Annotated in this window: 54 protein-coding genes and 1 tRNA gene (1 of these 55 cut by a window edge); 22 read left to right on the top strand and 33 right to left on the bottom strand. The window is 75.0% G+C overall.

Features of this window, described 5'->3' with window-relative positions; translation table 11 throughout:
* Positions 1 to 209 precede the first annotated feature (209 nt).
* Entirely contained in the window at positions 210 to 578 is a 369-nt protein-coding gene (locus TEK04_RS12070) for an excisionase family DNA-binding protein (protein ID WP_336404586.1), read from the bottom strand.
* A 69-nt stretch (positions 579 to 647) separates the two neighbouring features.
* On the opposite strand from TEK04_RS12070, the gene TEK04_RS12075 reads away from it, so the two are divergent.
* From TEK04_RS12075 to mnhG, 6 genes are read left to right on the top strand one after another with little or no spacing between them, the layout of a single operon-like run.
* Positions 648 to 3563 (top strand): Na+/H+ antiporter subunit A, encoded by a 2916-nt coding sequence (locus tag TEK04_RS12075; protein WP_336404587.1) that lies wholly within the window; start codon positions 648 to 650, stop codon positions 3561 to 3563.
* A complete protein-coding gene (locus tag TEK04_RS12080; protein ID WP_336404588.1) occupies positions 3560 to 4132 on the top strand; it encodes a Na(+)/H(+) antiporter subunit C in 573 nt (190 codons plus the stop codon). Before TEK04_RS12075 ends, TEK04_RS12080 begins: the two co-directional genes overlap by 4 nt.
* The gene (locus TEK04_RS12085; RefSeq protein ID WP_336404589.1) at positions 4132 to 5712 is read left to right on the top strand and encodes a Na+/H+ antiporter subunit D; all 1581 of its coding nucleotides are present in this window, start codon (positions 4132 to 4134) and stop codon (positions 5710 to 5712) included. Before TEK04_RS12080 ends, TEK04_RS12085 begins: the two co-directional genes overlap by 1 nt.
* A complete protein-coding gene (locus tag TEK04_RS12090; RefSeq protein ID WP_336404590.1) occupies positions 5709 to 6305 on the top strand; it encodes a Na+/H+ antiporter subunit E in 597 nt (198 codons plus the stop codon). The genes TEK04_RS12085 and TEK04_RS12090 overlap by 4 nt, the downstream gene beginning before the upstream one ends.
* The gene (locus TEK04_RS12095) at positions 6302 to 6643 is read left to right on the top strand and encodes an MrpF/PhaF family protein (RefSeq protein ID WP_336404591.1); all 342 of its coding nucleotides are present in this window, start codon (positions 6302 to 6304) and stop codon (positions 6641 to 6643) included. Before TEK04_RS12090 ends, TEK04_RS12095 begins: the two co-directional genes overlap by 4 nt.
* The gene (mnhG, locus tag TEK04_RS12100) at positions 6640 to 7062 is read left to right on the top strand and encodes a monovalent cation/H(+) antiporter subunit G (RefSeq protein WP_336404592.1); all 423 of its coding nucleotides are present in this window, start codon (positions 6640 to 6642) and stop codon (positions 7060 to 7062) included. Before TEK04_RS12095 ends, mnhG begins: the two co-directional genes overlap by 4 nt.
* 3 nt (positions 7063 to 7065) lie before the next feature.
* Here the strand turns inward: mnhG and TEK04_RS12105 are convergent, their stop codons facing one another.
* The 4 genes from TEK04_RS12105 to leuA all read right to left on the bottom strand — a co-directional run bounded on the left by TEK04_RS12105 (position 7066) and on the right by leuA (position 15203).
* The gene (locus TEK04_RS12105; RefSeq protein ID WP_336404593.1) at positions 7066 to 10500 is read right to left on the bottom strand and encodes an error-prone DNA polymerase; all 3435 of its coding nucleotides are present in this window, start codon (positions 10498 to 10500) and stop codon (positions 7066 to 7068) included.
* Positions 10501 to 10514: 14 nt separating this feature from the next.
* Positions 10515 to 12086 (bottom strand): DNA polymerase Y family protein, encoded by a 1572-nt coding sequence (locus TEK04_RS12110; protein WP_336404594.1) that lies wholly within the window; start codon positions 12084 to 12086, stop codon positions 10515 to 10517.
* Complete coding sequence (locus tag TEK04_RS12115; RefSeq protein WP_336404595.1) at positions 12083 to 12856, bottom strand: hypothetical protein; 774 nt, start codon at positions 12854 to 12856, stop codon at positions 12083 to 12085. Before TEK04_RS12115 ends, TEK04_RS12110 begins: the two co-directional genes overlap by 4 nt.
* A gap of 616 nt (positions 12857 to 13472) precedes the next feature.
* Positions 13473 to 15203, bottom strand: a complete 1731-nt coding sequence (gene leuA / locus TEK04_RS12120) for a 2-isopropylmalate synthase (protein ID WP_336404596.1) — start codon at positions 15201 to 15203, stop codon at positions 13473 to 13475.
* A 185-nt stretch (positions 15204 to 15388) separates the two neighbouring features.
* Here leuA and TEK04_RS12125 point away from each other — a divergent pair, with 185 nt between their 5' ends.
* Positions 15389 to 16492 carry a calcium/sodium antiporter gene (locus tag TEK04_RS12125; RefSeq protein WP_336404597.1) on the top strand — a complete coding sequence of 368 codons (1104 nt, stop codon included), beginning with the start codon at positions 15389 to 15391 and terminating at the stop codon, positions 16490 to 16492.
* On the opposite strand, the gene TEK04_RS12130 is transcribed toward TEK04_RS12125, so the two are convergent.
* The 8 genes from TEK04_RS12130 to TEK04_RS12165 all read right to left on the bottom strand — a co-directional run bounded on the left by TEK04_RS12130 (position 16400) and on the right by TEK04_RS12165 (position 24568).
* Positions 16400 to 16765, bottom strand: coding sequence for a monovalent cation/H(+) antiporter subunit G (locus TEK04_RS12130; RefSeq protein WP_336404598.1), 366 nt, complete (start codon positions 16763 to 16765; stop codon positions 16400 to 16402). The two genes, TEK04_RS12125 and TEK04_RS12130, sit on opposite strands and share 93 nt — an antisense overlap.
* Entirely contained in the window at positions 16762 to 17031 is a 270-nt protein-coding gene (locus TEK04_RS12135; protein WP_336404599.1) for an MrpF/PhaF family protein, read from the bottom strand. Before TEK04_RS12135 ends, TEK04_RS12130 begins: the two co-directional genes overlap by 4 nt.
* On the bottom strand, positions 17028 to 17363 hold the full coding sequence (locus tag TEK04_RS12140) for a Na+/H+ antiporter subunit E (protein WP_336404600.1): 336 nt from the start codon (positions 17361 to 17363) through the stop codon (positions 17028 to 17030). Before TEK04_RS12140 ends, TEK04_RS12135 begins: the two co-directional genes overlap by 4 nt.
* A complete protein-coding gene (locus TEK04_RS12145; protein WP_336404601.1) occupies positions 17360 to 18823 on the bottom strand; it encodes a proton-conducting transporter transmembrane domain-containing protein in 1464 nt (487 codons plus the stop codon). The genes TEK04_RS12140 and TEK04_RS12145 overlap by 4 nt, the downstream gene beginning before the upstream one ends.
* A complete protein-coding gene (locus tag TEK04_RS12150; protein ID WP_336404602.1) occupies positions 18820 to 19140 on the bottom strand; it encodes a sodium:proton antiporter in 321 nt (106 codons plus the stop codon). Before TEK04_RS12150 ends, TEK04_RS12145 begins: the two co-directional genes overlap by 4 nt.
* Positions 19137 to 21824, bottom strand: coding sequence for a hydrogen gas-evolving membrane-bound hydrogenase subunit E (gene mbhE / locus TEK04_RS12155; RefSeq protein ID WP_336404603.1), 2688 nt, complete (start codon positions 21822 to 21824; stop codon positions 19137 to 19139). The genes TEK04_RS12150 and mbhE overlap by 4 nt, the downstream gene beginning before the upstream one ends.
* A gap of 111 nt (positions 21825 to 21935) precedes the next feature.
* Positions 21936 to 22619: a helix-turn-helix domain-containing protein gene (locus tag TEK04_RS12160; RefSeq protein WP_336404604.1), complete on the bottom strand. Its 684-nt coding sequence runs from the start codon at positions 22617 to 22619 to the stop codon at positions 21936 to 21938.
* Between the two features lie 332 nt (positions 22620 to 22951).
* Positions 22952 to 24568 carry a phospholipase D family protein gene (locus tag TEK04_RS12165; RefSeq protein ID WP_336404605.1) on the bottom strand — a complete coding sequence of 539 codons (1617 nt, stop codon included), beginning with the start codon at positions 24566 to 24568 and terminating at the stop codon, positions 22952 to 22954.
* A gap of 60 nt (positions 24569 to 24628) precedes the next feature.
* On the opposite strand from TEK04_RS12165, the gene TEK04_RS12170 reads away from it, so the two are divergent.
* Both TEK04_RS12170 and TEK04_RS12175 read left to right on the top strand, forming a co-directional pair.
* A complete protein-coding gene (locus TEK04_RS12170) occupies positions 24629 to 25894 on the top strand; it encodes an aspartate kinase (protein ID WP_336404606.1) in 1266 nt (421 codons plus the stop codon).
* A complete protein-coding gene (locus tag TEK04_RS12175) occupies positions 25891 to 26949 on the top strand; it encodes an aspartate-semialdehyde dehydrogenase (RefSeq protein ID WP_336404607.1) in 1059 nt (352 codons plus the stop codon). Before TEK04_RS12170 ends, TEK04_RS12175 begins: the two co-directional genes overlap by 4 nt.
* 23 nt (positions 26950 to 26972) lie before the next feature.
* Here the strand turns inward: TEK04_RS12175 and TEK04_RS12180 are convergent, their stop codons facing one another.
* From TEK04_RS12180 to TEK04_RS12205, 6 genes are all read right to left on the bottom strand, one after another.
* Positions 26973 to 28787 (bottom strand): S9 family peptidase, encoded by a 1815-nt coding sequence (locus TEK04_RS12180; RefSeq protein ID WP_336404608.1) that lies wholly within the window; start codon positions 28785 to 28787, stop codon positions 26973 to 26975.
* Positions 28788 to 28790: 3 nt separating this feature from the next.
* Complete coding sequence (locus TEK04_RS12185; protein WP_336404609.1) at positions 28791 to 29870, bottom strand: hemolysin family protein; 1080 nt, start codon at positions 29868 to 29870, stop codon at positions 28791 to 28793.
* The gene (locus tag TEK04_RS12190) at positions 29867 to 31225 is read right to left on the bottom strand and encodes a hemolysin family protein (RefSeq protein ID WP_336404610.1); all 1359 of its coding nucleotides are present in this window, start codon (positions 31223 to 31225) and stop codon (positions 29867 to 29869) included. The genes TEK04_RS12185 and TEK04_RS12190 overlap by 4 nt, the downstream gene beginning before the upstream one ends.
* A 55-nt stretch (positions 31226 to 31280) precedes the next feature.
* Positions 31281 to 32630, bottom strand: coding sequence for an amidase family protein (locus TEK04_RS12195; protein WP_336404611.1), 1350 nt, complete (start codon positions 32628 to 32630; stop codon positions 31281 to 31283).
* Positions 32631 to 32712: 82 nt separating this feature from the next.
* Positions 32713 to 32789, bottom strand: a tRNA-Pro gene (locus TEK04_RS12200).
* Between the two features lie 16 nt (positions 32790 to 32805).
* Positions 32806 to 33744, bottom strand: coding sequence for a metallophosphoesterase (locus tag TEK04_RS12205; protein WP_336404612.1), 939 nt, complete (start codon positions 33742 to 33744; stop codon positions 32806 to 32808).
* A gap of 61 nt (positions 33745 to 33805) precedes the next feature.
* Here TEK04_RS12205 and TEK04_RS12210 point away from each other — a divergent pair, with 61 nt between their 5' ends.
* Genes TEK04_RS12210 through TEK04_RS12220 form a run of 3 tightly spaced genes read left to right on the top strand, consistent with a single transcriptional unit; the run spans position 33806 to position 34936 of the window.
* Positions 33806 to 34069 (top strand): hypothetical protein, encoded by a 264-nt coding sequence (locus TEK04_RS12210; protein ID WP_336404613.1) that lies wholly within the window; start codon positions 33806 to 33808, stop codon positions 34067 to 34069.
* Positions 34066 to 34470, top strand: coding sequence for a type II toxin-antitoxin system VapC family toxin (locus tag TEK04_RS12215; protein WP_336404614.1), 405 nt, complete (start codon positions 34066 to 34068; stop codon positions 34468 to 34470). The genes TEK04_RS12210 and TEK04_RS12215 overlap by 4 nt, the downstream gene beginning before the upstream one ends.
* Positions 34463 to 34936, top strand: coding sequence for a GatB/YqeY domain-containing protein (locus tag TEK04_RS12220; RefSeq protein ID WP_336404615.1), 474 nt, complete (start codon positions 34463 to 34465; stop codon positions 34934 to 34936). The genes TEK04_RS12215 and TEK04_RS12220 overlap by 8 nt, the downstream gene beginning before the upstream one ends.
* Positions 34937 to 35026: 90 nt before the next feature.
* Here the strand turns inward: TEK04_RS12220 and TEK04_RS12225 are convergent, their stop codons facing one another.
* From TEK04_RS12225 to bagA, 3 genes are all read right to left on the bottom strand, one after another.
* Positions 35027 to 37330 carry a penicillin-binding protein gene (locus TEK04_RS12225; RefSeq protein WP_336404616.1) on the bottom strand — a complete coding sequence of 768 codons (2304 nt, stop codon included), beginning with the start codon at positions 37328 to 37330 and terminating at the stop codon, positions 35027 to 35029.
* Positions 37331 to 37588: 258 nt separating this feature from the next.
* Positions 37589 to 38767 (bottom strand): ATPase BagB, encoded by a 1179-nt coding sequence (gene bagB / locus TEK04_RS12230; protein ID WP_336404617.1) that lies wholly within the window; start codon positions 38765 to 38767, stop codon positions 37589 to 37591.
* Positions 38764 to 39738 carry an ATPase BagA gene (gene bagA, locus TEK04_RS12235; RefSeq protein WP_336404618.1) on the bottom strand — a complete coding sequence of 325 codons (975 nt, stop codon included), beginning with the start codon at positions 39736 to 39738 and terminating at the stop codon, positions 38764 to 38766. Before bagA ends, bagB begins: the two co-directional genes overlap by 4 nt.
* Positions 39739 to 39856: 118 nt before the next feature.
* On the opposite strand from bagA, the gene sp36 reads away from it, so the two are divergent.
* The 3 genes from sp36 to TEK04_RS12250 are packed head-to-tail and all read left to right on the top strand — an operon-like array spanning position 39857 to position 41305.
* The gene (gene sp36 / locus TEK04_RS12240; protein ID WP_091058056.1) at positions 39857 to 40024 is read left to right on the top strand and encodes a Sp36 family protein; all 168 of its coding nucleotides are present in this window, start codon (positions 39857 to 39859) and stop codon (positions 40022 to 40024) included.
* The gene (locus tag TEK04_RS12245) at positions 40021 to 40494 is read left to right on the top strand and encodes a RidA family protein (RefSeq protein WP_336404619.1); all 474 of its coding nucleotides are present in this window, start codon (positions 40021 to 40023) and stop codon (positions 40492 to 40494) included. The genes sp36 and TEK04_RS12245 overlap by 4 nt, the downstream gene beginning before the upstream one ends.
* A gap of 7 nt (positions 40495 to 40501) precedes the next feature.
* On the top strand, positions 40502 to 41305 hold the full coding sequence (locus TEK04_RS12250) for an NUDIX hydrolase (protein WP_336404620.1): 804 nt from the start codon (positions 40502 to 40504) through the stop codon (positions 41303 to 41305).
* A gap of 73 nt (positions 41306 to 41378) precedes the next feature.
* Here TEK04_RS12250 and TEK04_RS12255 read toward each other — a convergent pair whose 3' ends face one another.
* A complete protein-coding gene (locus TEK04_RS12255; RefSeq protein WP_336404621.1) occupies positions 41379 to 42053 on the bottom strand; it encodes a Crp/Fnr family transcriptional regulator in 675 nt (224 codons plus the stop codon).
* 126 nt (positions 42054 to 42179) lie between these two features.
* Positions 42180 to 42437, bottom strand: coding sequence for a hypothetical protein (locus TEK04_RS12260; RefSeq protein WP_336404622.1), 258 nt, complete (start codon positions 42435 to 42437; stop codon positions 42180 to 42182).
* A gap of 156 nt (positions 42438 to 42593) precedes the next feature.
* Here TEK04_RS12260 and nth point away from each other — a divergent pair, with 156 nt between their 5' ends.
* The 5 genes from nth to TEK04_RS12285 are packed head-to-tail and all read left to right on the top strand — an operon-like array spanning position 42594 to position 46361.
* Positions 42594 to 43376 carry an endonuclease III gene (nth, locus tag TEK04_RS12265; RefSeq protein WP_336404623.1) on the top strand — a complete coding sequence of 261 codons (783 nt, stop codon included), beginning with the start codon at positions 42594 to 42596 and terminating at the stop codon, positions 43374 to 43376.
* Complete coding sequence (locus tag TEK04_RS12270) at positions 43373 to 43957, top strand: TlpA family protein disulfide reductase (RefSeq protein ID WP_336404624.1); 585 nt, start codon at positions 43373 to 43375, stop codon at positions 43955 to 43957. The genes nth and TEK04_RS12270 overlap by 4 nt, the downstream gene beginning before the upstream one ends.
* Positions 43954 to 44703 carry an NUDIX hydrolase gene (locus tag TEK04_RS12275; protein ID WP_336404625.1) on the top strand — a complete coding sequence of 250 codons (750 nt, stop codon included), beginning with the start codon at positions 43954 to 43956 and terminating at the stop codon, positions 44701 to 44703. The genes TEK04_RS12270 and TEK04_RS12275 overlap by 4 nt, the downstream gene beginning before the upstream one ends.
* A complete protein-coding gene (locus TEK04_RS12280; protein WP_336404626.1) occupies positions 44700 to 45176 on the top strand; it encodes a plastocyanin/azurin family copper-binding protein in 477 nt (158 codons plus the stop codon). Before TEK04_RS12275 ends, TEK04_RS12280 begins: the two co-directional genes overlap by 4 nt.
* 3 nt (positions 45177 to 45179) lie before the next feature.
* The gene (locus tag TEK04_RS12285) at positions 45180 to 46361 is read left to right on the top strand and encodes a MarP family serine protease (RefSeq protein WP_336404627.1); all 1182 of its coding nucleotides are present in this window, start codon (positions 45180 to 45182) and stop codon (positions 46359 to 46361) included.
* Between the two features lie 27 nt (positions 46362 to 46388).
* On the opposite strand, the gene TEK04_RS12290 is transcribed toward TEK04_RS12285, so the two are convergent.
* The 4 genes from TEK04_RS12290 to TEK04_RS12305 form a co-directional block, all read right to left on the bottom strand.
* Positions 46389 to 47300, bottom strand: coding sequence for an alpha/beta fold hydrolase (locus TEK04_RS12290; RefSeq protein ID WP_336404628.1), 912 nt, complete (start codon positions 47298 to 47300; stop codon positions 46389 to 46391).
* Entirely contained in the window at positions 47297 to 47800 is a 504-nt protein-coding gene (locus tag TEK04_RS12295) for a phage holin family protein (RefSeq protein ID WP_336404629.1), read from the bottom strand. The genes TEK04_RS12290 and TEK04_RS12295 overlap by 4 nt, the downstream gene beginning before the upstream one ends.
* Positions 47801 to 47918: 118 nt before the next feature.
* Positions 47919 to 49883: an acetate--CoA ligase gene (acs, locus tag TEK04_RS12300; RefSeq protein WP_336404630.1), complete on the bottom strand. Its 1965-nt coding sequence runs from the start codon at positions 49881 to 49883 to the stop codon at positions 47919 to 47921.
* A gap of 143 nt (positions 49884 to 50026) precedes the next feature.
* Positions 50027 to 50593 carry a hypothetical protein gene (locus tag TEK04_RS12305; RefSeq protein WP_336404631.1) on the bottom strand — a complete coding sequence of 189 codons (567 nt, stop codon included), beginning with the start codon at positions 50591 to 50593 and terminating at the stop codon, positions 50027 to 50029.
* Positions 50594 to 50798: 205 nt separating this feature from the next.
* On the opposite strand from TEK04_RS12305, the gene TEK04_RS12310 reads away from it, so the two are divergent.
* Entirely contained in the window at positions 50799 to 51683 is an 885-nt protein-coding gene (locus tag TEK04_RS12310) for a hypothetical protein (RefSeq protein ID WP_336404632.1), read from the top strand.
* Positions 51667 to 52293, top strand: a complete 627-nt coding sequence (locus TEK04_RS12315) for a class F sortase (RefSeq protein WP_336404633.1) — start codon at positions 51667 to 51669, stop codon at positions 52291 to 52293. The genes TEK04_RS12310 and TEK04_RS12315 overlap by 17 nt, the downstream gene beginning before the upstream one ends.
* A gap of 7 nt (positions 52294 to 52300) precedes the next feature.
* Here TEK04_RS12315 and cobA read toward each other — a convergent pair whose 3' ends face one another.
* The 5 genes in view from cobA to TEK04_RS12340 are tightly spaced (each overlapping or abutting the next) and all read right to left on the bottom strand, a layout consistent with a single transcriptional unit that may run on beyond the window.
* A complete protein-coding gene (gene cobA, locus TEK04_RS12320) occupies positions 52301 to 53536 on the bottom strand; it encodes a uroporphyrinogen-III C-methyltransferase (protein WP_336404634.1) in 1236 nt (411 codons plus the stop codon).
* Positions 53536 to 54588 (bottom strand): nicotinate-nucleotide--dimethylbenzimidazole phosphoribosyltransferase, encoded by a 1053-nt coding sequence (gene cobT, locus TEK04_RS12325; RefSeq protein ID WP_336404635.1) that lies wholly within the window; start codon positions 54586 to 54588, stop codon positions 53536 to 53538. Before cobT ends, cobA begins: the two co-directional genes overlap by 1 nt.
* On the bottom strand, positions 54585 to 55598 hold the full coding sequence (cobC, locus tag TEK04_RS12330; RefSeq protein WP_336404636.1) for an Rv2231c family histidinol phosphate aminotransferase CobC: 1014 nt from the start codon (positions 55596 to 55598) through the stop codon (positions 54585 to 54587). Before cobC ends, cobT begins: the two co-directional genes overlap by 4 nt.
* Positions 55595 to 55990 carry a cobalamin biosynthesis protein gene (locus tag TEK04_RS12335; protein WP_336404637.1) on the bottom strand — a complete coding sequence of 132 codons (396 nt, stop codon included), beginning with the start codon at positions 55988 to 55990 and terminating at the stop codon, positions 55595 to 55597. The genes cobC and TEK04_RS12335 overlap by 4 nt, the downstream gene beginning before the upstream one ends.
* Positions 55987 to 57121 carry the 3' portion of a cobyrinic acid a,c-diamide synthase CobB gene (locus TEK04_RS12340; protein WP_336404638.1) on the bottom strand. It continues 239 nt past the right edge of the window, so 1135 of the gene's 1374 nt are visible here — the last part of the coding sequence; the start codon falls outside the window, past its right edge; it ends in the stop codon at positions 55987 to 55989. Before TEK04_RS12340 ends, TEK04_RS12335 begins: the two co-directional genes overlap by 4 nt.

A 57121-nucleotide genomic window follows, 5' to 3' on the forward strand; every position in this document is an offset into this window, starting at 1 on the left:
GGTGGTGGGGACGGCACGCACCACCAAGGCGAGCGGACAAGACAGTGACGGGTGCTTGCTGGCACAAGCTCCTATGAGGTCACGAACCCTCGGCGGTGGGTGCACGAGCACCGCAGCAGGTCGAACCGACAGATCCCGTTGAAGACCCGAAGTCAGTCAGTCGGTGGGTCAGGAACGACCCGCTGCGGTGCTCTCCACCATCCTCACTGTCAGTCGGGTGCCGGGTCCTCGTGGTGGCAGCGGCGTTGGTGCGCCAGCACGTCGGAGAGCTTGAGCCGGCGGTGGCTGCCGGGCTGGTCGTAGGGGATCGCCCCCTGGTCGAGCAGCCGCACCACGGTCGGCCTGCTCACCCCCAGCAGGTCGGCCGCCTCCTGCGTGGTCAGCGTGCGCTCGTGCGGCACCAGGGTCACCGCGGCGCCGTGGTCGAAGGCCTCCAGCGCCCGGCCCAGCACCTCCCACGCCTCGGCGGGCAGGTGGACCGCCGTCCCGTCGGCCCCGCACAGCACCCACGGAGCCGGGGGCAGTGCCGGCAGGTCGGCCGGCGGGTGCACCGTCGACTCGCGCATCCGGGAATCCACCGGCAGACTGTAAATCGAACGAAACGAACACGCGCGCCGTCCGGCGTCCCCCGACCGTGATGGAGACCCGTGGGCCTGCTCCTCCTCGCACACCTGGCGGCCGCCGTCCTGGCGCCGGTCCTGGTGCGCTGGTGGGGCCGGTCGGCCTTCTACCCGCTGGCGCTGGTGCCCGCGGCCGGGTTCGCCTGGCTCGGTGCGCAGCTGGCCACGGTGCTGGACGGCGGCACGGTCGACGAGCGCACCACCTGGATCCCCGCCCTCGACCTCGCCGTCACGCTGCGGCTGGATGCCCTGGCACTGACCATCGCCGCGCTGGTCACCGGGGTCGGGGCACTGGTCTTCGTCTACTGCGCCCGCTACTTCGAGCCCGACGACGAGGGTCTGGGCCGCTTCGCCGGCGTGCTCATGGCCTTCGCCGGCTCGATGCTCGGCCTCGTCGTCGCCGACGACATGCTCCTGCTCTACGTGTTCTGGGAGCTGACCACCGTCTTCTCCTTCCTGCTGATCGGCGGCAGCGGCGCGAAGGTCGCCGGCCGTCGCGCCGCCCAGCAGGCCCTGGTCGTCACCACCGCCGGCGGGCTGGCGATGCTGGTCGGGCTGGTCATGGTCGGCCAGGCCAGCGGCAGCTACCTGCTCAGCGAGGTGGTCGCGAACCCTGGTAGCGGACCGCAGGTGACCGTGGGCATCCTGCTCGTGCTGGCCGGCGCGGTCACCAAGTCCGCCATGGTGCCCTTCCACTTCTGGTTGCCCGCCGCGATGGAGGCCCCCACCCCCACCAGCGCGTACCTGCACGCCGCGGCCATGGTCAAGGCCGGCATCTACCTGGTCGCCCGCCTGGCCCCCGGCTTCGCCGACACCCCGGGCTGGCGGCCGGTGGTCATCGGGCTCGGGCTGGCCACCATGCTGCTGGGTGGCTACCGGTCGCTGCGCCAGTACGACCTGAAGCTGCTGCTGGCCTTCGGCACCGTCAGCCAGCTGGGCTTCCTCATGGTGCTGGTCGGCACCGGCAGCCGGGAGGCCGCCGCGGCCGGCATCGCGATGCTGCTGGCCCATGGGCTGTTCAAGTCCACCCTGTTCCTCGTGGCCGGCGTCGTCGACCACACCTGCGGCACCCGTGACCTGCGCGACATCAACGGGCTGGGCCGGCGGGTGCCGGTGCTCGCCGTCGCCGCCGTCCTGGCCGGCGCCTCCATGGCCGGGCTGCCGCCGCTGCTGGGCTTCGTGGGCAAGGAGGCCGCCTTCACCGCCTACCTCGACGGCGGTCTGGCCGACCCCACCTGGGCCTGGGTCACCCTGCTCGGCCTGGTGCTGGGCTCGGTGCTGACCGTCGCCTACACCGCGCGGTTCCTGTGGGGGGCGTTCGGCAGCGGGGGCGCAGTGCGGCGGGTGGACCCCGTCCGCCCCGCGCCCGAGCACCTGCACCGGCCGGGGCCGGCCTTCCTGGCCGCCCCCGTCGTCCTGGCCCTGCTCGGCCTGCTCGCCGGGCCGTTCTCCGCGCTCCTCGAGCCGCTGGCCGCGCGGTACGCCGACACGCTGCCGCTGGTCGCGGAGGAGGCCGAGGAGCTCAAGCTCTGGCACGGGTGGCAGCCGGCCCTGCTGCTGTCGGTGGTCACCCTCGGCGGCGGCCTGGCCCTGTTCGCCGCCCGCGACCTGGTCGCGCGGCTGCAGCGGCGGGTGGCCCTGGACCCCTCGGCCGACGAGGGCTACTGGCATGCCATGCGCGGGCTGGACCGGGTCGCCCAGACCGCCACCCGCGCCACGCAGCGGGGGTCGCTGCCCACCTACCTGGGCATCATCCTGCTCGTCGTCGTCGCACTGCCCGGCTCGGTGCTGCTGTTCCGCGCCCCGTGGCCCGATGAGCTGCGGCTCTGGGACACCCCGGTGCAGGCGCTGGTCGGCGTCGTCGTCCTCGGTGCAGCCGCGCTCGCCGTCCGCATCCGGCAACGTCTGTCGGCCGTCCTCGTGGTCGGGGTCACCGGGTACGGCGTCGGGTTGCTGTTCGCGCTGCACGGCGCCCCCGACCTCGCGCTGACCCAGTTCCTGGTCGAGACCCTGACCCTGGTGACCTTCGTCCTGGTGCTGCGCAAGCTGCCCAAGGACATCTCCGACCGCCACCGCCGGGCCGAGCGGTCCGCCCGCGGGCTGCTGGCCGTCGCCGTCGGGCTGGTGATGGGCGGGGTCGGCGTCGTCGCCCTCGGCGCCCGCACGGCGACCCCGGTCTCGGTCGACTTCCCCGAGCAGGCCTACGAGTTCGGCGGTGGCGAGAACATCGTCAACGTCACCCTCGTGGACATCCGTGCCTGGGACACCCTGCTGGAGGTCTCGCTGCTGGTCGTGGTGGCCACCGGCGTCGCCAGCCTGGTCTTCCTCCGCGAGCGCACCGGCTCCGTGGCCCGGGCCAGCGGGGCGCCGACCCCGTCGGTGGCCGCCCGTCGCGCGCCGCGCGACCGGTGGTTGGTCGCCAGCGCCACGCTGTCGCCGCAGCGGCGGTCGGTGATCCTCGAGGTGGTCACCCGGGTGCTGTTCCACACCATCGTCCTGCTGAGCCTCTACCTGCTGTTCAGCGGGCACAACGCGCCCGGTGGCGGGTTCGCCGGCGGGCTCGTCGCCGGTCTGGCCCTCGTGCTGCGCTACCTTGCCGGTGGGCGGTACGAGCTCGGCGAGGCAGCGCCCGTCGACCCCGGCAAGCTGCTCGGCGGTGGCCTGCTGCTGGCCGGGGGCACCGGCATCGCCGGCCTCGTGCTCGGCGTCGACGCCCTGCAGACCACCATCCTCGAGTGGACCGTGCCGGTGCTCGGCGACGTCAAGCTGGTCACCTCCCTGTTCTTCGACACCGGGGTCTACCTCATCGTCGTGGGGCTGGTGCTCGACGTGCTGCGCAGCCTCGGCGCGCAGATCGACGCCGACGACGAGGACGGCGACCAGGACAGCGACCAGGACAGCGACGTCAGCAGCGGCGCGGTGGCCCGGGACGGTGCCCGGTGATCCCCACGATCGTGCTGCCGGTGGTCATCGCCGGGCTCTACGCGGCCGGGGTCTACCTGCTGCTGGACCGCAGCCTGACCCGGGTGCTGCTGGGTTTCCTCATGCTGGGCAACGCCACCAACGTGCTGCTGCTGTCGGCCGGCGGGGCGGCCGGCATCGCCCCGATCCTGCCGGTCGACGACGAGTCGGCGATCAGCGACCCGCTGCCGCAGGCGCTCGCGCTGACCGCCATCGTGATCACGTTCGGCATCTCGGCGTTCGTGCTGGCGATGATCTACCGCTCGTGGCGGCTGGTGCGCGAGGAGGTCGTGCAGGACGACGCCGAGGATCTGCGGGTGGCCACCCGCGAGGAGATCGACGCCGACGAACGCGACCCCGAGGAGCTCGACCCCGCCGACCGCGGGCCCGGTGACGGGCTCAGCGTCGAGGCGGCCACCCCCTCCGACGACGTGGGGCTCGGCCTGGCCGGTGCGATCGAGGCCGAGAACGAGTCCGCGGAGGCCCGGGCGGTGGGCGAGGTCGGCCGCACCCGCGCCGGCGGCGGACCCGACGAGGAGGGGGCGCGCTGATGCAGGACCTCATCCGGGTGCTGACCCCGCTGCCGGTGCTGCTGCCGCTGCTGGGCGCTGCCGGCGCGCTGCTGGTCGGCCGGCATCCCCACCTGCAGCGCGCGGTGAGCATCACGGTGCTGTCCGGGGTGCTGGGCGTCTCGGTGGCGCTGCTGTTCCTGGCCGACGCGCAGGGCGCCACCTCCGTCTCGATCGGCGGCTGGCCGGTCCCGCTGGGCATCGTGCTGGTGGTCGACCGGCTGTCGGCGCTCATGCTGGTCGTCGCCAACACCGTCACCCTCGGTGTGCTGGTGTTCGCCGTCGGGCAGGGCGTCGCCGACGGCGACGAGACCGACACGCCGCTGTCGATCTTCCACCCGACCTACCTGGTGCTGGTCGCCGGCGTCAGCAACGCCTTCCTCGCCGGGGACCTGTTCAACCTCTACGTCGGGTTCGAGGTGCTGCTGGCGGCCAGCTACGTGCTGCTGACCCTGGGCGGCACGGCCGGGCGGATCCGGGCCGGCGTCACCTACGTGGTGGTCAGCCTGCTCAGCTCGCTGCTGTTCCTGGCCGCGGTGGGGCTGGTGTACGCCGCCACGGGAACGGTGAACATGGCCCAGCTCGCCGTGCGGCTGGGCGAGCTCCCGGCCGGCACGCAGCTGCTGCTGCAGTCGATGCTGCTGGTCGCCTTCGGCATCAAGGCCGCGGTCTTCCCGCTCTCGGCCTGGCTGCCCGACAGCTACCCGACCGCGCCGGCGCCGGTGACCGCGGTGTTCGCCGGGTTGCTCACCAAGGTCGGCGTCTACGCGATCATCCGCACGAACACCCTGCTGTTCCCCACGGGCGCCCTCGACGACGTCCTGCTCTGGGCAGCGCTGGCGACGATGGTGGTCGGCATCCTGGGGGCGATCGCGCAGACCGACGTCAAGCGGATGCTGTCGTTCACCCTGGTCAGCCACATCGGCTACATGGTGTTCGGCGTCGCGCTGGGCACCACGGCCGGCACCGCCGGGGCGATCTTCTACGTGGTCCACCACATCGCCATCCAGACCACGCTGTTCCTGGCCACCGGCCTGGTCGAGCGGCACGGCGGGACGACGAACACCGAGAAGCTGGGCGGCCTGGCCAAGGCCAGCCCGCTGCTGGCGGTCCTGTTCTTCGTGCCGGCCATGAACCTGGCCGGCATCCCACCCCTGTCGGGCTTCATCGGCAAGCTGGGCCTGATCGAGGCCGGGGTCGCCGAGGGCGGGGTCGGGCCCTACGTCCTGGTCGGCGGCGCCGTCGTCACGAGCCTGCTGACCCTGGTGGCCGTGGCCCGGGTGTGGGGACGGGCGTTCTGGCGGCCGCGCGCGGTCGACACCGCCGAGGACGACGTGCCCGCCGTGCGCCCGGCGGCCGGGACGGCGACCACCACGGAGCAGCTGCAGCGGACGCGGCTGCCGCGGACCATGGTGGCCGCCACCGCCGGGTTCGTGACCGTCACCGTCGCGATCACGGTCTTCGCCGGGGCGCTCTACGGCGTGGCCGACCGGTCGGCCACCGACCTGCGGGACCGCACGCCCTACGTGGAGGCCGTCTTCGGTTCCGGGGAGGTCCCGTGAGCGCGCGGGTGACCCGGCTGCGCCAGCAGGTGCCCCTGCTGGTCTGGCTGGTCGTGGTCTGGGTCCTGCTGTGGGGCACGTTCTCCTGGGCGAACCTGCTGTCGGGGTTGCTGCTGGCCCTGCTGGTGACCTCGGTGCTGCCGCTGCCGAGCGTGGCGACGTCCGGCCGGTTCCGGCCGTGGGCCGCCCTGCGGTTCCTCGGCGGGTTCCTGGTCGACCTGGTGGTCTCCAGCGTCGAGGTCACCTGGTTGGCCTTCCGGCCGGGGCGGCACCGCTCGGCGATCATCACGGCGCAGCTGCGCACCGACTCGGACCTGCTGCTGACCGTCATCGCCGAGGCGCTGTCGCTGGTGCCGGGCACCCTGGTGCTCGACGTCGACCGGGAGCACCAGGTGCTGGCCATCCACCTGGTGCGGGTGCGCGACGAGGCGCACATCGAGCGGCAGCGGGCCAGCGTGCTGGGCATGGAGGAGCGCGTGGTGCGGGCCTTCGGCTCGGCGGAGGACGTCGCCCGGCTCGACAGCCCGGGGACCGACACCCGGGACACCGACACCCCGGGGACCGAGGGGACCGAGAGGATGAGCCAGCGGTGACCGTCGTCGCGATCGTGTGCTTCGCCCTGCTCGGCGCCGGAGCCGTGCTCATCCTGGCGCGGCTGGCGCTGGGGCCCTCCCTGCTGGACCGCGTGGTGTCCACCGATGCCCTGCTCGTCACGATCGCCTGCGGCATCGCCGTCTACTGCGCGGTCTACCGGGACGTCTCGCTGGAGCCGGTGCTGCTGGTCGTGGCCCTGCTCGCGTTCGTCGGGTCGGTGTCGGTGGCCCGCTACATCGGCGGCATGCTGGTGGCCGCCGAGACATCTGCCGAGGCACCCGCGGACGACGCCGCGGCCGACGCCGACCTCGCCGGACGCCGCGGGGACCCCTCGTGACCGCCGCCGACGTCGTCGCCTCGGTCTGCTTGGTGGCCGGTTCCTTCCTGTGCCTGGCGGCGGGGCTGGGGCTCGTCCGCTTCCCCGACGTGCTCAACCGCATGCACGCCGCGACCAAACCCCAGGTGCTCGGGGTGCTGCTGGTGATGACCGGCGCGGTCATCCGGCTGGTCGGCGAGCCCATCGTCTGGATGCTCGTGCTGGTCGCGGTCTTCCAGCTCATCACCGCCCCGGTCAGCGCGCACATGGTCAGCCGGATCGCCTACCGCCGCCGGCACGTGCGCCGTGACCTGCTGCTGGTCGACGAGCTGGGTGGGGCCGACGACCCCCTGCCGAGCCGGCCGCACCCGGTGCACCCCGAGGGCGACCCGGACGTCGACGAGCCCGCCGACGGCCCGGAGCGCCCCGCCGACCGCTGACGCTCACCGGAAGTCGCGGGACGTCGTCCGGGCGGTGATGGCCAGCTGCTCGAGGTTCTCGGCGACCAGGTTGACCACGCCGGCCTCGCGCTCGACCCGGCCACGCACCACCAGCGCCGACGCCTCGCGGGCCACCCGGCGGTACCGCGCCCACACCCCGGCCGACACGATGACGTTCACCAGGCCGGTCTCGTCCTCCAGGTTGAGGAAGGTGGTGCCCCCCGCCGTCGCCGGGCGCTGCCGGTGGGTGACCACCCCGCCCACCTGCACCCGGCTGCCCGGCTCGGCGCGGCCCAGCGCGGTGGCCGACAGCGCCCCGGCGGCGTCGAGCTCGGCCCGCACGTGCTGCACCGGGTGGCTGTCGGTGGAGATGGCGGTGGCCCACAGGTCGGCCATGGTCAGCTCGGGGTCGGTCATGCCCGGCAGCATCGGCGGCGGCTCCTCCCCGGCGGTGCCCGCGAGGAGGTCGGCGCTCTCCCGAGCGGCCCGGCCGGCCTCCCACAACGCCTGCCGGCGGGAGATGCCCAGCGGGTCGAACGCACCGGCGGTGGCCAGCGCCTCGAGCTGCGCGGTGCTGAGCCCGGTGCGCAGCACGAGGTCGGCCATGGAGGTGAACGGCCCGCCGTCGTCGCGGGCGGCGACGACGCGCTCGGCGACGTCCGGACCGATCGTGCGCACCCCCGCCAGCCCCAGCCGGACGGCGAACCCCTCGTCGAGCCGGTGGTCGGCGGTGTCGAAGGGCGCCTTGGGGTCGAACTCGCCGCTGGGTGGTTGCTCGAGGCTGCGGCAGGCCGGGTCGCCGGTCGGCCGGGGACCGGTACCGGAGCGCTCGGCGTCGACGGGTTCCAGGTCGGCGTGCACCCCGGACCGCAGGATGTCGGGGGTGCGCACCTCGACCCCGTGCCGGCGGGCGTCGGCGACCAGCGTCTGCGGGGACCAGAAGCCCATCGGCTGCGCGCGCAGCAGGGCGGCCAGGAACGCGGCCGGGTAGTGCAGCTTCAGCCAGCTGGAGCTGTAGACCAGCAACCCGAAGCTGATCGAGTGGCTCTCGGCGAACCCGAAGTTCGCGAACGCCTCGATCTTGGCGTAGATGTCCTGGGCCAGCCCGCCGGTGATGCCGTGGGCGGCCATGCCGGTGAACAGGGTCTCCTTGAGCCGTCCGATCTTCTCCAGGCCGCGCTTGGAGCCCATCGCCCGGCGCAGCAGGTCGGCGTCGTCGCCGCTGCACCCGCCGACGGCCTGGGCGATCTGCATGAGCTGCTCCTGGAACAGCGGGACGCCGAGGGTGCGCTCGAGCACCGGCTCCAGCAGCGGGTGCGGGTAGGTGACCGGTTCCTGGCCCAGCTTGCGGCGGATGTAGGGGTGCACCGCCCCGCCCTGGATGGGACCGGGCCGGATGAGCGCGATCTCGATGACCAGGTGGTAGAACTGCCGCGGCCGCAGCCGGGGCAGGGTGCCCATCTGCGCGCGGCTCTCGACCTGGAAGACCCCGATCGAGTCGGCCCGGCAGAGCATGTCGTAGACGCCGGGCTCCTCCTTGGGCATCGAGTCCAGCGTCCAGCGCTCGCCGGTGTGCTCGGCCACGATGTCGAAGCAGTGCTGCAGGGCGGCCAGCATGCCCAGCCCCAGCAGGTCGAACTTGACCAGGCCCATCGCGGCGCAGTCGTCCTTGTCCCACTGCAGCACGGTGCGCTGCTCCTTGCGGGCGTGCTCGATCGGGCAGACCTCGCCCACCGGCCGGTCGGTGAGCACCATGCCGCCGGAGTGGATGCCCAGGTGCCGCGGGAACCCCAGCAGCTCCCCGGCCAGGTCGACGACGGCCTCGGGGATGTCGTGGTCGGCCGCGGTGGCCACCGACCCCCACGCCTCGACCTGCTTGGACCAGGCGTCCTGCTGCCCGGTGCTGTGCCCCAGCGCCTTGGCGACGTCGCGCACCGCCAGCTTCGGCCGGTAGGTGATGACGTTGGCGACCTGCGCGGCGTTGGTGCGCCCGTAGCGGTCGTAGACGTACTGGATGACCTCCTCGCGGCGGTCGGCGTCGAAGTCGACGTCGATGTCGGGTTCCTCCTCGCGGGTGCTGGCCAGGAACCGCTCGAAGGGCAGCCCGAAGCGGACCGGGTCGACCGCGGTGATGTCGAGCAGGTAGCAGACCAGCGAGTTCGCCGCCGAGCCCCGGCCCTGGCAGAGGATGCCGCGGCCCCGGGCGAAGGCGACCAGGTCGTGCACGATGAGGAAGTAGCCGGGGAAGTCCTTCTCGCCGATGACCGCCAGCTCGCGGTGGACCCGGTCGGTGTACTCGCGCTCGTCGACCCGCCAGCCGCCCGAGGGCCCGAACCGCCGCTCGGCGCCCTGCATCACCAGCTCGCGCAGCCAGCTGATCGGGGTGTGCCCGGCGGGGATGACGGTGCGCGGCAACCGGGGACGGGCCAGCTCGAGCGGGAACGCCAGCTCGTCGGCCAGCTGCACCGACCGGGCGACGGCCCCGGGGTAGCGGGCGAACCGGGCTGCCATCTCGGCCCCCGACCGCAGGTGCGCCGCCCCCGTCGCCGGCAGCCAGCCGTCGATGCCCGTGAGGTCGCGGCGGGCCCGGACGGCGGCGAGCGCGGTGGCCAGCCGGCGCCCGGCCGGCGTGGCCACGTGCACGTTGCCGGTGGCCACCACCGGCAACCCCGCCGCCGCGGCCAGCCCGGCGACGGCGTCGTTGGCCCGGCTGTCGGTGGGGTGCCCGTGGTCGAACAGCTCGGCCACCACGTGGTCGCGGCCGAACAGCGCGGTGAGCCGGTCGAGCTCGGCGGCCGCCGCGTCGGGCCCGCCGGTGGCCAGCGCCGCCCGCACGGTGCCCTTGCGGCAGCCGGTGAGCACCAACCAGTCGCCGCCGGACGCCGCCGCGAGCTCCTCGACGTCGTAGACCGGCCGGCCCTTCTCCGCCCCGCGCAGCTGCGCCCGGGTGATCTCGGCGGCCAACCGGTGGTAGCCCGCGGTGCCGCGGGCCAGCACGAGCAGGTGGGTGCCCACGGGGTCGGGGACGCCGTTCTGCGGACCGGGGAGCCCCAGCGACAGCTCGGCACCGACCACGGTGGGCAGGTCGTGGGCCTTGGCGGCCTCGGCGGCGCGGACCACCCCGTAGAACCCGTCGTGGTCGGTGACCGCCAGGGCGTGCAGACCCAGCCGCACCGCCTCGGTGACCAGCTCCTCGGGGTGACTGGCGCCGTCGAGGAAGCTGAAGTTGGTGTGGCAGTGCAGCTCGGCGTAGGGCACCCCGGGCAGCACCGGCTGCGGGGGTCCGGCCTCGACCGGCGGCGGCGTGTAGGGCTGCCGCTTGCGCGACCAGGCCGGGCTGTCGCCGCCGTCGCCCTGGGTGGGCGCGCCGGGACGGTGCCGGTCGGAGAGCCGGCGTTCGAGCTCCGACCACGGGATCGGGGGGTTCTGCCAGCCCACGTCAGCGCTCCTGCTCAGTCATAGCTGGCCTCGACCCACCAGCGGCCACCGCCGACCAGCAGCAGCCAGGCGCTGCCGTCGACGCCGACCACCTGGAAGCGGGCCAGCTGGCCGGGGGCGTCGTCGGTCCACCAGCGCTCGTCGACCGGCCAGGGCCCGGCCCACGCCTGCACCGGCTGCCAGCCCACCGGCCAGCCGGGGACCGGCCGGGTGTCGTCGTCCACCCGGAACCGCACCGGGGGACCCGACAGCACCCCGCGGTCGGACAGGACGGCGGGTGACCCACCCGGCCCCAGCACGCCGGCGGGGCCGGGGCGGGGGAGCACGGTGGCCGGCAGCGGCGGGGGCAGCTGCCCGGGCCACGGCGGCTCGCCGGGACGGGCGGGCACCGGGCGGTCGCCCCAGGGCACGAAGGTCATGCGGTCGGCGGGCCCGCGGCCGCCCCCGATCACCGTGGTGCCGACGGCGCGGTGGCCCAGCCGGCTCTGCACCCGGGTGAGCGCCTGGTGCACCTGCTCGTGCGGCGCCCCGCCCCACAGGCCCTCGGCGTGCGCGCCCTGCGGCTCGACGTCCTCGGGCACCAGGTCGACCCGGGCCACCGGACCGGCCAGCCCGCCGGCGGCCAGCTGCCAGCGGATGCGGTCGAGCACGTCGTCGGCGGCGAAGAAGCGGGGGTGCAGCCAGCGGCGGACGACGAGGCCGTCGCGGTCGTCCTCGATCTCCACCCGCAGCCCGGTGCAGACCAGCACCTGCCCGGCCAGGCCCGCGACGAACTCCTCGGCGGTGGACCGCAGCGTGGCCACGACCTGCTCGGCCCGGTCGAGCGGGGGGTCGAGGTCGACGGTGCGGCTCAGCTCGGGCAGCGGTGCGCGACCGGTGGCCGAGCGCTCGTCGGCACCGCTGGCCAACCGGTGCGCGCGGCCGCCGGAGGAGCCGAACCGGGCCAGCACGTCGGTGAGCTCGAGGGCGGCGAAGGAACCCACGGTGCGCAACCCGAGCCGGCGGAGCAGGTCGGGGGTGCCGGGGTCAAGCACGGGGGCCAGCACCTCGACGGGCAGACCGGCCAGGAACGCCCGGTCGCCGCCCTCGGCCACCACCCGGGTGCCGGGTACCGCGGGGGCGGTGCGGGCGGCCTGCTCGGCGCTGAACGGGCCGTCGGCGATGCCCACCCGGGCGCCCTCGACGCCCAGCCCCTCGACGACGTCGAGCAGCACCGCGGCGGCCGCGGCCTCCCCGCCGAGGTAGCTGCTGGACCCGCGGGCCGGGACCGCGCAGGTGCCCGGCCGCAGCACCTGCACGCCGGGGGCCACCGCCTCGACCGCGCGCAGCACCGGCTCGAACGCGCGGGCGTCGCGCCGCGGGTCGGCCGGGACGACGACGAGCCCGGGACAGCGCGCCTGCGCCTCGCGGACCCGCAGCTCGAGCTGCACCCCGGCGTCGCGGGCGGCGGGGGACAGCGCCACCACCCGGCCGCGGTCGACGACGGCGGCGGGTGGCCCGGCGGGGCAGTCGGCGGCCCGGACGGCGGCGGTGACCGGCCAGTCGGGGCACCACAGCACGATCGTCCGGTTCGGTGCCCGGCTCATCCGGCGGCCCTGACCAGAGGTGCCGCCAGCGATCCTGCCTGCGGTGCCGCCTGCGGGGCCTGGGTGGCCCGGGGCCCCTGGGCTGCCTGGGCCGTTTCGAGCACCGGGCGGACCCGGCCCTCGGCGTCGGGCAGCCACAGCCGGGTGCGCTGCGCCCGACCCGAGCGCCGGCCCTGCACGGCCACCTCGGCGATGCGTCCGGCGAGGTGACCGTGCCCCTCGCCCAGGCCCCGCCACTCGCCACCGGTGACGGTCAGCTGCGCCTCGGTCTGCGGCCAGGCCGCCGACGCGCTGTGCGGGGCGTGCACCACCAGCGCCGCCCCGCGCTGGCGGAGCCGGGCGGTGAGCCGGTTCGCCTCGCCGGGGGCGACCCGGCCGGGGAGCCCGACCAGCACGACGGTGAGCGCACCCACCAGCGCGTCGACCACGCCCACCGGGTCGGGGCCGGGGTCGGGGACCAGCACGGTGCGGGACAGGTCGACGCCCATGCCGGCGGCGGCCTCGGCGCCGAACCCGGGCACCCCGACCACGCCGCACCACTCACCGGCGGCCGAGGGGCCGGCCAGCAGCGCCGTGGCCAGGGTGACCGAACCGAGCACCGAGTAGACCGCCCCGGTGTGCAGCGCCCCGGCGGGCAGCAGCCCACCCAGGCCGGGCAGCGTCTCCAGGGGCCGGCGGGGGGTGGAGGTGCCGAACCGGCTGTCGGCCGCGGCGACCGCCGACCGGGCGGCGGCCAGCCGCTCGGCGAGGTCGGGCGGGAGCACGGTCACCGACCAAGCATCGAACACGTGTTCGATCGCTGTCAAACCGGCAGGCCGCGCCGGCGAGCCGGTTCACCCGGTCGGGCGATGGCCCCGCGGACGGGTCCCCACCGCACCCGGACCCGCCCCCTGGCGCACCGCGTACCGGGCTGCGCGTCCTCGCTCAGGGCCGGGGTGCCGCTCAGGGCCGGGTCTCGCTCAGGGCCGGGGTGCCGCTCAGGGCGCACCGTCGACGCCGGTGCGCTCCCGAGCAGGTATCCCGACCCCGGAGGGCGCCCTGGCGCGCACCGGCGAGGTGGTGCGCTCCCAGGTGGGTCCCCCGGCTCCGTGGGCCGCACACGGGCGCATTCCGCGCGGGGGTGCGCCCAGGGCCGCCCCGGGCCCGCGGCGGCCCGGGGGCGGCCCGGGGGCGGCCCGGGGGCGGCCCGGGCGCACCGCGTACCGGGGTGCGCTCCCAGGCGGGCCTCCTGCCCCCGGAGAGCGCGCCGGCGCGCACTGGTGGGACGGTGCGCTCCCAAGTGGGTCCCCCGGCTCCGTGGGCCGCACACGGGCGCAGTCCGCGCGGGGGTGCGCCCAGGGCCGCCCCGGGCCCGGGACGGCCCGCGACGGCCCGGGGCGGGCGACGTCAGCGCAGGGCGCGGTTCACGGCGCTGACCACCGCGCGCAGGGACGCGCTCACGATGTTGGGGTCGACGCCCACGCCCCACAGCACCCGCTCGCCCACGGCGCACTCCACGTAGGCCGCGGCCCGGGCATCGCCGCCGGAGGACAGCGCGTGCTCGGCGTAGTCCAGCACCCGCACGTCGACGTCCAGGGCGCGCAGCGCGTCCACGAACGCCGCGATCGGGCCGTTGCCGCGACCAGTCAGGGTCACCGGGACGCCGTCGTCGACCAGCTCGACGGTCATCGTGTCGGTGCCCGAGCCGTCGGCTGCGTGCTGGTGCCCGGTCAGCGACAGCCGGCCCCAGGGCGCGTGCGGGTCGGGCAGGTACTCGGAGGAGAACGCGGCCCACATCTGCTCGGCGGTCACCTCGCCGCCCTCGTCCTCGGTGTGCCGCTGGACGACGGCGGAGAACTCGATCTGCAGCCGCCGCGGCAGGTCCAGGTGGTTCTCGGTCTTCATGATGTAGGCGACGCCGCCCTTGCCGGACTGGCTGTTCACCCGGATCACGGCCTCGTAGCTGCGGCCGACGTCCTTGGGGTCGATCGGCAGGTAGGGCACCGCCCACGGGATGTCGTCGACGCCGACCCCGGCGGCCGCGGCGTCGGCCCCCATCACCGCGAAGCCCTTGTTGATCGCGTCCTGGTGGGAGCCGGAGAAGGCCGTGTAAACCAGGTCGCCGCCGTAGGGGTGCCGCTCGTGCACGCCGATCTGGTTGCAGTACTCGACGGTGCGCCGGACCTCGTCGATGTCGGAGAAGTCGATCTGCGGGTCGACGCCCTGGCTGAACAGGTTCAGCCCCAGGGTGACCAGGTCGACGTTGCCGGTGCGCTCGCCGTTGCCGAACAGGCAGCCCTCGATGCGGTCGGCGCCGGCCCGGTAGCCCAGCTCGGCGGCCGCCACCGCCGTCCCGCGGTCGTTGTGCGGGTGCAGCGACAGGACGACGGAGTCGCGGCGACCCACGTTGCGGTGCATCCACTCGATCTGGTCGGCGTAGACGGTCGGCTCGGCCATCTCCACCGTCGCCGGCAGGTTCAGGATGGTCGGGTTCTCGGGCGTGGGCTCCCAGACGTCGGTGACCGCGTTGCAGATCTCGACCGCGAACTCGAGCTCGGTGCCGGTGAACGACTCGGGGGAGTACTCGTAGCGGATCTCGGTCCCCTCCATCGCCTCGGCCAGCTTGCGCACCAGCCGCGCCCCGTGGACGGCGATGTCGACGATGCCGGCCTTGTCGCTGCCGAACACGACGCGGCGCTGCAGGGTGGAGGTCGAGTTGTACAGGTGCACGATCGCCTGCTTCGCGCCCACCAGGGACTCGAAGGTGCGCTCGATCAGCTCGTCGCGGGCCTGGGTCAGCACCTGGATGGTGACGTCGCCGGGGATCAGGTCCTCGTCGATCAGCTGGCGCACGAAGTCGTAGTCGGTCTGGCTGGCCGCCGGGAAGCCGACCTCGATCTCCTTGTAGCCCATCCGCACCAGCAGCTCGAACATGCGCCGCTTGCGGTCGGGGGTCATCGGGTCGATCAGCGCCTGGTTGCCGTCGCGCAGGTCGACCGCGCACCAGCGCGGGGCCACGGTGGTGGTGCGGGCGGGCCAGGTGCGGTCGGGCAGGTCGACCGCGGCGAACGGCGCGTACTTGCCGATCGGCATCGCCGAGGGCTGCTGGGCGTTGCGGGCGTGCGGGTGGGTGCTCATGGCTGGTGGCTCTCCTGGGGTGCCGTGGTGTGGCGGTCAGCGGCGGGGGCTCCGGGGAGCACGCGCGGACACCGCGGCGAGGGGGCCGACCTAGGAGAGGGCCTCGCCGCGGCGGAGAAGGAGGAGGCTGCCGCGCACGTCGACACCGTAGCAGCGGACCCCCCGGTCGGTGCGACCATCCGTTGGTGACGGTGCTGCTGCTGGTGGCGGGCCTGGTGCTGCTGGTCGTCGGCGGCGAGCTGCTGGTCCGCGGCGCGAGCGGGCTGGGGCGGGCGGTGGGTCTGTCGCCGCTGGTGGTCGGGGCGACGGTGGTGGCCACCGCGACCAGCGCCCCGGAGCTCGCCGTCTCGGTCGACGCGACGCTGTCGGGGTCACCGGGCCTGGCGGTGGGCAACGCGGTGGGCAGCAACACCGTGAACATCCTCCTGGTGCTCGCCGTCGCCGCGCTCGTGCGCCCGCAGCGCGGGGACCGGTCGCTGCTGCGCTTCGACCTGCCGGTCGCGCTCGGCTTCGCCGCCGCGGTCGTCGTCCTCGGTCTGGACGGCGACCTGGGCCGCGGGGACGGCGCCCTGCTGGCCGTGGGGCTGGTCGGCTACCTGGCCGCCGCGGTGGTGCGCGGCCGCCGGGCCGGTGCCGGCGGCGCCGGCGCCGCCGGGGACGGCGCCGACGAGGAGGCCGGGTCGACCGACCCGAGGCCCGGGCGGGACGTCGTCGTGCTGCTGGCCGGGGTGGGCCTGCTGGTGCTGGGGGCCACCTGGCTGGTCGAGTCGGCCAGCACGATCGCGGCCGCGCTGGGGCTGTCCGAGCTGGTCATCGGGCTGACGGTGGTCTCGGTCGGCACGGCGCTGCCGGAGATCGTCACGGCCGTCCTCGCGGCCCGCAAGGGCGACACCGAGCTGGCGGTGGGCAACGTCATCGGCAGCAACGTGGCCAACATCGGGCTGGTGCTGGGGGTCCCGGCGCTGGTGGTGCCGGGGGGTGTCGGGGTCGACCCCGCGGTGGTCCGCTTCGACGCCCCGGTGATGATCGCCGCGACCGTCGCGCTCGGGATCGTGCTCTACACCGGGGCGCGGGTCAGCCGCCCCGAAGGTGCGGTGCTGCTGGCCTGGTTCGTGGCCTACACGGCCTACCTGGTGCTCGACGGCACCGACCACGACGCGCTGGGGCCCTTCAGCGCCGTCCTGCTGTGGTTCTGCCTACCGGTCAGCCTCGTCGCCGCGGTCGGCTTCGCCGTGCGGGAGGTCCGCGCCGGGCGACGTGCGGGTGCCCGGGGCCAGCGGAGCCCTTGAGATCCGGGCGGCCTGGCCGATCTCGAAGCCGGCGATGGGCACGGTGAACAGCTGCAGCACCACGGCCAGCAGCAGGACGACGACCGCCGTCGGCCCGGGGTCGAGCACGACGACGCCGAGCAGCACCAGCACCAACCCCAGCCCGCCGGCCTTCGCAACGGCGTTGGTGCGGTTGTAGACGTCGGGCATGCGCACCAGCCCGACCGCGGCCACCGCCATGAGCAGCACGCCCAGCAGCAGCAGGACGTCGCCGACCACCGTCTGCAGGGTCACCGCGACCTCCTCGCCACGAGCCGCGCCAGGGCCACCGTGGCCAGGAAGCCCACCAGGGTGCCCACGAGCACGAGGTCCAGCAGCGCCGGGGTCCGCAGGCGGACGGCGAGCAGCGCCACCGCGCACAGGGTGACCAGGAAACCGAAGTCGACGGCCAGCACCCGGTCGGCGTCGGTGGGGCCCACCACCGCCCGGACGGCGGCGACGACCAGGCTGAGGGCCAGCAGGACGAGGGCGGCCTCGAGCACGACGTCCTGGGTGATCACGTGGTCCTCCCCGGGCGGCCGAACGCCGCCAGCAGCCGGTCCTCCAGCTCGCGCAGGTCGGCCAGTTCGTGGTCGCAGTCCTCGGCGTGCACGGCGTGCACGGTGACCACCTGGTCGGCGCGGTCGACGACCAGCGTGCCCGGGGTGAGGCTGACCAGCGCGATGAAGCTGGCCACCTCGACGTCGGTGCGCCCCCGCAGCTCGTGGCGGACGACGACCGGCCGGTGGGCCAGGCGGGGCCGCAGCACGTGCCCGGCGACCCGCACGTTGGCGACCAGGAACTGCCCGGCGTACCAGGCGGCGAACGCCACGACGGCGCGCAGGCGGCTCACCGGGTCACCGCCGCGACCCAGGCCGACGGGTCGGCGAGCTGCTGCCCGGCGATCGTGCTGGCGGCCAGCAGCGGCTCGGCCCAGATGCCCAGCACGAGGGCCACCGCCGCCAGCAGCAGCGGCGGGCCCACCAGGGTGGCCGCGGGACCCCGGGGTGGGGCGGGCAGGGCGGACGGCTCGCCCCAGAACACGCCGTTCCACAGCTTGAGCATCGACACCAGGGTCACCGCGCTCACCGCGACGACGGCGACCAGCACCCACCACGGCCCGTCGGCGGCCGCGGCGGTGGCCAGCTGGAGCTTGGCGACGAACCCCGACGTCGGCGGGATGCCGACCAGCGCCAGCGCCGACCCGGCGAAGGCGACGGCCAGCCACCGCTCGCGGTGCACGAGCCCGCCGCCGAGGCGGGCGAGCACGTCGGTGCCGTACCGCACCTCGACCGCGCCGCCGACCATGAACAGCGCCGCCTTGACCAGCACGTACTGCACGAGGAAGAAGGTCGCCGCACCCAGCCCGGCGACCGTGGACAGGCCCAGGCCGACCAGCACGTAGCCGATCTGGCTGACCATGTGGGCGGTGAGCACCGGCCGCACGGCCTTCGCGCCGACTGCGGAGAGCACGCCGACGACCATCGTCAGCACGGCGAGGGCGAGCAGCACCCACAGGAAGCGCCGGTCGCCGTCGAACAGCACCGAGTACAGCCGGAACAGGGCGTAGAGGCCGACCTTGGTCAGCAGGCCGGAGAACAGCACGGTGACCGCGGGTCCGGCGACGGAGTACGAGCCCGGCAGCCACGAGTGCAGCGGGACGACGGCGGACTTCACCCCCATGGCCAGCAGCACCAGCGCGGCGGCCAGGGCGGCGGGCGTGCTGGCGGTCGCCGCGCCGGCCAGCTCGCCCAGCTGCACGGTGCCGGTGATCCCGTAGAGCAGCCCGACGCCGGCCAAGAACAGCGTGGAGGCCAGCAGGTTCACGCTCACGTAGAGCCGGGCGCCGGCGATGCGCTGCCGTCGTCCGGCCAGGGTGAGCAGCACGTAGCTGGGGATGAGCACGACCTCGACGAACACGAACAGGTTGAACAGGTCGGCCGTCGACAGCGCCCCGGAGACACCGGCGGACATGACCAGCACCAGCGAGGTGAAGGTGCGCTCGCGGTCCTCCCCGGTGCCGATCGCGTAGACCAGCCCGAGCACGGTGACCGCCGAGGTGAGCAGCAGCAGCAGCGCACCGAAGGCGTCGAGGGCGAGGACGACGGCGATGCCCGCGGGCCAGCCGCCGACCTGCACGACCGGGACCTCGCCGGTCAGGGTGCGGGCCAGCAGCACCGCGGCGGCGACCACGACGAGCCCGGTGGTGCCGATGCCCAGCGCGCGGGCGAGCAGGACCGAGCGCGGGGCCAGCAGGAGGACGGCGGCGGCGACCAGCGGCAGCGCGACCGGGGCGACGACCAGGGCGTTCATCCGGGACCCCGCGCGTCGTCGTCGTCCGGCCCGGGCTCGGTCGACCCGGCCCGCAGCAGGCCGAGCAGGTACACGGTGACCGCGAAGGCGATGACCACCGCGGTGAGCACGAACGCCTGCGGGAGGGGGTCGGCCGGGGCGCCCGCGCCGTTGCCGGGCAGCGGGAACCCGCGCCCGTCGCCCCCGGCGGCCAGCACCAGCACCACGATGGCGTGCCCGAGCAGCACGAACCCGAGCACCACGCGCAGCAGTCCGCGCTGCAGCACCAGGTACGCACCGCCGGCGACCAGCACGCCGACCGCGACCGCGGCGCTCACGCGTCGACCCGCTCGCGCTCGGGGCGGGCGCCCAGCGCCTGCACGACGGCCACGACGAGGGCCAGCACCATCAACCACACCCCGAGGTCGAACACCAGCGCCGAGCTGAGGAAGGGCAGCAGGGAGAAGGGGGTGAGCAGTGCCTCGCCGACCACCAGCGGGGCCACCCCGACGCCGACCGACAGCACCGCACCGACCCCGAGCAGGACGCGCGGCTCGAGCCAGGCCCGGGTGGGCACCGTGCCGGAGGCGAGCTGGCGCAGGGCCACCGCGATGCCGGCGACCAGCGCCGAGATGAAGCCGCCACCGGGCTCGTCGTGCCCACGCCAGAGCAGCCAGGCCGACAGCAGCAGCATGCCGGGGGCGAGCAACCGGGTGCCCACCCGCAGCAGGACGTCGTCGGTGTCGGTCGGGTGCGGCACGGTCGCCGTCCCGAGGAGCAGCAGGCCCAGGGCGGCGATGCCGACCACGACCGACTCCAGCAGGGTGTCCAGGCCGCGGAAGTCCACCAGCACCGTGTTCACGACGTTGGTGCCGCCGGTGAGCTCCTCGGCGCGGTCGAGGAAGAAGGTGCCGGCCGCGGAGAGGTCGCGGCGGCCGGTGAAGGCCGCGGTGGCACCGGCGGCGACCAGCCCGACGGCGAGGGCGAGGACGGCGGTGGGCCACCGGCGCGGGCCGGGCGCGGGCAACCGCAGCGGCCGGTCGCGCAGCACGAGCACGAGGACCACGGCGGTGAGCACCTCGACCAGCAGCAGCGTCAGCGCCACGTCGAGGGCGCCCGACAGCAGCAGCCACAGCGACACGAACAGCCCGGTCACGCCGACCAGGGCCACCAGGGCGACGGTGCGGGTGGCCAGCGCGGTGCCGAGCACGGCGGCGGCCAGCAGCACCACGACCAGCCAGCGGCCGGGGTCGCCGTCCCCCACCCGGGCGGGCAGCGCACCCGTGGTGGCCAACCCGACGCCGCCCAGGGCCACCACGGCCAGCAGCGGTCGGCTCAGGTGCGCGGCCAGCGCGGGGGAGCGGTCGAGGGCCCCGACCCGGCCGCCGAGGGCGAGCAGCGCGTCGTGGCCGCGGGTGAACAGTGCCGGGCCGTCGGGGAACCGGAGCCGCTGCAGACCGGCGTCGACGCGGTCGCGCTGCCAGAAGAGCACCAGCCCGACGGCGACGGTGAGCACGGACATGGCCAGCTCCGGGCTCAGGCCGTGCCAGGCGTAGATCGACGGCGGCGTCGAGCCGGGCAACGCGTCGGTGGTGGCGCTGTCGAGCACCGGGTCCAGCAGGGACACCGTCGGGCCGGCGAGGACCCCCACCACGGCGGCGACGGCGGCGGGGGCGAGGAAGGCCGGGGCGGGTTCGTAGAGCTCGGGCTGCTCGACGGGGCCGCCGAAGGCGCCGTGCACGATGCGGGCGCCGTAGGCGAACGTCAGCGCGGACGCCGTGACCGCCACCGCTGCCGCGACCGGGCCGGCCCAGGGGGTGACGTCGGCCGAGAGGAGCCCCATGAACAGGTACTCCTTGCTGACGAACCCGAGCATGGGGGGCACCCCGGCCATCGACAGCGCGGCGACCGCCGTGGCCGTCGCCGTCCAGGGCATGACCTTCCGCAGGCCGGACAGCTCCCTGATGTCCCGGCTGCCGGTCTCCTTGTCGACGATCCCGACCAGCATGAACAGCGTGGCCTTGAACAGCGCGTGCGCCATGGTGTGCAGCAGTGCCGCCGCCAGCGCCGTCGAGGTCCCCACGCCGATGACGGCGACCAGCAGCCCGAGCTGGCTGACGGTGGAACGGGCCAGCACCGCCTTGAGGTCGTGCTCGCGCAGGGCCTGCACCGCCCCGAGCAGGGCTGTGGTCAACCCGACCGTGACCAGCACCGCCGACCACGCGGGTTGCCCGGCGAAGAGCGGGCTCATCCGGACCAGCAGGTAGATGCCGGCCTTCACCATGGTCGCGGCGTGCAGGTAGGCACTGACCGGGGTCATGGCCACCATGGCGCCGGGCAGCCAGGACTGGAACGGGAACTGGGCGCTCTTGGTGAAGGCGGCGACGGCCACGCACGCGGCGATCGGGACCGCGTAGGGGCTGGCCAGGACCGCGTCGGGGTCGGCCAGCACGGACGAGAGCCGGGTGGTGCCGGTGGCCAGGGTCAGCAGGACGACGGCGACCAGCAGCGCGAGCCCGCCGACGACGGTGACCACGAGTGCGTGCCGCCCGGGCCCGGCCGCCTTGGCTCCCGCGGTGGAGACGAGGGCGAAGGAGCAGAGGGTGGTGATCTCCCAGAAGACGTAGAGCAGCACCAGATCGTCGGCCAGCACCAGCCCCACCATCGCGGCGGCGAACAGGGTCAGCAGCGGGTAGACCGGGCCACGGGCGGCCGCGTCGGAGAGGTACCGGCAGCAGTAGGCCAGCACCAGCGCGCCGACCACCAGCGCGACCAGGCTGAACACCAGCGAGACGCCGTCCAGCCGCAGAGCCAGCGACACGCCGAGGGAGGCGATCCACTCGGCGCGCCAGTCGACCGTGCGGTCGTCGAGCACGGTGGGCGCCTGGACGGCCAGCAGCGCGGCGACGCCGAGGAACCCGGCGGCGAGCACGTAACCGGCGTCGCGGCCGAGCACGCGGGTGAGCAGGGGGGCAGCGGCGGCGAGCCCGCCGAGCACCGCCAGGACGACGAGCAGGCTCACCGGCGGCTGCGGGGGCCCGACGTGATCATGCGGACAGGGTGCAGTGCGTCGCCGGTCCGCGCATCCCGAACCGCGCCCTCACCTGCGGTTCCCTCGCGCAACCGTGTGCCGTCAGTGCGTGTCGCACCGGCAGGGGCAGTCGGCGACGTGCGGGTCCAGCTGGCCCTCCGGGTCGTCGCCGACCAGGAGCTCCTCGCACCCCGGCAGGCACCCACACGGGTCGAGCAGCTCGGCCAGCGGGTCGGGTTCCCCGGAGAGGCGGCGCAGCATGGCCTCCACCCGGGCCGTGCGCGCGCGGGCTGCCTGGGCGACGCGTTCGACGTGCTCCCGTCGCGCTCTCCGCGACCGTGGGTCGTGCTCGGGTGCGGGCGAGGGGTGGTCGTCGTCCTGCAGGGGTTCGTGCGGGCGCAGGTCGAACGTGAACCAGGGGATGGCCCGGTGCGCCCTGTGCGGCAGGTACCACCACCCCTCGTCGCCGTGCCGGACGTCGCAGTGCGCGGGGTAACGACGGCCGCCGTCGTCGCGCACCGCGTCGGGCCGCATGGGAGGCACGACCTCGCCGGCCGCGTCGAGCAGGACCAGGCGCAACCCGGCGACGGTGGCCAGGGCGGCCAGGTCCGTGGCCGACAGGGACCGGCGGCCGGTCTCGACCTGGGCCACCGTGGTCGCCGAGAGGCCTGCGGCGGCGGCGAGCTGTCGTTGCGACAGGCGGGCTGTCCGGCGGATGCGTCGCACGGTCCCCGACAGCTCGAACCCGGGCCGGGCGTCGTGGGTGACGGGGTCCGGAGTGGTCATGCGCCCACGGTCCCGTCCGCCCGGCGAGGTCTCCAGGGGTCCAGGACACCTGTGGATCGTCGTCCCGGTTGTGGACGAGCCGCGGTCATCCGTCGGCGGGATGTGCTGGGCCGTCGCGATCGCCCCCCCCCGGCCCAGCACATCCTCCCGAGCCACCTCGTGCCCTGCGCCTCCCGAGTGAGCAGACCGTTCTGCGTGCTGTGGAGGTGCAGAACGGTCTGCGTGCTGTGGAGGTGCAGAACGGTCTGCGTGCTGAGGGGGAGCAGGGCACGACGTCGGCCGGGGGGACCTTGCCGCCCCCCCGGGGGGCGCGCGGACCGGGCGGCCCCCGGTCAGTACGTGCGGCGCAGGCGGAGCCGGACCGGGCGGCCGTCGGGGTCGTGCACCAAGCGGTACAGCGGCGTGGCCCACACCCTCTCCAGCCGGCTCAGGGAACGCGGGCGGTGGTGCCGCAGCCGACCCGGCGGACGCGGGCCCACCTGCCCACCGGCGTGCCAGGCGTCCAGCGCGTCCGCCGCGGTGACGCAGGCGGCCACGAAGTCGTCGGGGTCCAGCAGCCCCGCGTCGTCGGTGCCGTCGGCGGCGCGGTCCAGGTGCTCCCGGGCCAGCTCGAGCCGCAGGTCGCGGGCGAAGGTGCGGGCGCCGTCGCCCAGGCCGGCGGGGTCACGCGGCTCGCGCTCGTCACGGGTGCTGTCCAGCACGGCGTTGGACAGCTCGCTGTCGTGGCTCCACGACCGGCGGTTCATGTTGTCGCTGCCGACCTCCGCCCACACGTCGTCGACCACGCACACCTTCGCGTGCACGTAGACCGGCGTCCCCTCGTGGTTCTCCAGGTCGAAGACGTGCACCCGCCCCGGGGCCGCGGCCAGCAGCAGCGACATGGCCTGGCCCTGGCCGTACTGCTGGGGCCGTTCGGAGAACGCGCCCCCCTGGTCGGGCACCCTCGGCACCACCACGACCAGATGCAGGCCCGGGTGCTCGCGCAGCGACGCGGCGAGGTGGTCGGCGACGTCGGAGGACCACAGGTACTGGTCCTCCAGGTAGACCAGGCGGCGTGCCCGCTCGAGGGCCTTGGTGTAGCCGCGGGCGATCGACCGCTCGCCGTCGGGGGCGAAGTCGAACGCCGGCCACACCTTGGGGTAGGTGCGCAGCGTCTGCACCACGTGCGGGCCGCACGGCGGGGGCGGCGGGGGCTGGTCGGGCAGCGGGGTCGGGTCCATGCGCCGGTGCGGCTTGCGGGCCTCCCACCGGTCGCGCACCCAGGCCACCGGGTTCTCCGACGCCGGGCTGGTCGGGTCGTCCCAGCGCTCCCGGAAGGAGTCGTCGAGCACCCCGACCACCGGGCCGCGCAGCTGCAGCTGCACGTCGTGCCAGGGCGGGGTGTCGCCGTACGCGGCGGACATGTCCTGCGGCTGCGGGTCGCCCCGGTGCTCGGCGTCGTCCCGGCGGGTGTGCCCGAGGTCGATGCCGCCGGCGAACGCGACGTCCCGGGCGGGGTCGTCGACGTGCCGGCACACGACGAACTTCTGGTGGTGGCTGCCCAGCCGACGTACCCGCTGGTCCCGGACGACGACCGCGCCGTCCTCCTCGAGCTCGCGGTCCAGGCTGCGGTTCTGCTCCTTGGAGAAGCTCAGCGCATCCCAGTGCGAGCGCCACACCAGGCCCCGCACGCAGACCCCGCGGCGGGCGGCGTCGGAGAACAGCTCGTCGACGGTCGGCCCGTCGGGGCGCAGCAGCTGGTCGGGGTCGCCCCGCCAGTCGGTGAAGAACAGGTGGTCACCGGGGCCGAGGTCGCGCACCGCGTCGACCAGCCGGTCGAAGTAGGCCGCGCCGTGGACGAGCGGTTCGGCCAGGTTGCCCGCCGTCCAGGCCGGGATGGCCGAGGTGGGGTTGGCCCGCTCGGCATCGGTGAGCAGCCACTCGGTCACGTCGTCCGCAGTCTCGGGCACGCCTGCGATCCCACCACCGGTCGGCCGTCCCCGCTGGTCGCGCCGGTAGTCTCAGGCCCCGTGGCCCTGGTCGTGCAGAAGTACGGCGGTTCGTCCGTCGCCAACGCCGAACGCGTGAAGCGCGTCGCCGAGCGCGTCGTGCAGGCCAAGAAGAACGGCCACGACGTGGTCGTGGTGGTCTCCGCGATGGGTGACACCACCGACGACCTGCTCGACCAGGCCGAGCAGATCACCGCCGACCCGCCCGGCCGCGAGCTGGACATGCTGCTCACCGCGGGGGAACGCATCTCGATGGCGCTGCTGGCCATCGCCATCTCGGTGCACGGCTACCAGGCGCGTTCGTTCACCGGTTCCCAGGCCGGGGTGATCACCACCTCCAGCCACGGCAAGGCCCGGATCATCGACGTCACCCCCGGCCGGCTGCGGTCCGCGCTCGACGAGGGCTCGATCGTGATCGTCGCCGGGTTCCAGGGCGTCAGCCAGGACACCAAGGACATCACCACGCTGGGCCGCGGCGGCTCGGACACCACGGCGGTGGCCGTGGCCGCGGCCCTGCAGGCCGACGTCTGCGAGATCTACACCGACGTCGACGGCGTGTTCACCGCCGACCCGCGCATCGTCCCCAACGCCCGGCGGCTGGACACCGTCACCTACGAGGAGATGCTGGAGCTCGCCGCCTGCGGGGCGAAGGTCCTCATGCTGCGGTGCGTCGAGTACGCCCGCCGCTACGGCATCCCGGTGCACGTCCGCAGCTCCTACTCCCAGCTCCCCGGCACCACGGTGACCGGCTCGATGGAGGACCTCACGGTGGAACAGGCCATCATCTCCGGCGTCGCGCACGACCGCAGCGAAGGCAAGATCACGGTCTACGGCGTGCCCGACCGGCCGGGTGAGGCCGCCCAGCTGTTCCGCGTGCTGGCCGATGCCGAGATCAACATCGACATGATCGTGCAGAACGTGTCGGGCGCGGCCTCCAAGCTCGCCGACATCTCCTTCACCCTGCCCAAGGCCGACGGCCCCACCGCGCTGGCCGCGCTGGAGAAGGTGAAGAACACCGTCGGGTTCGACCACGTCGAGTTCGACCAGCACATCGGCAAGGTCTCCCTGGTCGGTGCCGGCATGCGCTCGCACCCCGGCGTCTCGGCGAGGTTCTTCGGTGCGCTGGCCGACGCCGGGGTCAACCTCGAGCTGATCAGCACCTCGGAGATCCGCATCTCGGTGGTCTGCCGCGACACCGACCTCGACCTGGCCGTGCGTGCCGTGCACGACGCGTTCGAGCTCGGCTCCGACGTCGAGGCCGTGGTCTACGGGGGGACGGGCCGGTGAGCCCCGCCCCGCAGAGGAGGCCCCTGCACCTGGGCGTCGTCGGCGCCACCGGGCAGGTCGGCGTCGCGATGCGGCAGATCCTGGCCGAGCGCGACTTCCCGCTGGCCAGCGTCCGGTTCTTCGCCTCGGCCCGCTCCGCCGGCACCCGGCTGCCGTGGGGCGACGGCGAGGTCGTCGTCGAGGACGCCGCCACCGCCGACCCCACGGGCCTCGACGTCGCGCTGTTCTCCGCCGGCGCCACCACCTCCCGCGCCCAGGCTCCCCGCTTCGCCGCGGCCGGCGTCACCGTCATCGACAACAGCTCGGCCTTCCGCAAGGACCCGGCCATCCCGCTGGTCTGCAGCGAGGTCAACCCGGGCGACATCGCGAAGGCCGTCTCCGGTGACTCGCCCGGCCGGATCATCGCCAACCCGAACTGCACCACGATGGCCGCGATGCCGGTGCTCAAGCCGCTGCACGACGAGGCCGGGCTCACCCGCATCGTGGCCAGCACCTACCAGGCCGTCTCCGGGTCCGGGGTCGCCGGCGTGCGCGAGCTGCACGGCCAGGCGCAGGCGGTGGTCGCCCACGCCGACCAGCTGGCCTACGACGGGCAGGCGCTGGCCTACCCCGACCCGGCCGTCTACGTCGCCCCCATCGCCTTCAACGTGCTGCCGATGGCCGGGTCGGTCGTCGACGACGGCTCGTTCGAGACCGACGAGGAGCAGAAGCTCCGCAACGAGTCCCGCAAGATCCTCGGCATCCCCGACCTGCGCGTCTCGGGCACCTGCGTGCGGGTCCCGGTCTTCACCGGGCACTCGCTGTCGCTGAACGTGGAGTTCGCACGCGAGCTGACCGTCGAGCGGGCCCGCGAGCTGCTGTCGGGGGCGCCGGGGGTCGCACTGGTCGACGTCCCGACGCCGTTGCAGGCCGCCGGTCAGGACCCCTCCTACGTCGGCCGCATCCGGCAGGACGGCCCGAACGGGTTGGCCCTGTTCGTGTCCAACGACAACCTCCGCAAGGGTGCCGCCCTCAACACGGTGCAGATCGCCGAGCTGATCGCGGCCCGGGGCTGATCGCCCGGGCCGCCACCGGCGGCCTACGGCGCGACGTGCCGCAGCGCGAAGTCCAGCGCGGTCTCCACCTGCCGGATGGTCTCCTCGACCACCAGCGAGCCGTGCCCGGCGTCGAACCGGTACACCTCGTGCGGCTTCGACAGCGCCTCCATGGCTTCCAGGTAGTTGTCGATCTGCCGGATCGGGCACCGGGGGTCGTTCGCCCCGGCCACCACCAGCACCGGGGCGGCGACCGCGCCCACGTAGGTCAGCGGTGACGACCGGCGGTACACCTCGGGCACCTGGTCGGGCGACCCGCCGAACAGCGCCCGGTCGTAGGCCCGCAGGCCCTCCATCTCGTCCTCGTAGGCAGCCAGGTAGTCAGCCACCGGCACCTCGGCGATCCCCGCCGCCCAGCGCTCGGGCTGGGTGCCCAGGCCCAGCAGGGTGAGGAACCCGCCCCAGGACCCGCCGGTGAGGACGCAGCGGTCGGGGTCCACCACGCCCTCGGCGACCAGGGCGTCCTGGACGGCGGCGACGTCCTCGAGCTCGGTGAGCCCGGGCCGGCCGGTGAGGGCGTCGCGCCACGCCGAGCCGTAGCCCGACGAGCCGCGGTAGTTCACGTGCACCACCGCGTAGCCGGCGTCGACGTAGGCCGCGCGGCGGGCCCGGTAGGAGTCGTCGTCGGCGGACTCCGGGCCGCCGTGCACCAGGAACGCGGTGGCGAACGGGCCCTCGCCGGCCGGGCGCACCAGCAGCGCGTGCACGTCACCGCCCGGGCCGGGCACCCACCGGTCCTCCACCGGGTAGGCCGCCGGCGGCTCCGCACCGGGGGCGGCCAGCACGACGGGGCCGTCGGCGCGGCGGATCACCGGGGGGCGCTCCGAGGACGACCAGGCCAGCTCCACCGACCCGTCCGGGCGCGCGGTGGCGCCGCGGACGACGCCGGGCGGGGTGTCCAGCTTCGTCAGCTCGCCGGTGGCCAGCTCGTAGCGGTACAGCTCGCTGCGGGCGGCGTGGTCGTGGCCGACCAGCAGCGCCGACCCGTCGGGGTACCAGCCGGCGGTGACGTCGCCGGGCAGGTCGAGCACCAGCTCGGTCTCGGTGTCGGCGGCGACGTCCCAGACCAGCAGCTCCTCGCGCCCGCGGCGCTCGTGGCCGACCAGCAGCCGCAGGTCACCGGGCACGGGGGAGAAGCCGAGGGCGTGCAGGCCCAGCTCCTCGCCGTCCCACTTCTCGGCCACCACCCACGGGCTGCCGGGTTCGGCCTGCGAGTGCCCGTCGGGGACCGCCGTGAGGTCGAGCACCCGCAGCGCCGGGTAGCGGGGGTCGCCGTGCTCGGAGTGCGAGATCACCAGCCGGTCCTCGTCGCGGGAGAGGGCGTCGACCGAGGCGGTGTCCGGCGTCCGGTAGACCACCCGCGGGGTGCCGCCGACGGGGGCCAGCCACAGCTCGCTGCCGTCGTCGGTGGACCGGCCGACGGCGACCAGGGTGCGACCGATCTCCAGCCCGGCCGGGTAGGCCGGCTCGACCTCGGGGACGGCCACGACGTCCGGGCCGCCGGCGAAGGGCTGGGTGCGCCACACGCCGAACTCGTCGCCGTCGGTGTCGGCGAACCACCAGACCGTCTCGCCGTCGGGGCTCAGGGTGGCCGCCAGCGTGCCGTTGGGCCGGTCGGTGACCTGGCGCTGCTCGCCGCTGTCGCGGTCCCAGGTGTACTGCTCCACCACGCCGGTGACGTCGGAGGCGAACAGGCAGCGCTGCGGGGCGTCCTCGGCCCAGTCGGGCAGCGAGACGCGGGGAGCGCGGAAGCGGGCCTGCCAGCGGGCGGTGACGTCGGGGGGGAGCACGGTCCTCATCCTTCACCTCCCGCCGGCGCCGCTCCCCACCGACGGGGCCACCGGGGCGTCGGGGGTGTCCGCCGCGGCGTCGCGCACGTCGCCGATCAGCCGCTCCAGCACGTCCTCCAGGGCGACCACGCCGAGCACCTCGTCGTCCTCGGTCACCCGGCCCAGGTGCACGCCGGCCTCGCGCATCGCCTGCAGCACCTCGGGCAGCGGCTCGTCGGGGGTGAGCTCGACGAAGGCGTCGAGGGCGTCGTCGGGCAGCGGGCGGTCGCGGTCGGCGCTGCCCAGCACGTCCTTGACGTGCACGTACCCGGCCCACGACCCGTCGGGCCCGCACACCGGGTACCGGCTGAAGCTGTGCTCGGCCACGACCTGCTCGAGCTGGCGCGGGGTGGTGCCGCGGTCGACGGTGACCAGCGTGCCGGCCGGCAGCAGCACCGACCGGGCGTCGTGGGTCTCGAAGGTGAGCGCCCCCTCGGCCAGCTCGGAGACCTCGTCGCCGAGCAGGCCCTGGCTGCGCGACTGGGTGATCATCGAGCGGATCTCGGAGCTGTCGAAGCTGGCCGCGACCTCGTCGGTGGGGGTGACGCCGAACAGCGTGACGAAGGCGTTGGCCGTGCCGTTGAAGAACCAGATCAACGGCTTGAGCACGGTGACGACCTTGGCCATCGGCGGGCCCAGGGCGATCGCGGCGCGGTCGGGGCCGGCGATGGTGATGTTCTTGGGCACCATCTCGCCGAGCACCATGTGCAGGACGGTGACCAGCGCCAGCGCGACCACCAGGGCGATCGGGTGCAGGAACCCGCCCGGCACGCCCGCGGCCTCCAGCGGGACCTCGATCAGGTGCGCCACGGCGGGCTCGCCGACCGCGCCCAGGCCCAGCGAGCACAGGGTGATGCCCAGCTGCGCGCCGGCCATCATCTGCGAGACGTTGCGCATCGCGGCCAGCGTCTTCTGCGCCCGGGCCGAGCCGGCGGCCGCCCGCGGCTCGATCTGGTCGACCCGGGCCGACACCAGAGCGAACTCGGCGGCGACGAAGAAGGCGTTGCCCAGCAGCAGCGCGACCAGGATCGCCAGCGCGAGGACGTCGTTCACGCCTGCGCCACTTCCTGACCGGTCATGCCGGCCGCCTCGTGCTGGCGGGCGGGCAGGTCGTCACCGCGGGGGGACGGCGTGGCCCGCAGCTGCGCCACCCGCCGTCCCTCGGTGCGGGTGACGGCCAACCGGTGGCCCTCCACGGCGACCTCGTCGCCCTCCACGGGCAGCCGGGCCAGCTGCTGGGCCAGGAAGCCGCCCAGGGTCTCGTAGCGGCCCTCGGGCACCGCGATGCCGGTGCGCTCGCGCACCTCGTCGGGCCGCAGCAGGCCCGACAGCAGCCAGTCCTCGCCGTCGCGCCGCAGCCGACGCAGTGGCCGGTCGGTCTCGTCGGTGATCTCCCCGACCAGCTCCTCGACGATGTCCTCCAGCGTGACGATGCCGTGCGTGGCGCCCCACTCGTCCACGACGAGGGCCAGCTGCAGGCCTTCCTCGCGCAGCAGGTCCAGCAGCGGGTCCAGGTGCAGCGAGCTGGGCACGGCCAGCACCGGGCGGGCCAGCTCGCCGGCGGTGCGGGTGCCCCGCTCGGCCTCGGGGACGGCGACGGCCTGCTTGACGTGCACCAGCCCGGTGACGTCGTCGAGGTCGCGGTGCCAGACCGGGAAGCGGCTGTTGCCCGACGCCACCGCCGCCTCGATCACCTCGGCGGCGGTGGCGTGGTCGGGGAGGGTGACCAGCCGCGTGCGCGGCGTCATGACGTCGGTGGCGTACTTGTCGCGCAGCCCCAGCGAGCGGTCCAGCAGCCGGGCGGCGGTGGGGGAGAGGTCGCCCTCCTCCGCGCTGCGCCGGGCCACCGCAGCCAGCTCGCCGGCGCCGCGGGCGTCGTCGAGTTCCTCCCGCGGCTCGAACCCGAGCGCGCGGACGACGGCGTTGGCCAACCGCTGCAGCGCCCGGACGACGAACCCGAACACCGTGGTGAACGCCCGCATCCCGGGGGCCACGACGGAGGCGACGGCCAACGGGCTGGCGATGGCCAGGTTCTTGGGCCCCAGCTCGCCCAGCAGCATCTGCAGCACGGTGGCCAGCGCGATGCCCAGGGCGACCGCCACCGCGGTGGCCTGGCCGGTCGAGAGGCCCAGCGCCTCCAGCGGCCCGTCGAGCAGGCCGCCGAGCGCCGGTTCGGCGAGGTAGCCCACCAGCAGGGTGGTCAGCGTGATGCCCAGCTGGGCCGCCGACAGCTGGGTGGACAGCGACTTCAACGCGGTCACCACGCCGGCGGCGCCCCGTCGTCCGTCCTCGGCGGCCTCGGCGGCCTGGCCGCGGTCGACGGTGGTGAAGGAGAACTCCGCCGCGACGAAGAAGCCCGTCAGCACGGTGAGCGCCACCGCGGCGAGCAGGAGCAGCCACTCGGTCATCGGGGACCAGCGTGGGGGTTGTGCGGCGCAACCGCTCGTCGGCGGGCTGTGCTCTTCAGGACAGCAGCTGCTCCACCCGCCGCGCGACGGCCAGCAGCGCCCGGTCGGCGTCGGGGACCGTCTCCAGGCTCAGGCCGACCGGCAGCCCGGCCGGGGTGGTGCCGCAGGGCAGGGAGACCGCCGGCATGCCCGCGGTGGAGCCCGGGCCGGTGTTCTGGATGGTCGTGCCGAACACGGGCACCTGCTCGCCGCCGAGGTCGGTGGTGTCGTCGTCGCCCAGCGGCGGGGCGACCAGCGGGGTGGTCGGGTAGACCAGGGCGTCGAGCCGGCCGCCGCCGGGCAGCTCGTGGGCGGTGGCGTAGGCCGCGCGCAGCTCCTCGCGCAGCCCCAGGCACTCGGCGTACACCGAGCCCGGGACCGGCTCGCCGACGGCGTGCTCCAGCGCGCCGCGGACGTCGGGGCCGGCCACGCCCGCGAGCAGCTCCTCGAAGGTGGGGCCGTCGGGCAGGCTGCCCAGGTACGCCGGGAGCGTGCGCAGCACCTCGTGGAACACGATCGGGAACCCGCAGCGGGCGTCGAGCTCGTGCGCGGCGACGACGTCGACCTCGACCAGGTCCACGCCGGCGTCGGCGAGGGTGTCCAGCGCGCGGCCCACGGCGTCGGCGACCTCCTCGGCCAGCCCGTCGAAGAACCCGGGCAGCGGCACGCCCAGCCGGAGCATGCGGGCGTGCGGCACGGACGCGGGGTCGCTGCCGGCGACCAGCTGGTCGAGCAGGACGACGTCGGCCACCGTGCTGGCCAGCGCGCCGACGGTGTCCCGCGTGCTGGAGAGCCCGACGACGCCCTCGTGCCCGCCCCACCGGCCCGTGGTGGGCCGGTAGCCCACGACACCGCAGTGCGCCGCGGGCACCCGGACCGACCCGCCGGTGTCGGTGCCCAGCGCGACCGGGACCACCCCGGTGGCCACGGCGACCGCGGACCCGCCGGAGGACCCGCCGGCCGACCGGGTCGGGTCGTGCGGGTTGCGCACCGGCCCGTAGGCGGCGTTGTTGCTGGTGATGCCGAAGGCCAGCTCGTGCAGGTTGGTCTTGCCCACGACCGTCGCGCCGGCCGCGCGCAGGCGGGCGACCGCGTGGTGGTCACGGCCCGGGCGCGACCCGTGCAGCACCGGGGTGCCCCCGCTGGTGGGCAGGTCCAGGACGTCGACGTTGTCCTTGACCGCGATCGGCACCCCGGCCAGGGGACCCTCGGGTGCCAGGTCGGGATCGACGCGGTCGGGGTCGACGACGGCGAGGAAGGCGCCGAGGGGGTCGGTCGCGTGCGCCCGCGCAGCGGCGTCGGTGAGCCGCTCGGCGGCTGTGCCGCCCCGGGTGCGGGCGATGTCGAGACGGTCGAGCCGGGCCATGACGGCGACCCTAGGTCACCGGCCCGACCTCGACCGGCGGAACGCAGCAGGCCCGCTCCCGGGGGGAGCGGGCCTGCTGGCGTGGTCGGGGTGACAGGATTTGAACCTGCGGCCTCGTCGTCCCGAACGACGCGCGCTACCAAGCTGCGCCACACCCCGAGGGCCGACGTGAAGCCTAGCCCACCGGCTGCCGGGACTCGACGGCGGTGTCCCGGGGCACCAGCGTCAGCAGGGTGGCCTCGGGCGGGCAGCAGAACCGGTAGGGCGCGTAGGGGCTGGTGCCCAGGCCCGCCGACACGTGCAGCCAGGTGCCGTGGACGTTGCCCGGTGCCGGCTCGGCCCAGCGGTGCAGCCACCGGGCCTGGTCGCGAGGGATGCCGCAGTTGGTGACCAGCGCACCGTAGAAGGGCACCCGCAGCTGACCGCCGTGGGTGTGGCCCGAGAGCACGAGGTCGTGGCCGTCGGAGGCGAACCGGTCGAGCACCCGGGGCTCGGGGGAGTGCACCAGGCCCAGCCGCAGGTCCGCGGTCGGGTCGGTGGGACCGGCGACGGCGTCGTAGTCGTCGCGCTGCAGGTGGGGGTCGTCGACCCCCCGGACGGCGATGGTGCGGCCGTCGACCTGCACGGTCGCCGTCCCGTTGGTGACGTCGTGCCACCCCCGGGCGAGCATGCCCCTCCGCAGGTCGCGCCAGGGCAGTTCGTCGCCGTGCACCCGCTTGTGGTCGGTCTTGAAGTACTTGAGCGGGTTCTTCGGGCGGGGGGCGTAGTAGTCGTTGCTGGCCAGGCAGAAGATGCCGGGCCGGTCGAGCAGCGGCTCCTGGGCGGCCAGCACTATCGGCACGGTGTCGTGCCCGGCCAGGTTGTCCCCGGTGTTGACCACCAGGTCCGGGTCGAGGGCGTCCAGCGCCGCCACCCAGTCGCGCTTGGACGTCTGGGCGGCCGTCATGTGCAGGTCCGACAGGTGCAGCACGGTCAGCGGCCGCTGACCCGGCGGCAGCACCGGCACGGTGAACCGGCGCAGGGTCCAGTGCACCCGCTCGACGAGGGTGGCGTAGCCGGCGGCGGCGAGCCCCGCTCCGACGACGGCGGCGGGGACGGCGAGGGCAGGACGCACGGGGGGATCGTAGGCGCGTCGCAAGTGTGCCACCGAGTCATGTGGTGACACACTGGTGTGCATGCCCACCACTCGTCCCCGGCACCAGGTCACCGAGACCCCGGAGATCGCGGCCGCCCTCGACCGCGCCGAGCAGCGTTGGCCAGGTGAGCCCCGCAGTCGCCTGTTGATCAGGTTGATCGAGGCCGGCGACGACGCAAGCGCACGGTCCGAGGACGAGAAGATCGCAGCCCGTCGGCGCGCGATCCGGGAGACCGCAGGGAAGTACTCCGGCGCCTTCCCGCCGGGCTACCTGGCCGAGCTGCGGGAGGACTGGCCGGAGTGATCGCGGTCGACGCCAGTGTGCTGATCGGGCAGTTGGCCGGCTCCGATGCCCATCACGAGAGGGCCAGCGAGCTGCTCGACGAGGTTCGGGTGCGCACCCTGCTCGCCCACCAGGTCACCGCCGCGGAGGTGCTGGTGGGTGGGGTCCGGATCGGGCGCGGCGCGGAGATGTCCGCGGACCTGCAGAGGCTCGGGGTGGAGGTCGTCCCGACCGACGACGGGGCGCCGCTGCGGCTGGCCGAGCTGAGGGTGCGCACCGGGCTGAAGCTGCCGGACTGCTGCGTGCTGGACGTCGCGCTCCAGCGGCGGGCCGCGCTGGCCACGTTCGACGACCGTCTCGCCCGCGTTGCACGCGGCATGGGCCTCGACGTGGTCGGCGCGGAACCCACTGGCGGTGCGTGACAGGCTGGTGCTCGTGCCCGACCTCAAGCAGAAGCTGCGCGACGACCTCACCACGGCCATGAAGGCCCGCGACGAGCTGACCACCGCCACCCTGCGCATGGTGCTCGCCGCGGTCACCGCCGAGGAGGTGGCCGGCAAGGAGGCCCGCGAGCTGACCGACGACGAGGTGCAGGCGGTGCTGCGGCGCGAGGCGAAGAAGCGCCGCGAGGCCGCCGAGGCCTTCGCCGGTGCCGGGCGCACCGAGCAGGCCGAGCGCGAGCAGGCCGAGGGCGACGTCGTGGCGGCCTACCTGCCGCAGCAGCTGTCCGACGCCGACCTGACCGCGCTGGTCGCCGAGGTGGTCGCCGCGACCGGGGCCAGCGGCCTGGGCGACATGGGCAAGGTCATGGGCCGGGCGACCAAGGAGGTCGCGGGCCGGGCCGAGGGTGGCCGGGTGGCCGCGGAGGTCCGCCGCCAGCTCGCCTGACCCGCATGCGGCGAGGGCCGGTCGACCACCTGGTCGACCGGCCCTCGCCGTCCGTTCTGCACTGCTGTCCCCGGCCGAGCCGGGGCCGGCTCAGCCGGGTTGGCCGTCGCCGTTGGTGTCGGGGGCGTTGGGGTCGGCCGGTGCGGAGGTCGGCGCCGGGGCGGTGTAGCCCGAGCCGTTGCTGACCTGCACCGACACCGAGCCGCCCTGCTGCACCCGGCTGCCGGCCGGCGGGTTCGTGCCGATCAGCGTGCCGGCCGGCTGGTCGGAGTCGACGCTGGTCTGGCCCGCGAAGCGCAGCCCGGCCGCGGTGATGGCCGACTGGCACTCGCTGGCCGAGCCGCAGCTGGGCACCTGGCGGGTGTTGCCGTTGGCCACCGAGTCATCTGCCGGGGGGAATGCGGCGGTGTCCTGGTTGGACAGGATCGGGAGCATAGCGTCGTGCCAGATGGTGGCGCCCTTCCCACCACCGAACCCACCGACGTTCTGGTTCCCGACCGGGTTGAACACCATCACGCTGGCCGCGTACTCGGGGGTGTAGCCCACGAAGCTGACCGACACGTTCGAGTTGGTGGTTCCGGTCTTGCCCGCGATCTGGTGACCGGGGATGTAGGCCCGGGAGGCGGTCTGGCCGGTGTGGCCGGGCTCGACGTCCCCGCGGAGCATCTGGTTCAGGGTGTTGGCGACCCCGGACGGGATGGCCCCGCGGTTGCAGGAGTTGCCGGTGTCGATGACCGTGCCGTCGGGCAGCGTGGCGGGCGAGCCGTCGGCCCGGGTGATGGACAGCACCGGGTCCGGGTCGCACTGGGTGCCACTGGCGGCCAGGGTCGAGTAGGCGCTGGCCAGGTCGAGCGGGCTCGTGGCATCGGTACCGAAGGTGAACGAACCGCGTTCCTCGGCGATGATCTGGTCGGCCGGGAACTGGTTGGGCCCGCCGAAGTGCATGCCCATGCGCTCGGCCATGCGCACGGGGCCCTCGATGCTGCCCAGGGCGTCCTCCAGCGCCAGGAAGTAGGTGTTGGAGGACATGTACAGCGCGCGGTCCATGTCCAGCGTGGCCGGGTATCCGCGGCCGGCATTCGGCACGTCGTAGAAGCCGGAGCCGTCGCGGTAGACCCGGGAGGTGTAGGGGTCGCTCGTCGTCAGCGTGTAGTACTGCGAGTAGCCCTGCTCGAGGGCTGCGGCAGCGGTGAACACCTTGTAGGTCGAGCCGGAGCCCTTGCTCGGCACCACGTTGAAGTTCACGGACTCGCACGCGGGGTTGTTCGCGTCCGAGCAGAACTGCCGGTTGACGCTCATGGCGAGCAGGTGGCCGGTACCGGGCTCCACCGCGGTGTACGTCGCGACCAGCGGGTCGCCCATCGGCAGGGTGTTCAGCACGCCTTGGTCGCCAGCAGCCTGCATGTCCGGGCGCAGTGTGGTGGTGATGGTGAGCCCGCCGTTGTCGATCTGGTCCTGGCTCATGCCCAGGGTTCCCGTCAGGTACTTCTGCAGGAAGTCGCAGAAGAAGCCGCCCGTGCTGGCACCCACGCAGTTGCGTGCCGGCGGCTGGCCCTCGGCGGTGACCACCGGCTGGGCGGTGGTGTCGGCCAGCTCCTGGTCGGTGATGTGGCCGAGGTCGTGCATGCGGTTGAGCACGGTGTCCCGGCGGGCCTGGGCGGCCTCGGGGTGGGCCAGTGGGTCGTCGTTGGTGGGGCTCTGCACCAGCCCGGCCAGCACCGAGGCCTGGGGCAGCGTCAGGTCGATGGCGTTGACCGAGAAGTAGCGCTGGGCGGCGGCCTGGATGCCGTAGGCCCCGGCGCCGAAGTAGGCGATGTTGAGGTAGCGGGTGAGGATCTCGTCCTTGGTGTAGGTCTCCTCCAGCGCCAGGGCCAATCGGGCCTCGCGCAGCTTGCGGCCGACGGTCTGCTCGTCGGCGGCCTCGCGCTCGGCCGGGGTGGCGGCGGTCTGCAGCAAGGTCTGCTTGACCAGCTGCTGGGTCAGCGTCGAACCACCCTCGGCGACCCCGCCGGCGGCGATGTTGGCGGCCAGCGCGCGCAGCGTGCCCTGCACGTCGAGCCCGTTGTGGTCGTAGAAGCGGCTGTCCTCGATGTCGACGATCGCCTGCTTCATGACCTCGGAGATCTGATCCCCGGTGACCGGTGTGCGGTTCTTCTCGTAGAAGTGCGTGAGCACCTGGCCGTCCGCGGCCAGCACCGTCGTCATGCCGTTGGGGGTCTGGTCGGTCAGCTCGACCGGCAGGGCGTCCAGCAAGGAGGCACTGTTGCGGGCGACCAGCCCGCTGCCGCCCACGAAGGGCAGCATCATGCCGGCGACCAGCGCACCGGCGACCACGATCGTCGCGGCCAGCTTGAACAGCGTGGCGACCTTGGAGACAGCTCTGCTCTCGGACATCGCGAACCAAGGTACCCGGGATCGTCACCCGTTCGGTCGTGTCGAGGTGGACGCGCGGGGCGGTGACGCGGCCTGGTCACACCCGTCACGCAGGCGCTTCCCGGCCGCTGCGCAGACCGTGGCCGGCGGGCGCACCGCACCGCCTCGTCCGGAGCCTCGGGGTGGCCGGACATCTCGCACGGTGGCCGGCTGTTGCCCGGTGCGCACACCGTGCAGGATGTCCGGCCACCCCGAGGTGGGGTCCTGCCCTGCCAGGGGTCAGCGGCGGGCGGGGAGGATGCGGGACCGCGGCGTGCCGGTCCCGGTGTCGCCCTCGGCGGCGGTCAGGGCCGTGGCCATGACCTCGAGGTCGGCCAGGTCGTGCACGTCGCCGGCCGCGGCCGGCACGGTGCGGACGGCGACCTCGGGGTGGGCCTGGCCGAAGCGGTCGGCCAGGCGCTGCTCGCGGGTGGCCTGCGCCATGCGTTCGGCGTGCACCCGCAGCGCACCGGCGGCGAGCTTCGCGCCCTTGCCGCCGGCCTCGGCCACCGCCTCGGCCGCCGCGGCCGCGCGGGTGGCCGACAGCGCCGTCGTCGCCGGCGGGTGGGTGCGGTTGAGCACGAGCCCGGCCAACGGCATGCCCTCGGCCGAGAGGCGGTCGACGAAGTAGGAGGCCTCGCGCAGGGCGTCGGGTTCGGGGGTGGCGACGACGACGAACGCCGTCCCCGGCTTCTTCAGGAGTTCGTAGGTGGCCGTCGCCCGCTCGCGGAAGCCGCCGAACATCGAGTCCAGCGCGGCGATGAAGGTGGCGATGTCGCCGAGCAGCTGCCCGCCCAGGATCTTCGAGATGACCCGGCTGAACAGCCCGAACCCGGCGCTGACCATGCGCAGCCCGGCCCGGCCGCCGGCCCGCGCCGGGGCGGTGAGCACCCGGATCATGGTGCCGTCGAGGAAGCGGGAGAGCCGGTCGGGGGCGTCGAGGAAGTCCAGCGCCGACCGCGAGGGCGGGGTGTCGACGACGATCAGGTCCCAGGTGTCGCGCGCCCGCAGCTGGCCCAGCTTCTCCATGGCCATGTACTCCTGCGTGCCGCCGAAGGACGAGGAGAGCGCCTGGTAGAAGGGGTTGGACAGCACCTGCTCGGCCCGCTCGGGCGTGGAGTGCGCGACCACGACGTCGTCGAAGGTGCGCTTCATGTCCAGCATCATCGCGTGCAGCTCACCGGGTCCACCGGTGTCGATCCGCCGCGGCTCGTTGTCCAGCTCGGCCAGCCCGAGGGACTGCGCGAGCCGCCGGGCGGGGTCGATGGTGAGGACGACGACCGAGCGCCCGGCCGCGGCGGCGGCCAGCCCGAGCGCGGCCGACGTCGTCGTCTTGCCCACCCCGCCGGCGCCGCAGCACACCACGATGCGGGTGGCCGGGTCGCGCACCAGGGCGTCGAGGTCGAGGCCGGTGCTCATCGCAGGACCTCCAGCCGGGTGGCCAGCTCGTGCAGGGCGCCGAGGTCGACCGGCCCGGTGAGCAGCGGCAGCTCGGTGGTGGGGCGCCCCAGCTCGGCGACCCGCCCGCGCAGCTGGTCCTGGGACTGCCAGCGCTGCGCGTGCTCCACCGCCTCGGCGACCAGGCCGGCGGCGATCGCGGGGTCCTCGGGCAGACCGCCGGCGGCCAGCGCCGGGGCGAGCTCGGCCGCGGTGAGCCGGCCCTGGGCGGCCCGGGCCAGGCTGGTGGCCGGCAGCAGCGGCTCGGTGGCCATGTTCACCAGCACGCTGCCGACGGGCAGCCCGGTCGCCTGCAGCTCCTCGATCGCGTCGGCGGTCTCCTGCACGGGCATGTCCTCCAGCAGGGTGACCAGGTGGACCGCGGTCTGCGGCGACCGCAGGACGGCCATCACGCCGTCGCTCTGGGTCTTGATCGGGCCCGAGCGGGCCAGCCCGGCGACCTCGTCGGTGACGTTGAGGAACCGGGTGATCCGCCCGGTCGGCGGTGCGTCGACCACGACGGCGTCGTACACCCGGCGGCCGTCGACCCGGCGGGTGACGGCCTCCTTGATCTTCCCGGTGAGCAGCACGTCGCGCAGCCCCGGGGCGATGGTGGTGGCGAAGTCGACCGCGCCCATCTTCCGCAGCGCACGGCCGGCCCGCTTCATGGAGTAGAAGAGCTCCAGGTACTCCAGCAGGGCCTCGTCGAGGTCGATGGCCAGGGCCTTCACCTCGCCGCCGCCGCGGGCCACGGCCACCCGACGCTCCTCGTAGGGCAGCGGCGGGGTGTCGAACAGCTGGGCGATGCCCTGCCGGCCCTCCGTCTCGACCAGTAGCGTGCGACGCCCGTCGGCGGCCAGGGCCAGGGCGAGGGCGGCGGCGACCGTCGTCTTCCCGGTGCCGCCCTTGCCAGTCACGATGTGGCAGCGCACGGGCGCGGCGTCGGGACTCACCCCCGAAGCCTACGAGCCAGGAGGGGCCCGTCGCCCCCCGACGTCCACGGGCCCGTGCCGGCCCCCGGCGGCGGGGTCGTTCGGCCCGGCCGCCCGCGAGCAGATAGCGTCGCCGACCATGAGCGAACGGACCACCTGGGAGTACGCGACCATCCCGCTGCTGACCCACAACACCAAGGCCATCCTCGACTCCTGGGGGGTCGACGGCTGGGAGCTGGTCACGGTGCTGCCCGGCCCGGGCGGTGGCGACCAGCTCGTGGCCTACCTGAAGCGGCCCTCGGCGTGACGGCGGCCGAGCCGGCCAGCTGGCACGCCCGGTTGGCCGAGCTGGGCCTGCGGCTCCCCCCGGTGGCGGCGCCGGTGGCCTCCTACGTCCCCGCCGTCCGCACCGGCAACCTGGTCATGACCAGCGGGCAGCTGCCCTTCGTCGACGGCGGGCTGCGCCGCACCGGCAAGGTCGGGGGCTCGGTCGAGGCCGAGGACGCCGCCCACGACGCCAAGGTGTGCGCGCTCAACGCCCTGGCCGCCGTCGACGACCTCGTCGGCCTCGACGCGGTCGCCCGGGTGGTGCGCGTGGTCGGCTACGTCGCCTCCGCCGAGGGCTTCACCGGCCAACCGCGCGTGGTCAACGGCGCGTCGGAGCTGATCGGCAAGATCTTCGGCCCGGCCGGTGAGCACGCCCGCTCCGCCGTCGGCGTCGCCGAGCTGCCCCTGGGGTCGCCGGTCGAGGTCGAGCTCACCGTCGAGCTGCGCTGACCCCCGCATGAGCGCCACGGAGCCCTCCGCCCAGCCGCGCCAGGCGGCCACCGTGCTGTTGCTGCGCGACGGGCCGGACGGCGTCGAGGTGCACCTGCAGCGGCGTACCCGGGGGATGCCCTTCGCCGGCGGCATGACCGCCTACATCGGCGGCGGGGTGGACCCCCGCGACGGCGACGCCGACCTGGACTGGGTGGGCCCGGGGCCGGCCAGCTGGGCCACGACCTGGGGGTGCGACGAGGCGGTGGCCCGTCAGCTCGTGTGCGCCGCCGTGCGGGAGACCTTCGAGGAGGCCGGGGTGCTGCTGGCCGGCCCGGCGTCGGGCGGGGTCGTGCCCGACGTGTCCGGCCCCGGGTGGGAGGCCCAGCGGCAGGCGCTGCTGACCCGCGAGCTCGCGCTGTCGGACCTGCTCGCGGCCCGCGGGCTGGCCCTGCGCGCGGACCTCCTGCGGCCCTTCGCGCACTGGATCACGCCGCCGGTGGAGCCCCGCCGCTACGACACCAAGTTCTTCGCCGCCGCCCTGCCGGACGGTCAGGAGGCGCAGGACGTCTCGGGGGAGGCCGACGAGGCCGGGTGGTCGACCGCGGCCGCGGCGCTGGCCGAGTACGAGGCCGGCACCCGCCCGATGCTCCCGCCCACCGTGCACACGCTCGGTCAGCTGGCCGCCTTCCCCGACGTCGCAGCCGTGCTGGCCGGCTCGCCGCCGGCGCCGCTGGAACCGATCAGCCCGACCTTCAGCGAGGACGCCGACGGCCAGACGTGGGCCGAGCTGCCCGACGGCACCCGCATCCGGCTCGTCGCCCCGCTGTGACATCGCGGTCCTGCGGACCGCAACGCGAGAGGCCCAGAACCGGTGCGGTTCTGGGCCTCTCGCGTTCGACGGGTCAGCGTGCGCGGCGGCGGAGGCGGTCCTCGTCGAGGACGACGACCGACTTGCCCTGCAGCTGGATCCAGCCACGGTGCACGAAGTCGGCCAGCGCCTTGTTCACCGTCTCGCGGGAGGCGCCGACCAGCTGGGCCAGCTCCTCCTGCGTCAGGTCGTGCTTGACCCGCAGACCGTCGGACTCGCGGGAGCCGAACCGGTCGGCCATCTGCAGCAGCGCCTTGGCCACGCGGCCGGGCACGTCGGTGAAGATCAGGTCGGCGACCGAGTCGTTGGTGCGGCGCAGGCGGCGGGCCAGCACCTGCAGCAGCCGCTCGCCGACCTCGGGGTGCGCCTCGATCCAGGGCCGCAGCATCTGCTGCGGCATCTTGGCCAGCCGGACGTCGGTGACCGCGGTGGCGGTGGCGGTGCGCGGGCCGGGGTCGAAGACCGACAGCTCGCCGAACTGGTCGGAGGGGCCCATCACGGCCAGCACGTTCTCGCGCCCGTCGGGGGAGCGGCGGGAGAGCTTGATCTTGCCGGAGAGCACCACGTAGAGGCTGTCGCCGGGCTCGCCCTCGTTGAACACCACCCGGCCGCGGGGCAGGTTCACGGTCTCCAGGCCGCTGGCCGTGGGCTCCACGGCCTCGGGGGACAGCCCCTGGAACAGACCGGACTGGGCAAGGACCTCGTCCACCAGTGCACCTCTCGTACGACGTCGTCGCGGGCTCAGCGATCACCCACGTCCGGAGGCAGTCTAGGGCCTGTGGGGGGACTCACCGTGCGGAGCGTCACCGGCATGCCCGGAAAGGGGTGGGACCGCTCAGTCCGACGGGCGCTGCGCGGTGACGGCCGCGCGGGCCCGGACGGCGCCCGAGGTACGCCGGCGCCGCCAGCGCTCCATGGCCCGCCGGATGCCCGAGTGCGCGAGCTCGTCGACGTCGCCGGGCGTGGCCGAGGCGAGGAACTCCTCGACCTGGCGCTGCGAGGTCGGCCGGCGCAGGGGTTCCTCCACCCGCTCCATGACCAGGAGGAAGGCGATCACCAGCGGGGGGAACAGGATGACGACGAGGGCGACCACCTGGTGCCTCCTCCGTGTCGTGCGACTGCGTGCTGGACCGTGCGCGGTGTGCGGTGCCCCGGTGCGGCGGGTCCGACACCTGCCGGTGACGGGTGGGTCTGCTGGGACGAGCATGACAGAACGGCGCTGTCGGTGGGCCCGCCTACCCTCGGTCGCGTGTCCGCCTCCGCCTTCCCCGCGCCCCCGACGAGGCCCGCCCGGGCCGTCCGGCTGGGCCTGTCGCCGGTCGACCCGGCCGAGACACCGCTGGGCCGCACCCGCCGGGCCCGGCGCATGGCCCGCGACCTCGCGCTGATCCACCCCGACGCGCACTGCGAGCTCGACTTCACCACCCCGCTCGAGCTGCTGGTCGCCACCGTCCTGTCGGCGCAGACCACCGACCGCACCGTCAACACGGTCACCCCCACCCTCTTCGCCCGGTACCCCACGGCGGCCGCCTACGCCGGGGCCGACCGCGAGGAGCTGGAGACGATCCTCAAGCCCACCGGCTTCTTCCGGGCCAAGGCGAACTCGGTGCTGGGTCTGGGGCGGGCGCTGGTCGAGCAGTTCGACGGCGAGGTGCCCGCGCGGCTCGAGGACCTCGTGACGCTGCCCGGGGTGGGCCGCAAGACCGCCAACGTGGTGCTCGGCAACGCCTTCGGCGTCCCGGGGCTGACGGTGGACACGCACTTCGGCCGGCTGGTGCGCCGCTTCGGCTGGACGGCGGAGGACGACCCGGTCAAGGTCGAGTCCGAGATCGCGCCGCTGATCCCGAAGAAGGAGTGGACCGACTTCTCCCACCGCGTGATCTTCCACGGCCGGCGGGTCTGCCACGCGAAGAAGCCGGCCTGCGGGGCGTGCGGGCTGGCCCGCTCGTGCCCCTCCTTCGGTACCGGCCCGGTCGACCCGCTGCTGGCCGCGACGCTGGTCAAGACCCCGGCCGCCTCGGACACGCTGTGAGGCGGCTCGCCGTGGCGCTCGCGGCTGCGCTGGTCGCCCTGGCCGGTTGCACGTCCTCGGGTGCACCCGAGGACGCGGGCGCCGGGTTGGACACCGGTGTCCAGGACGTCGACACCGCGCTGCAGTCCTGCCCCGAGCAGACCGGTGACCCCGTCACCGCCGCCGATGCGCTCCCGCCGTTGACCTTCGACTGCATCGGCGGCGGCACCCTCGACCTGACCCGCGCGCCCGGGGTGCCCACGGTGATCAACGTGTGGGGGTCCTGGTGCGGGCCGTGCCGGGAAGAGCTTCCGATCGTGCAGCAGCTCGCCGACGCCGCCGGCGACCAGGTGCAGGTCCTCGGCCTGGTCTCCACCGACACGCTGACCGCCGCTGACTCCTTCGCCGCCGACGCGGGCGTCACCTACCCGAACGCCTTCGACCAGCAGGGTGACCTGCTGTCGGAGGAGGGGCTGCGGGGGGCGCCCTACACCTTCTTCGTGTCCGCCGACGGCGCGCTCACGTACACGCAGTCGGGCGCCGTCGACTCGCTCGAGGAGTTCGAGCAGCTGGTCGCCGACCACCTCGGCGTCACCCTGTGAGCCCCGACCTGACCGGTGTCCCCGAGCACGTGCGGGCGCTGGTCGCCTCCGCCGACGCGCTGCCGCTGCGCCACCGCATGGGCGACGCCACCGACACCGCGCGCCGATCGGCAGTGCTCATCCTGTTCGGCGAGACCGCCCGCGGCCACGACGTCCTGCTGATCGAGAAGTCGACCCGCCTGCGCACGCACGCCGGGCAGCCGGCCTTCCCGGGTGGGGGCGCCGAGCCGGGGGAGGACTACCCGGTGGGCACCGCCCTGCGCGAGGCCTGGGAGGAGGCCGGGGTCGAGCCGGCGTCCGTGCGCGTGCTGGGCACGCTGCCCGAGCTGTTCCTGGGGCCCAGCGACAACCTGGTCGTCCCGGTCGTGGGCTGGTGGGACGACCCCCGCGAGACGGTCACCGGTGACCCGTTCGAGGTCGCGCAGGTGGCCCGGGTGCCCCTGGCCGAGCTGGTCGACCCGGCTCGCCGGTTCCGGGTCCGGCACCCCTCGGGCTACGTCGGGCCGGCCTTCGAGGCCGCCGGCATGGTCGTGTGGGGGTTCACCGGCGGGGTGCTGGACGCCGTCCTGACCGCCGCGGAGGTGGCCCGCCCGTGGGACGAGCGCGACGTCCGCGACCTCGCCGCCGAGCAGGAGCGCGTGCGCGGCGCCGCGGCGGTGGTCGAGGAACCGGCCGACCGCGCCGCGCCGACGGTGGCGCAGGAGCCGCCGTCCACAGCCGCGCCGCGTACGGTCCTCGGGCGATGACGACGAACCGAGCCCGGGTCCTGGGCGGCCTGCTGGTCGCCCTCCTGCTCGCCCTGGGCCTCGTCGGGTGCAGCAACCGCACGCCGGCCACGCCCGACCCGACCCGCACGCCCGACGCCGGGGTGGGGGAGGTGACCACCGCGCCCGACGGGGTGCAGGAGATCACCATCGAGACCGGTGACGACTACGTCTTCACCCCTGACGCGTTCACCGTGGCGCCGGGGCAGGTGCGGCTGACGGTGACCAGCGTGGCCACCCAGCTGACCCACAACTTCATGTTCACCACCGGCGCCGGGCCGGTGGACATCACCGAGCAGATCCCGCTGCTGGCCCCGGGGCAGAGCGAGACCATCGAGTTCACCGTCACCGAGCCGGGCGACTACCCCTTCGAGTGCACGTTCCACACGGCGCTGGGCCAGGTCGGCACGATGACCGTGACCGGCTCGCCGGCGGCGACCACCGCGAACGGCTGACCGGTGTCCCTCGTCGACCTGGTGCTCATCGCGCTGGCCCTGCTGTTCGCGCTGTCGGGTTTCCGCCAGGGGCTCATCGTGTCGGCCGCGTCGTTCATCGGCTTCTTCGGCGGTGCGGTGGCGGGGGCGCAGCTGTCCGGGCCGGTCGCCGACGAGCTGGGCGGGTCGTCGCTGTCGCGGGTGTTCGTCGCCCTCGTGGTGGTGCTGGCCGGCGCACTGCTCGGCCAGGTGGTCGCCGGGTGGCTGGGCCGCGCGATTCGGCGCACCGTCACCTGGGAGCCGGCCAAGGTCGTCGACTCCGTGGCCGGCGCGGCCATCTCGGCGGTGGCCGTGCTGCTGGTCGCCTGGATGGTGGCCACGCCGCTGGCCAACTCGGCGTTCCCGGCCGTGGCCAGCCAGGTGCGGCAGTCCACGCTCGTGCAGGCCGTCGACCAGGGCGTCCCCGACGGCGTCCGGTCGCTCTACGACTCGCTGCGCGAGGCCATCGACCGGCGGGGCCTGCCCGACGTCCTGGGCCCGCTGACCCCCACCCAGGTGCGCGACGTCCCCGTGCCCGACCAGGCCCTCGCGCAGAGCGCGGTGGTGGCGCAGGTGCAGGGCTCGGTGGTCAAGATCAGCGGTGTCGCGGCGTCGTGCTCCCGGCAGATCGACGGGTCGGGCTTCGTCTTCGCCCCCGAGCGGGTGATGACCAACGCGCACGTGCTGGCCGGCGTCAGCGAGCCCACGGTCGAGACCGAGGGCGAGGACTACCCCGCCTACCCGGTGTACGTCGACGAGGAGACCGACGTCGCGGTGCTGGCCGTGCCCGGCCTGCCGCAGACGCCGCTGGAGTTCGCCGCCACCCCCGCCGACTCCGGCGCCGACGCGATCGTCATGGGCTACCCGGGCGGCGGCGGGCTCTACGTCGGCGCGGCCCGGGTGCGCGACCGGGGCGCCATCAGCGGTCCCGACTTCCGCGGCGAGCAGACCGTCGTCCGCGACGTGTACGCCCTGTACGGCCAGGTGCGCGCCGGCAACTCCGGTGGGCCGCTCCTGGCCTCCGACGGTACGGTGCTCGGCGTCGTGTTCGCCTCCGCCGTCGATGACCCCGACACCGGGTACGCCCTGACCGACGACCAGGTGGCCGACGCCGTCGCCCAGGGCCGCACCGCCTCGAGCCCCGTCGACACCGGCCCCTGCGAGTGAGGCAGCCCGGCCGCGGCCGGGCGGGGGTCAGCGGGCCCAGGCGACGATGGCCCGGCTGACCTCGTCGGGGCTCTCCTCGTGCGGGAAGTGGCCCACCCCCGGCAGCTCCCGCCACTCGTAGGCGCCCGCGACGTACCGCCCCGAACCAGCGGCGGTGCGCAGCAGCACGCAGGGGTCGAGCGTGCCGTGCAGCTGCAGGGTGGGTGCGGTGACCGGCGCAGTCATGCGGCGGGCGTAGCGCAGCCCGTCGGGCCGGAACTGCGAGCGGAAGGCCCAGCGGTGGAACTCCATCGCCCCGTAGGCGGCCTGCGGGATGCGGGCGGCGTCGCGGTAGCGCGCGACGGCGTCGGCGAAGTCGGTGGTGTGCACCCAGCTCGGCCCGGCCCAGCGGCGGACGAGGTCGGCCACGGGGTCGTCGTCGGCGCGGGTCAGCCGGCGCTCGGGCAACCGGGGGAGCTGGTAGCGCAGGGCGTACCGGGACGCGTGCCGCTGTCCGGGGTGGGTCATGGCCGACCGCAGCTCGCGCGGGTGCGCCGAGGACACGACGACCAGCGAGCGCACGCTGCGCGGGTGCAGGGCGGCCATGGTCCAGCCGACCAGGCCGCCCCAGTCGTGCCCGACGACGACGGCGTCGTCCTCGCCGAGCGCCCGGACGACGGCGGCGACGTCGGCCGACAGCGTGGGGAGGTCGTAGCCGCGCGGGGGCTTGTCGCTGCCCCCGTAGCCGCGCAGGTCCACGGCCACCGCCCGGAAGCCGGCGTCGGCGAGGGCGACGAGCTGGTGCCGCCAGGCCCACCAGAACTGCGGGTAGCCGTGCACGAGCAGCACCAGCGGGCCCTCGCCGAGCTCGGCGGCGTGCAACCGCACCCCGTTCGCGGAGATGTCCCGGTGCCGCCACGGCCCCGGGACGAGGGCGCTGGTCGCGTCGGGGGCGGTCACCCCAGGCGGGCGTGCGGGTCGGCCTTCACGACCTCGCCACCGCGCACGGTGGGCAGGTCGTGCTGGCGCTGACCCGGGGCCTCACGACGCATGACGTCGGGGAGGTCCTTGAGCGTCTCGATGGTGCGCTCGGGCTTGCGGAACTTCTTGGTCAGCCGGATGCCGACGACGATGACCAGCGCGCCGACCAGCACCAGACCGGCGAAGACGATGAGGTAGGCGATCCAGCGGGCCAGGCCCAGCCAGGTGATGAACTCGGCGATCGCGATGAACAGGAAGATCGACGCGAAGGCCAGCATCACCCCGCCGGCGGCGATCAGGCCCCCGCCGATGCCCACCTTCTTCACCGAGGCGCCGACCTCGGCCTTGGCCAGCTCGACCTCGCTGCGGATGAGGGTGGAGACGTCGGCCATGGCGCTCTGCACCAGCGAGCCGATCGACGGCTGCTCGGGACCGGCCGGCAGGCCGGACGGTCGGGTGCTGGGGGCGCTGTGGGCCACGGGTGTCTCCTCGGTGGTGCGACGCGGCGGACCGCGCTGTCGAACCATGATCGTGCCCTACGCTGGGCCGGCGCGCCGGATCGCGGTCCGCCGGGGCGAGCTGCACGGGGGTGCGCGCTCAGTCCTCCGCGGAGGCGCTGGGCATCTTGGCGCCGATCAGGTCCATCACCGAGGAGTCGGTCAGCGTGGACACGTCGCCCAGCTCGCGGTTCTCGGCGACGTCGCGCAGCAGGCGGCGCATGATCTTGCCGGAGCGGGTCTTGGGCAGCTCGGCCACGACCATGATCTGCCGCGGCGAGGCGATCGGGCCGATCTCCTTGCGCACGTGCTGGCGCAGCTCCGTCACCAGGTCGTCGCCGGAGTCCTCGGCGCCCCCGCGCAGGATGACGAAGGCGACGATGCCCTGGCCGGTGGTCGGGTCGGTGGCGCCCACGACCGCGGCCTCGGCGACGGCCGGGTGGCTGACCAGCGCCGACTCGACCTCGGTGGTGGAGATGCGGTGCCCGGACACGTTCATCACGTCGTCCACCCGGCCCAGCAGCCAGATGTCGCCGTCCTCGTCGAGCTTGGCGCCGTCGCCGGCGAAGTAGGTCTGGTTCCCGTAGCGCGACCAGTAGGTGTCGACGTACCGCTCGTCGGAGCCCCAGATCGTGCGCAGCATCGACGGCCAGGGCTCGGTGAGCACCAGGTAGCCGGTGGCGCCGGGCTCCACCGGCTTGCCCTCCTCGTCGACGACGGCCGCCGAGATGCCCGGCACCGCGCGCTGCGCGGACCCCGGCTTGGTGGCGGTCACGCCGGGCATCGGGGCGATCATGTGCGCGCCGGTCTCGGTCTGCCACCAGGTGTCGACGACGGTCGCGGTCCCCCCGCCGACGTTCTTGCGGTACCAGAGCCACGCCTCGGGGTTGATCGGCTCGCCGACCGAGCCCAGCACCCGCAGCGACGAGGTGTCGAAGGGCTCGAGCTCCTGCGCGCCCCACTTCATGAACGTGCGGACGACGGTGGGGGCGGCGTAGAGGATGGTCACGCCGTACTGCTGGACGATCTCCCACCAGCGGCCGCGGTGCGGGGTCTCGGGGGTGCCTTCGTACATCACCGAGGTGGCGCCGTTGGAGAGCGGGCCGTAGACGATGTAGGAGTGGCCGGTCACCCAGGCCACGTCGGCGGCGCACCAGAACACGTCGGTGTCGGCCTTGAGGTCGAAGGTGCCCCAGTGGGTGAACGACACCTGGGTGAGGTAGCCGCCCGAGGTGTGCAGGATGCCCTTGGGCTTCGCGGTCGTGCCCGAGGTGTACATGATGTAGAGCGGGTGCTCGGCGTCGAAGGGCTGCGCCTCGTGCTCGGTGGACTGGACGTCGACCAGGTCGTGCCACCACTGGTCGCGGCCCTCGGTCCAGTCGACGTCCTGCTCGGTGCGCTTCACGACCAGGACGTGGTCGACGCCGCCGACCTTGGTCAGCGCCTCGTCGACGGCGGGCTTGAGCGCGCTCGGCGCCCCCCGGCGATAGCCGCCGTCGGCCGTGATGACCACGCGCGCGCCGGCGTCCTCGATGCGGGAGGCCAGGGCGTCGGGGGAGAACCCGCCGAACACGACCATGTGGACGGCGCCGATGCGGGCGCAGGCCAGCATCGAGATGACCGCCTCGGGGATCATCGGCAGGTAGATGGCCACCCGGTCGCCGGCCTGGACGCCGAGCGAGAGCAGCGCGTTGGCGGCCTTGCTCACCTCGTCCTTGAGCTGGGCGTAGGTGATGGTGCGGGTGTCGCCGGGCTCGCCGACCCAGTGGTAGGCCACCTTCTCGCCGTTGCCGGCGGCGACGTGCCGGTCGACGCAGTTGGCCGCCACGTTCAGCTCGCCGCCGACGAACCACTTCGCGAACGGCGGGTTGCTCCAGTCGAGCACCTCGTCCCAGGGCTTCGACCACTCGAGGCGCTGGGCGGCGTCGGCCCAGAAGGCCAGTCGGTCGTCGGCGGCGCGCTGGTAGGTCTCGGCGGTGACGTTGGCGTGCTGGGCGAGCTCGGCGGGCGGCTCGAACACCCCGCCGGCCGGGATCTCGTCGGTCAGGCTCTGGGTGTCGCTCATCGGTACCTCCGCTGTCCGGCGTCGGCCGGCACGGACCCGGCGACGCTGCCTCACGGAGAACCCTAGGGCGCACGGCCGGGTCCCGTCAGGTGCCTCCGCAACACCCCGGCAACGCACTGCCGGGCACCCGGTCGGCGGTGCCGTCAGGAGGGGACGTCGGGGCGGGTGAGCTCGCGGTAGGCATCGGTCCAGGCCCGCAGGTCCGCAGCGGCCCGGGCGGCCTCGGCCGCGGCGGAGCCGTGCGCGGCCGGCAGCGCGGCGCTGGCCCGCACCGCGCCGGTCACGTCGGCGACGACAGCGAGGTGGGCCTGCGCGGCCTCGTGCAGCGCGCCGGCCCGGCCGGTGGGGGCGGCGGCCTCGCCGCGCAGGGCCCGGGCCAGCGCGTACCCCTCGTCGGTGAGCTGCGGGAGCACCTCGGGCACGTCGCCGAGGTGGGCCTGCGCCCGCCGGGCCGCGGTCACCTCGCGCTGCAGGGTCATCGACGCCGAGGTGATGCGGGCGGCCAGGGCCGCCGACGCGCGGTCGGCCCGGGCCGGGTTGCGGACGACGGCCACCGCGGTGCCGGCGTACTGCGTCAGCTCGCGACCCCGCCGCAGCGCCGGGCTGGCCTGCACCGCCCGCACCGCGCGCCGGGTGAGCACCACCCCGCCGGCGACGACGCCGGCCACCGCCAGCAGGGCCACCACGACCAGGACGAGCAGCAGCTCCACGACCGACCTCCTCCGCGCCGGCCCGCGCGCGGGACCGGTGGGCACCCGACGGTAGCGCGACCACGGCCGACGCGGCCAGGGGTCGCGGGCGCCACCCGGTCCGGGGCGTCCGGACGGGTCCGTCACGGCTACCCGTAACCTTCCGTCACGGGTGTCGTTGACCGAGCACCCGTCCGCGCCAGCCCGACCAACGGAGGTCGCCGCCGTGCCCCTGCCCCGCCTCGCCCACCACGCCGGTCGCCGGCTGCTCACCACGGGCGCGATCGCCGCGGTCGCCGTCCTCGGCACCCCCGCCGTCGCCTCGGCCGAGACCCCCTCCCTCACCGACAACCCGGTGACCGACGTCCTCGGTGGCCTGACCAGTGGCCTGCCCGGTGGCCTGACCAATGGCCTGCCCGGTGGCGGCACGGACACCTCGGGTGGGGGGACGGTCGTCCCGGCGCTGCCCGGTGGTGGGCTGCCGAGCCTGCCCGGCGCCGGCGGCGGGGGCACCCCGGACCCGACGGCGATCATCTCGGGCGGCGCGGCGTGCGTGCAGGGCCTGGTCACCGGGATCCAGGTGTCGGTCACGGGCCTCGCGAGCGGGTTGACGGAGGCGCTCATCGGTCTGCTGGGCGGTGGTTCGACCGAGACGGCGGTGGCTGCCGACGGCTCGGCCACGACGACCATCCCGATCACCCAGGCGCAGCTGCTGGACCTGCTCGACCTCAGCCCCGAGGCGATCGCCGACCTGTTCGAGAACGGCCAGGAATCGCTGACCATGGCCGTCCAGGTCATCGTCGACGGCGTCACGGAGACGGTGCAGGTGGTCCTCGACTTCGCGAAGTGCTTGGCCGCGCTGGTCCCCGCGCCGGCCGTCCAGCCGACCACGCCGGAGCCGCAGCCGGCCGCGCCGGTGACCACCCCCGCCCCGGTCACCACCAGCCCCGCGCCGGCCCACCCCGTCGCCTACCCCGGCTACGCGCCCACCGGCGGGGACCCCGCCGACGATGGCTGGGGTGTCGAGGCCCTGGTGGGCCTGGGTGCCCTGGGGATGGCCACCGGCGGTGGTGCGCTGTGGCTGCGGGCCCGCCGTGGCGTCGCCGGCTGACCGCGGCACCGGGTCCTCCTCGGGCCTGGTCGTCCTGCTGACGCTCGCCGTCCTGCTGGGCGGCGGCCTCTTCTACGGCTACGGGGGCGGCAGCGACGCCGACCCCGTGCCGGCCACCTCCACCGCCGAGACCCCGCTCGTGCCCGCTGCGCTCAGCGTGCCGGCGATCGGGGTCGAGGCCCCGGTCGAGCAGCGCGGCACGGTGGAGTACACCAACCCCTTCACCGGCCAGCAGGTCGCCGGCTACGGCGTGCCCGAGGACATGGCCGCGACCTCGTGGTGGTCCGACGGGCCCCAGCCGGGGTCGGGTCAGATGGCCGTGGTGCTCGGCCACGACGTCCCGGGGGACGCCCCCGGGGTCTTCGACCGGCTGGGCGACCTGCAGGTGGGCGATGCCGTCGTCCTCACCGACGCGGACGGGGCGCAGCTGCAGCTGCAGGTCATCGAGGCGCCGCTGACCGGGCTGGACAAGTCGACGTCGGCCCTGTCCGACGCGCTCAACGGGCACCCCGAGGGTGCCGACGTGGCGCTGGTCACGTGCGGCGGCGAGTACGACGAGTCGGCCGGGGCCAGCGACGAGAACGTGGTGGTCTTCGCCTCGGTCGTGTAGGTCCCGGTCAGGCCCCGAGCCCGACGACGTCCCCCACCACCCAGACGGCCGGCGGCCGGACACCCTCCGCGGCGATCGTCGCGCCGAGGTCGGCCAGGGTGGTGCGGAACAGTCGTTGGGCGGGGCTCGCGCCGTCGACGACGACGGCGACCGGGGTGTCGGCGGGGCGGCCGTGCTCGACGAGCGCGGCCGCGATCGCCGGCGCGGTCTCGACGCCCATGAGGACGACCAGGGTGCCGCGCAGCCGGCCCACCGACGGCCAGTCGACCAGCGAGGCCGGGTGGTCGGGCGGGACGTGCCCGGAGACGACGACGAACTCGTGCGTCATGCCGCGGTGGGTCACCGGCACACCGGCCAGCCCGGGGACGCCGATGGCGCTGGTCACGCCGGGCACGACCTCCACCGGCACCCCGGCGGCGGTGCAGGCCTCGAGCTCCTCGAAGCCGCGGCCGAAGACGAACGGGTCACCGCCCTTCAACCGCACCACCCGCTTCCCGGCCAGGGCGTGCTCGACCAGCAGGGCGTTGATCTGCTCCTGGGCCATCGACCGCCCGCGGGGCAGCTTCGAGGCGTCGACCACCTCCACGTGCGGGGGCAGCGAGGACAGCAGCGACTGCGGAGCCAGGTGGTCGGCCAGCACGACGTCGGCGGTGGCCAGCGCCTGCCGGCCCCGCACGGTCATCAGACCGGGGTCGCCGGGGCCGCCGCCGACCAGCACGACGCTGCCGCGCCCGTCGCGGGGCCGCCCGACGGTGTCGGGCACGGTGCCGTCGGTGAGCCCGGCGAGGACGGCGTCGCGGATGCCGACGGCGCGCTGCGGGTCGCCGCCGCCGTGCACGCTGACCACGACGTCGCCCTGCCGGCCCACCGCCGGCGTCCACACGCTGGAGCGGGAGCGGTCGTCGGCGCGGGCGCAGAAGATGCGCCGCTCCTCGGCCTCCGCGGCCACCGCCGCGTTCACCGCGGGGGAGTCGGTGGCGGCCACGGCGTACCAGGCCTCGGCGAGGTCCCCGGGGGCGTAGGGCCGGCGCAGCCAGGTCACCGAGCCGGGGCCCACCAGCGCCTCGAGCGCCGGGGTGACCTCGGGGCTGACCACGGTGACGACGGCGTGCGCGTCCAGCAGCCCGGCCACCCGGCGGTGGGCGACCTGCCCGCCGCCGACCACGACGACGCGCTTGCCGGTCAGCCGCAGACCGATCGGGTAGACCGACCCGGACGCCGGGTCGACGGGGGTGGCGGGCATCAGGCCTTCTCGGTGACGCCGGCGGCGTCGAAGGTGGCGACGTCGGCCAGCGCCCGCGCGGCGGCGGCGACCAGCGGGACGGCGAGCAGCGCGCCGGTGCCCTCGCCGAGCCGCAGGTCCAGGCCCAGCAGCGGGCGCAGGCCCAGGTGGCGCAGCGCGAGGGCGTGGCCGGGCTCGGCGGACACGTGCCCGGCGAAGGAGTGCTCGAGCGCGGCGGGGCACAGCGCGGCGGCGACCAGGGCCGCGGATCCGGCGATGACGCCATCGAGCACCACCGGCACCCGCGCGGCGGCCGCGCCGAGCACGAACCCGGCCAGGGCGGCGTGCTCCAGCCCGCCCAGCTCGGCCAGCACGGTCAGCGGGTCGCGGCCGCCGTCCAGCCGGGCCAGGGCGCGCTCGACGACGGCCACCTTGCGGGCCAGCGTGGGGTCGTCGATCCCGGTGCCGCGCCCGGTGGCGTCGTCCGGCGAGGCCCCGGTGAACGCGCAGACCAGCGCGGCCGAGGCGGTGGTGTTGGTGATGCCCATGTCCCCGGTGACCAGGCAGCCGTGCTCGGCGGCCAGCCCGGTGGCCACCTCGATGCCGACCTCGACGGCCCGGCGGGCCTCGTCGAGGGTCATGGCCGGGCCCTCGGCGAGGTCGGCGGTGCCGCGGCGGACGTTGCGGTCGAGGAAGCCGGGGGCGGGGTGCGACGGCGTCGCCACCCCGACGTCCACGACCACGACGTCGGCGTCCAGCGAGGCGGCGAAGGCGTTCACCACGGCCCCGCCGGCGGCGAAGTTGGCCACCATCTGCGCGGTGACCTCCTGCGGCCACGGGGTGACGCCCTGGGCGTGCACGCCGTGGTCGCCGGCGAACACCGCGACGGCGGCGGGTGCGGGCAGCGGTGCGGGGCACACCCCGGCGGTGCCGGCCAGCTGGGCGGCGACGTCCTCCAGGACGCCGAGCGAGCCCGGGGGCTTGGTCATGCGGTCCAGCCGCTCGCGGGCGGCCCGCTCGGCCCCGGCGTCGCGGGGCGCGATGGCGGCGATGGTCTCGTCGAGCAGGCTCATGGTCGCTCCAGGATCTCAGCCAGGGCTGCGGCGAACGCGGCCGAGGTGGCCGGGTCGCGCACGGCGACCCGCAGGTGGTCGGGGTCCAGGCCGGGGAAGGTGTCCCCGCGCCGGACGGCGAACCCGGCGTCGCGCAGCCGCTGCCGCACCCGCTCGGCGCCCGGGACCCGGAGCAGCACGAACGACGAGCGCGGCGTGCCCACGGGGGTGACGCCGGGCGGGAGCAGGTCGAGCAGGGCGGCGCGGTGGTCGGCGAGCTCCCGGGCGTACCCGTCGGTGTCGGCGCCCGCGCAGGCCTCCAGCGCCGCCAGCGCCGGGGTGGAGACGGCCCAGTGCGGTTGGTGCGCGGCCAGCGCGGCGACCAGGTCGGGCGGACCCAGGGCGTAGCCGACCCGCAACCCCGCCAGCCCCCACGTCTTCGTCAGGCTGCGCACCACGAGCAGGCCCGGCAGGTCGCGCCGGCCGGCCAGCGACTGCGGCTGCCCGGGGTCGGTGTCGGCGAACGCCTCGTCGAGCACCACGGTGCGGCCCGGCCGGCACAGCGCGGCGACGGCGTCGGCCGGGTGCAGCACCGAGGTCGGGTTGGTCGGGTTGCCGAGCACGACGAGGTCGGCGTCCTCCGGCGGCGGGGTGAGCAGGTAGGACGGCGGCACGAGCAGGTGCCGGTGCACCGCGTGGCCGTGCGCGCGCAGCGCGGCCTCGGGCTCGGTGAACGACGGGTGGACGACGACCGCGCGCCGGGGCTGCAGGGCCCGGGCGACGAGGGTGAACACCTCGGCGGCCCCGGCGGTGAGCAGCACCTCGTCCTCGGGCCGGCCGTGCGCGGCGGCCACCGCGGCCCGGGCGCGGGCCTGGTCGGGGTAGGCAGCGGACCGCTCGAGCGCCGCGTGCAGCACCTCCCGCAGCCAGGGCGGGGGCGTGCCGGCGCGCACGTTGACCGCGAGGTCGACCAGGCCGGGGACGGCCTCGACGTCCCCGTGGTGGTGGAGGTCGGGCCCCGGCGCCGTCATCGGGCGGCGACGGCGACCGTGACCCGGCCGTGCACCGTCCGCGGCGCGACCAGCGTGCCGCCCTCGACCAGCGCGGCGGCCTCGGCGACCGACGGCGTGCCGAGGGCCGCGGCCACCCGGGCCGAGACGGTGGGCACCGGCACCTGCGCCAACCGGTCGACCGCGAGCCCGACCAGGGTCCACCCGCGGCTCGCGGCCGCGGCCTGCAGGCCGGGTTCGGCGGCCCGGCGGTCGACGGTGGCCAGGGCGGTGACCCGGGCCCCGGGCGGCAGGACGGCGTCGACGGCGGCCAGGACCTCGTCGGCCGGCGTCCCCGGCCGTGCACCCACCCCGACGACCACCTCGACCGCCTCCCTGGCCTCTGATCCGGGCTGGGCGGGGGTGCCGGTCACGAGGGGACCCCGGTGCGGGCGCGGGCGGCGGTGGCCACGAACCGCGACGCCATGTGCGGCGACCCGGCCCAGTTCAGGTGCAGGTAGGAGGCGTGCACCCCGCCCTGCACGAACCCCTCGGGCCCGTCGGCGCTCCACTGCCACGCCGGCGTCGCCCCCGCGCCGGGGCTGGTGCGGGTGCGGTGGAACTCGTGCCCGCGCACCCGCGTGCCGGCCGGGGCCAGCACGCTGTCGGTCATGGCCACGGCGGCCCGGTAACCCAGGGTCAGCCGCGGGTGCATCGCCGCCTCGGCGTCGAGCACCCCGCACATCGGTTCGCCGTCCAGGGCGCTGGCGAGGTAGAGCAGCCCGGCGCACTCGGCCGCGATCGGCGCACCCGTGGCCGCCAGCTCGGCGATCGCCGTCCGCAGGCCGACGTTGGCGGCCAGCGCGGTCGCGTGCACCTCGGGGAAGCCGCCGCCCACCACCAGACCCGCGGTGCCGGGGGGCAGCGACTGGTCCCGCAGCGGGTCGACGGTGACGACGTCGGCTCCGGCGGCGGCCAGCAGCTCGGCGGTCTCGGCGTAGCCGAAGGTGAACGCGGGTCCACCGGCGACGGCGACGACCGGCCGGCCCTCGGTCCGCTCGACCTCGGCGGCCGGGTCCCAGGGCGCGGCGTCGAAGTCGGGGGCGCTGCGGGCCAGCCGCAGGACGGCGTCCAGGTCGACCGACGACCCGACGACGGCGCCCAGAGCGCGCACCGTCCGCACCGCCTCGGCCGACCGCTCGGCGGCGGGCACCAGGCCCAGGTGGCGGGACGGCGTCTCCAGGTCGGCGATCCGGCGCACCGCGCCGAGCACCGGCACCCCGGCCGAGCCCAGCGCCTCGCGCAGGATCGCCTCGTGCCGGTCGGACCCCACCCGGTTGAGGATGACCCCGCCGAGGCGGACGGTGGGGTCAAAGGTGGCGAACCCGTGGACGACGGCCGCGACGCTGCGGGCCTGGGCGCTGGCGTCCACGACCAGGACGACGGGGGCCTGCAGCTGGGTGGCCACGTGCGCCGTGGAGCCGAAACCGGGCTCGACCGAGGGGTGGCTGGCGCCGTCGAACAGGCCCATGACGCCCTCGACCACCGCGACGTCGGCGCCCCGG

The sequence above is a fragment of the Klenkia sesuvii genome (genome assembly GCF_037083825.1).
Lineage (GTDB): Bacteria > Actinomycetota > Actinomycetes > Mycobacteriales > Geodermatophilaceae > Klenkia > Klenkia sesuvii.

Bases quoted from the DNA above. Each gene is read 5' to 3' on its own strand.
- TEK04_RS12085 (WP_336404589.1), top strand. From the start codon at position 4,132: ATGCAGGACCTCATCCGGGTGCTGACCCCGCTGCCGGTGCTGCTGCCG.
- TEK04_RS12110 (WP_336404594.1), bottom strand. From the start codon at position 12,086: ATGAGCCGGGCACCGAACCGGACGATCGTGCTGTGGTGCCCCGACTGG.
- leuA (WP_336404596.1), bottom strand. From the start codon at position 15,203: ATGAGCACCCACCCGCACGCCCGCAACGCCCAGCAGCCCTCGGCGATG.
- TEK04_RS12145 (WP_336404601.1), bottom strand. From the start codon at position 18,823: ATGAACGCCCTGGTCGTCGCCCCGGTCGCGCTGCCGCTGGTCGCCGCC.
- TEK04_RS12160 (WP_336404604.1), bottom strand. From the start codon at position 22,619: ATGACCACTCCGGACCCCGTCACCCACGACGCCCGGCCCGGGTTCGAG.
- TEK04_RS12180 (WP_336404608.1), bottom strand. From the start codon at position 28,787: ATGAGGACCGTGCTCCCCCCCGACGTCACCGCCCGCTGGCAGGCCCGC.
- TEK04_RS12190 (WP_336404610.1), bottom strand. From the start codon at position 31,225: ATGACCGAGTGGCTGCTCCTGCTCGCCGCGGTGGCGCTCACCGTGCTG.
- TEK04_RS12195 (WP_336404611.1), bottom strand. From the start codon at position 32,630: ATGGCCCGGCTCGACCGTCTCGACATCGCCCGCACCCGGGGCGGCACA.
- TEK04_RS12210 (WP_336404613.1), top strand. From the start codon at position 33,806: ATGCCCACCACTCGTCCCCGGCACCAGGTCACCGAGACCCCGGAGATC.
- TEK04_RS12225 (WP_336404616.1), bottom strand. From the start codon at position 37,330: ATGTCCGAGAGCAGAGCTGTCTCCAAGGTCGCCACGCTGTTCAAGCTG.
- bagB (WP_336404617.1), bottom strand. From the start codon at position 38,767: ATGAGCACCGGCCTCGACCTCGACGCCCTGGTGCGCGACCCGGCCACC.
- sp36 (WP_091058056.1), top strand. From the start codon at position 39,857: ATGAGCGAACGGACCACCTGGGAGTACGCGACCATCCCGCTGCTGACC.
- TEK04_RS12250 (WP_336404620.1), top strand. From the start codon at position 40,502: ATGAGCGCCACGGAGCCCTCCGCCCAGCCGCGCCAGGCGGCCACCGTG.
- TEK04_RS12280 (WP_336404626.1), top strand. From the start codon at position 44,700: ATGACGACGAACCGAGCCCGGGTCCTGGGCGGCCTGCTGGTCGCCCTC.
- acs (WP_336404630.1), bottom strand. From the start codon at position 49,883: ATGAGCGACACCCAGAGCCTGACCGACGAGATCCCGGCCGGCGGGGTG.
- cobA (WP_336404634.1), bottom strand. From the start codon at position 53,536: ATGCCCGCCACCCCCGTCGACCCGGCGTCCGGGTCGGTCTACCCGATC.
- cobT (WP_336404635.1), bottom strand. From the start codon at position 54,588: ATGAGCCTGCTCGACGAGACCATCGCCGCCATCGCGCCCCGCGACGCC.
- cobC (WP_336404636.1), bottom strand. From the start codon at position 55,598: ATGACGGCGCCGGGGCCCGACCTCCACCACCACGGGGACGTCGAGGCC.